The sequence below is a fragment of the Enterococcus sp. JM9B genome, from assembly GCF_009933265.1.
GTDB lineage: Bacteria > Bacillota > Bacilli > Lactobacillales > Enterococcaceae > Enterococcus_C > Enterococcus_C songbeiensis.
Genome location: NZ_MAEK01000034.1, coordinates 127,638 through 185,308, shown reverse-complemented (window position 1 = coordinate 185,308; position 57,671 = coordinate 127,638). Strand labels below are relative to the sequence as shown.

Annotated in this window: 54 protein-coding genes and 1 other annotated feature (1 of these 55 only partly in view); of the genes, 12 read left to right on the top strand and 42 right to left on the bottom strand. The window is 41.6% G+C overall.

Features of this window, described 5'->3' with window-relative positions:
- Positions 1 to 91: 91 nt before the first annotated feature.
- From mvk to fni, 4 genes are read left to right on the top strand one after another with little or no spacing between them, the layout of a single operon-like run.
- On the top strand, positions 92 to 1,027 hold the full coding sequence (gene mvk, locus BAU16_RS11630; protein ID WP_048604407.1) for a mevalonate kinase: 936 nt from the start codon (positions 92 to 94) through the stop codon (positions 1,025 to 1,027).
- Positions 1,020 to 2,009 carry a diphosphomevalonate decarboxylase gene (gene mvaD / locus BAU16_RS11625; RefSeq protein ID WP_137604785.1) on the top strand — a complete coding sequence of 330 codons (990 nt, stop codon included), beginning with the start codon at positions 1,020 to 1,022 and terminating at the stop codon, positions 2,007 to 2,009. Before mvk ends, mvaD begins: the two co-directional genes overlap by 8 nt.
- A complete protein-coding gene (locus BAU16_RS11620) occupies positions 2,006 to 3,103 on the top strand; it encodes a phosphomevalonate kinase (protein ID WP_161527135.1) in 1,098 nt (365 codons plus the stop codon). Before mvaD ends, BAU16_RS11620 begins: the two co-directional genes overlap by 4 nt.
- Positions 3,087 to 4,124 carry a type 2 isopentenyl-diphosphate Delta-isomerase gene (fni, locus tag BAU16_RS11615; RefSeq protein WP_161527134.1) on the top strand — a complete coding sequence of 346 codons (1,038 nt, stop codon included), beginning with the start codon at positions 3,087 to 3,089 and terminating at the stop codon, positions 4,122 to 4,124. The genes BAU16_RS11620 and fni overlap by 17 nt, the downstream gene beginning before the upstream one ends.
- A gap of 52 nt (positions 4,125 to 4,176) precedes the next feature.
- Here the strand turns inward: fni and BAU16_RS11610 are convergent, their stop codons facing one another.
- The 11 genes from BAU16_RS11610 to queA all read right to left on the bottom strand — a co-directional run bounded on the left by BAU16_RS11610 (position 4,177) and on the right by queA (position 15,333).
- Positions 4,177 to 4,980 (bottom strand): gluconate 5-dehydrogenase, encoded by an 804-nt coding sequence (locus BAU16_RS11610; RefSeq protein WP_048604411.1) that lies wholly within the window; start codon positions 4,978 to 4,980, stop codon positions 4,177 to 4,179.
- A gap of 32 nt (positions 4,981 to 5,012) precedes the next feature.
- Complete coding sequence (gene kduI, locus BAU16_RS11605) at positions 5,013 to 5,855, bottom strand: 5-dehydro-4-deoxy-D-glucuronate isomerase (protein WP_048604412.1); 843 nt, start codon at positions 5,853 to 5,855, stop codon at positions 5,013 to 5,015.
- 10 nt (positions 5,856 to 5,865) lie between these two features.
- Positions 5,866 to 6,873, bottom strand: a complete 1,008-nt coding sequence (locus tag BAU16_RS11600) for a sugar kinase (RefSeq protein ID WP_161527133.1) — start codon at positions 6,871 to 6,873, stop codon at positions 5,866 to 5,868.
- A complete protein-coding gene (locus tag BAU16_RS11595; RefSeq protein WP_137604789.1) occupies positions 6,874 to 7,521 on the bottom strand; it encodes a bifunctional 4-hydroxy-2-oxoglutarate aldolase/2-dehydro-3-deoxy-phosphogluconate aldolase in 648 nt (215 codons plus the stop codon).
- Between the two features lie 101 nt (positions 7,522 to 7,622).
- A complete protein-coding gene (locus tag BAU16_RS11590; RefSeq protein ID WP_137604790.1) occupies positions 7,623 to 8,390 on the bottom strand; it encodes an IclR family transcriptional regulator in 768 nt (255 codons plus the stop codon).
- A gap of 110 nt (positions 8,391 to 8,500) precedes the next feature.
- Positions 8,501 to 8,977: a hypothetical protein gene (locus BAU16_RS11585; RefSeq protein ID WP_048604416.1), complete on the bottom strand. Its 477-nt coding sequence runs from the start codon at positions 8,975 to 8,977 to the stop codon at positions 8,501 to 8,503.
- A gap of 146 nt (positions 8,978 to 9,123) precedes the next feature.
- Positions 9,124 to 11,718, bottom strand: a complete 2,595-nt coding sequence (gene adhE / locus BAU16_RS11580) for a bifunctional acetaldehyde-CoA/alcohol dehydrogenase (RefSeq protein ID WP_161527132.1) — start codon at positions 11,716 to 11,718, stop codon at positions 9,124 to 9,126.
- 207 nt (positions 11,719 to 11,925) lie between these two features.
- Positions 11,926 to 12,192, bottom strand: coding sequence for a post-transcriptional regulator (locus tag BAU16_RS11575; RefSeq protein WP_048604418.1), 267 nt, complete (start codon positions 12,190 to 12,192; stop codon positions 11,926 to 11,928).
- Positions 12,193 to 12,229: 37 nt separating this feature from the next.
- Positions 12,230 to 12,595: a preprotein translocase subunit YajC gene (gene yajC, locus BAU16_RS11570; protein ID WP_048604419.1), complete on the bottom strand. Its 366-nt coding sequence runs from the start codon at positions 12,593 to 12,595 to the stop codon at positions 12,230 to 12,232.
- Between the two features lie 82 nt (positions 12,596 to 12,677).
- The gene (gene tgt / locus BAU16_RS11565; RefSeq protein ID WP_048604420.1) at positions 12,678 to 13,820 is read right to left on the bottom strand and encodes a tRNA guanosine(34) transglycosylase Tgt; all 1,143 of its coding nucleotides are present in this window, start codon (positions 13,818 to 13,820) and stop codon (positions 12,678 to 12,680) included.
- A gap of 481 nt (positions 13,821 to 14,301) precedes the next feature.
- Entirely contained in the window at positions 14,302 to 15,333 is a 1,032-nt protein-coding gene (gene queA / locus BAU16_RS11560; RefSeq protein WP_137604793.1) for a tRNA preQ1(34) S-adenosylmethionine ribosyltransferase-isomerase QueA, read from the bottom strand.
- A 142-nt stretch (positions 15,334 to 15,475) separates the two neighbouring features.
- Between queA and BAU16_RS11555 the strand changes: the two genes are divergently transcribed.
- On the top strand, positions 15,476 to 16,363 hold the full coding sequence (locus BAU16_RS11555; protein ID WP_161527131.1) for a VOC family protein: 888 nt from the start codon (positions 15,476 to 15,478) through the stop codon (positions 16,361 to 16,363).
- Positions 16,364 to 16,469: 106 nt separating this feature from the next.
- Here BAU16_RS11555 and BAU16_RS11550 read toward each other — a convergent pair whose 3' ends face one another.
- The 4 genes from BAU16_RS11550 to BAU16_RS11535 form a co-directional block, all read right to left on the bottom strand.
- Positions 16,470 to 17,555 (bottom strand): 3-deoxy-7-phosphoheptulonate synthase, encoded by a 1,086-nt coding sequence (locus BAU16_RS11550; RefSeq protein WP_261795777.1) that lies wholly within the window; start codon positions 17,553 to 17,555, stop codon positions 16,470 to 16,472.
- 145 nt (positions 17,556 to 17,700) lie between these two features.
- Positions 17,701 to 17,944: a binding site (T-box leader), on the bottom strand.
- 55 nt (positions 17,945 to 17,999) lie between these two features.
- Positions 18,000 to 18,884: a C40 family peptidase gene (locus tag BAU16_RS11545; RefSeq protein WP_161527130.1), complete on the bottom strand. Its 885-nt coding sequence runs from the start codon at positions 18,882 to 18,884 to the stop codon at positions 18,000 to 18,002.
- Between the two features lie 15 nt (positions 18,885 to 18,899).
- Positions 18,900 to 19,970: a dipeptide epimerase gene (locus tag BAU16_RS11540; protein WP_161527129.1), complete on the bottom strand. Its 1,071-nt coding sequence runs from the start codon at positions 19,968 to 19,970 to the stop codon at positions 18,900 to 18,902.
- A 20-nt stretch (positions 19,971 to 19,990) separates the two neighbouring features.
- Positions 19,991 to 21,637: a peptide ABC transporter substrate-binding protein gene (locus tag BAU16_RS11535; protein WP_161527128.1), complete on the bottom strand. Its 1,647-nt coding sequence runs from the start codon at positions 21,635 to 21,637 to the stop codon at positions 19,991 to 19,993.
- A 317-nt stretch (positions 21,638 to 21,954) separates the two neighbouring features.
- Between BAU16_RS11535 and BAU16_RS11530 the strand changes: the two genes are divergently transcribed.
- The 4 genes from BAU16_RS11530 to BAU16_RS11515 are packed head-to-tail and all read left to right on the top strand — an operon-like array spanning position 21,955 to position 25,349.
- The gene (locus tag BAU16_RS11530) at positions 21,955 to 23,118 is read left to right on the top strand and encodes a betaine/proline/choline family ABC transporter ATP-binding protein (protein ID WP_048604426.1); all 1,164 of its coding nucleotides are present in this window, start codon (positions 21,955 to 21,957) and stop codon (positions 23,116 to 23,118) included.
- 5 nt (positions 23,119 to 23,123) lie between these two features.
- Positions 23,124 to 23,762: an ABC transporter permease gene (locus BAU16_RS11525; RefSeq protein ID WP_048604427.1), complete on the top strand. Its 639-nt coding sequence runs from the start codon at positions 23,124 to 23,126 to the stop codon at positions 23,760 to 23,762.
- On the top strand, positions 23,759 to 24,679 hold the full coding sequence (locus tag BAU16_RS11520; RefSeq protein ID WP_048604428.1) for an osmoprotectant ABC transporter substrate-binding protein: 921 nt from the start codon (positions 23,759 to 23,761) through the stop codon (positions 24,677 to 24,679). The genes BAU16_RS11525 and BAU16_RS11520 overlap by 4 nt, the downstream gene beginning before the upstream one ends.
- 4 nt (positions 24,680 to 24,683) lie before the next feature.
- Positions 24,684 to 25,349 (top strand): ABC transporter permease, encoded by a 666-nt coding sequence (locus BAU16_RS11515; protein WP_048604429.1) that lies wholly within the window; start codon positions 24,684 to 24,686, stop codon positions 25,347 to 25,349.
- Positions 25,350 to 25,399: 50 nt separating this feature from the next.
- Here the strand turns inward: BAU16_RS11515 and BAU16_RS11510 are convergent, their stop codons facing one another.
- From BAU16_RS11510 to BAU16_RS11470, 9 genes are all read right to left on the bottom strand, one after another.
- Positions 25,400 to 27,223 carry an APC family permease gene (locus tag BAU16_RS11510; RefSeq protein WP_048604430.1) on the bottom strand — a complete coding sequence of 608 codons (1,824 nt, stop codon included), beginning with the start codon at positions 27,221 to 27,223 and terminating at the stop codon, positions 25,400 to 25,402.
- Positions 27,224 to 27,444: 221 nt separating this feature from the next.
- Entirely contained in the window at positions 27,445 to 30,150 is a 2,706-nt protein-coding gene (locus BAU16_RS11505) for a YhgE/Pip domain-containing protein (protein ID WP_161527127.1), read from the bottom strand.
- Between the two features lie 223 nt (positions 30,151 to 30,373).
- Positions 30,374 to 30,658 carry a hypothetical protein gene (locus BAU16_RS11500; protein ID WP_161527126.1) on the bottom strand — a complete coding sequence of 95 codons (285 nt, stop codon included), beginning with the start codon at positions 30,656 to 30,658 and terminating at the stop codon, positions 30,374 to 30,376.
- A gap of 60 nt (positions 30,659 to 30,718) precedes the next feature.
- On the bottom strand, positions 30,719 to 31,087 hold the full coding sequence (locus tag BAU16_RS11495; RefSeq protein ID WP_048604433.1) for a type II toxin-antitoxin system PemK/MazF family toxin: 369 nt from the start codon (positions 31,085 to 31,087) through the stop codon (positions 30,719 to 30,721).
- A gap of 13 nt (positions 31,088 to 31,100) precedes the next feature.
- Positions 31,101 to 32,222 (bottom strand): alanine racemase, encoded by a 1,122-nt coding sequence (alr, locus tag BAU16_RS11490; protein WP_161527125.1) that lies wholly within the window; start codon positions 32,220 to 32,222, stop codon positions 31,101 to 31,103.
- A 15-nt stretch (positions 32,223 to 32,237) separates the two neighbouring features.
- Positions 32,238 to 32,588: a holo-ACP synthase gene (gene acpS / locus BAU16_RS11485; RefSeq protein WP_137604802.1), complete on the bottom strand. Its 351-nt coding sequence runs from the start codon at positions 32,586 to 32,588 to the stop codon at positions 32,238 to 32,240.
- Between the two features lie 119 nt (positions 32,589 to 32,707).
- Positions 32,708 to 34,234, bottom strand: a complete 1,527-nt coding sequence (gene cshA / locus BAU16_RS11480; RefSeq protein WP_161527124.1) for a degradosome RNA helicase CshA — start codon at positions 34,232 to 34,234, stop codon at positions 32,708 to 32,710.
- 415 nt (positions 34,235 to 34,649) lie between these two features.
- Positions 34,650 to 35,999, bottom strand: a complete 1,350-nt coding sequence (locus BAU16_RS11475; protein WP_161527123.1) for a UDP-N-acetylmuramoyl-tripeptide--D-alanyl-D-alanine ligase — start codon at positions 35,997 to 35,999, stop codon at positions 34,650 to 34,652.
- 80 nt (positions 36,000 to 36,079) lie between these two features.
- The gene (locus BAU16_RS11470) at positions 36,080 to 37,162 is read right to left on the bottom strand and encodes a D-alanine--D-alanine ligase (RefSeq protein ID WP_048604438.1); all 1,083 of its coding nucleotides are present in this window, start codon (positions 37,160 to 37,162) and stop codon (positions 36,080 to 36,082) included.
- Between the two features lie 204 nt (positions 37,163 to 37,366).
- Here BAU16_RS11470 and BAU16_RS11465 point away from each other — a divergent pair, with 204 nt between their 5' ends.
- On the top strand, positions 37,367 to 39,097 hold the full coding sequence (locus BAU16_RS11465; RefSeq protein WP_161527122.1) for an ABC1 kinase family protein: 1,731 nt from the start codon (positions 37,367 to 37,369) through the stop codon (positions 39,095 to 39,097).
- Between the two features lie 42 nt (positions 39,098 to 39,139).
- On the opposite strand, the gene BAU16_RS11460 is transcribed toward BAU16_RS11465, so the two are convergent.
- The 5 genes from BAU16_RS11460 to BAU16_RS11440 all read right to left on the bottom strand — a co-directional run bounded on the left by BAU16_RS11460 (position 39,140) and on the right by BAU16_RS11440 (position 43,767).
- Complete coding sequence (locus BAU16_RS11460; protein ID WP_048604441.1) at positions 39,140 to 39,586, bottom strand: YaiI/YqxD family protein; 447 nt, start codon at positions 39,584 to 39,586, stop codon at positions 39,140 to 39,142.
- Between the two features lie 50 nt (positions 39,587 to 39,636).
- Positions 39,637 to 40,512, bottom strand: coding sequence for a sigma factor regulator N-terminal domain-containing protein (locus tag BAU16_RS11455; RefSeq protein WP_161527121.1), 876 nt, complete (start codon positions 40,510 to 40,512; stop codon positions 39,637 to 39,639).
- Positions 40,481 to 40,984 carry an RNA polymerase sigma factor gene (locus tag BAU16_RS11450; RefSeq protein ID WP_048604443.1) on the bottom strand — a complete coding sequence of 168 codons (504 nt, stop codon included), beginning with the start codon at positions 40,982 to 40,984 and terminating at the stop codon, positions 40,481 to 40,483. The genes BAU16_RS11455 and BAU16_RS11450 overlap by 32 nt, the downstream gene beginning before the upstream one ends.
- 100 nt (positions 40,985 to 41,084) lie before the next feature.
- Positions 41,085 to 41,750: an ABC transporter ATP-binding protein gene (locus BAU16_RS11445; RefSeq protein WP_048604444.1), complete on the bottom strand. Its 666-nt coding sequence runs from the start codon at positions 41,748 to 41,750 to the stop codon at positions 41,085 to 41,087.
- 520 nt (positions 41,751 to 42,270) lie between these two features.
- Complete coding sequence (locus BAU16_RS11440; RefSeq protein ID WP_161527120.1) at positions 42,271 to 43,767, bottom strand: ABC transporter permease; 1,497 nt, start codon at positions 43,765 to 43,767, stop codon at positions 42,271 to 42,273.
- Positions 43,768 to 44,005: 238 nt separating this feature from the next.
- Here BAU16_RS11440 and BAU16_RS11435 point away from each other — a divergent pair, with 238 nt between their 5' ends.
- On the top strand, positions 44,006 to 44,683 hold the full coding sequence (locus BAU16_RS11435) for a response regulator transcription factor (RefSeq protein WP_048604446.1): 678 nt from the start codon (positions 44,006 to 44,008) through the stop codon (positions 44,681 to 44,683).
- 4 nt (positions 44,684 to 44,687) lie between these two features.
- Positions 44,688 to 45,995, top strand: a complete 1,308-nt coding sequence (locus BAU16_RS11430) for a sensor histidine kinase (RefSeq protein ID WP_161527119.1) — start codon at positions 44,688 to 44,690, stop codon at positions 45,993 to 45,995.
- A gap of 62 nt (positions 45,996 to 46,057) precedes the next feature.
- Here the strand turns inward: BAU16_RS11430 and BAU16_RS11425 are convergent, their stop codons facing one another.
- The 13 genes from BAU16_RS11425 to BAU16_RS11365 form a co-directional block, all read right to left on the bottom strand.
- A complete protein-coding gene (locus BAU16_RS11425; protein WP_161527118.1) occupies positions 46,058 to 47,071 on the bottom strand; it encodes a sugar kinase in 1,014 nt (337 codons plus the stop codon).
- 11 nt (positions 47,072 to 47,082) lie between these two features.
- Complete coding sequence (gene dagF / locus BAU16_RS11420; protein WP_161527117.1) at positions 47,083 to 47,823, bottom strand: 2-dehydro-3-deoxy-phosphogluconate aldolase; 741 nt, start codon at positions 47,821 to 47,823, stop codon at positions 47,083 to 47,085.
- Positions 47,824 to 47,836: 13 nt separating this feature from the next.
- Complete coding sequence (locus tag BAU16_RS11415) at positions 47,837 to 48,928, bottom strand: DgaE family pyridoxal phosphate-dependent ammonia lyase (protein WP_048604450.1); 1,092 nt, start codon at positions 48,926 to 48,928, stop codon at positions 47,837 to 47,839.
- A complete protein-coding gene (locus tag BAU16_RS11410; protein ID WP_161527116.1) occupies positions 48,918 to 50,024 on the bottom strand; it encodes an amidohydrolase/deacetylase family metallohydrolase in 1,107 nt (368 codons plus the stop codon). Before BAU16_RS11410 ends, BAU16_RS11415 begins: the two co-directional genes overlap by 11 nt.
- A gap of 8 nt (positions 50,025 to 50,032) precedes the next feature.
- On the bottom strand, positions 50,033 to 51,121 hold the full coding sequence (locus BAU16_RS11405) for a DUF871 domain-containing protein (RefSeq protein ID WP_161527115.1): 1,089 nt from the start codon (positions 51,119 to 51,121) through the stop codon (positions 50,033 to 50,035).
- Positions 51,118 to 51,375 (bottom strand): hypothetical protein, encoded by a 258-nt coding sequence (locus tag BAU16_RS11400; protein WP_237579242.1) that lies wholly within the window; start codon positions 51,373 to 51,375, stop codon positions 51,118 to 51,120. The genes BAU16_RS11405 and BAU16_RS11400 overlap by 4 nt, the downstream gene beginning before the upstream one ends.
- Positions 51,376 to 51,427: 52 nt before the next feature.
- Positions 51,428 to 52,762: a PTS sugar transporter subunit IIC gene (locus BAU16_RS11395; RefSeq protein WP_048604453.1), complete on the bottom strand. Its 1,335-nt coding sequence runs from the start codon at positions 52,760 to 52,762 to the stop codon at positions 51,428 to 51,430.
- A 124-nt stretch (positions 52,763 to 52,886) separates the two neighbouring features.
- Positions 52,887 to 53,588 (bottom strand): GntR family transcriptional regulator, encoded by a 702-nt coding sequence (locus BAU16_RS11390; protein WP_048604454.1) that lies wholly within the window; start codon positions 53,586 to 53,588, stop codon positions 52,887 to 52,889.
- A gap of 286 nt (positions 53,589 to 53,874) precedes the next feature.
- Positions 53,875 to 54,831 (bottom strand): Gfo/Idh/MocA family protein, encoded by a 957-nt coding sequence (locus tag BAU16_RS11385; protein WP_161527113.1) that lies wholly within the window; start codon positions 54,829 to 54,831, stop codon positions 53,875 to 53,877.
- Positions 54,832 to 54,870: 39 nt separating this feature from the next.
- The gene (locus tag BAU16_RS11380; protein ID WP_048604460.1) at positions 54,871 to 55,266 is read right to left on the bottom strand and encodes an OsmC family protein; all 396 of its coding nucleotides are present in this window, start codon (positions 55,264 to 55,266) and stop codon (positions 54,871 to 54,873) included.
- A gap of 75 nt (positions 55,267 to 55,341) precedes the next feature.
- The gene (locus BAU16_RS11375) at positions 55,342 to 55,944 is read right to left on the bottom strand and encodes a TVP38/TMEM64 family protein (protein ID WP_048604461.1); all 603 of its coding nucleotides are present in this window, start codon (positions 55,942 to 55,944) and stop codon (positions 55,342 to 55,344) included.
- A 93-nt stretch (positions 55,945 to 56,037) separates the two neighbouring features.
- A complete protein-coding gene (locus BAU16_RS11370) occupies positions 56,038 to 57,123 on the bottom strand; it encodes a M42 family metallopeptidase (protein ID WP_161527112.1) in 1,086 nt (361 codons plus the stop codon).
- A gap of 16 nt (positions 57,124 to 57,139) precedes the next feature.
- On the bottom strand, positions 57,140 to 57,671 hold the 3' portion of the coding sequence (locus tag BAU16_RS11365; RefSeq protein WP_161527140.1) for a M42 family metallopeptidase. Its footprint extends 83 nt past the window's final position; the window shows 532 of its 615 coding nt (coding positions 84–615); its start codon lies beyond the right edge, outside the window; its stop codon occupies positions 57,140 to 57,142.

Sequence of the window (57,671 nt, the reverse complement as noted above, 5' to 3'; positions counted from 1 at the left end):
AAATTTATTTAGTAGAATAGACAGGCAAGAGTCATTTTTTAGTTCAATATTATCTATCAATAATTATTTTTTTAAGAAAAGGGGTCAAGAAATGAAGACACGCGGTACGGGGATCGCCAATGGAAAAATCATTTTAATGGGTGAACATTCCGTTATTTACGGTGAACCGGCAATCGCCTTCCCTTTTAAAGCAGCCTGTATCCAAGCTACGATCACAGAAGACAGGGAAGATACCTTATTTTCTGTCTATTATAATGGGCAGCTGAAAAATGCTCCTTCTGCCTTAAAAAATATCAAACATCTGCTGCAAACATTAAAGCAGAAATATTCTGCACCAAATCTGACATTAACTTTAGAAAGCACGATCCCTGCTGAACGGGGAATGGGTTCCAGCGCTGCAACAGCAGTGGCGATCACTCGTGCTTTTTTCGATTGGCTAAATCTGCCGCTGGATAAATCGACGCTGCTTTATTATGTCAATCAATCAGAAAAAATCGCCCACGGCAACCCCAGCGGTATTGACGGAGCGGCGACCAGCGGCGAAATGCCGATTTATTTTCAAAAGGGCGCACCTTTTCAGGAATTTCTATTAAATATTGATGCGTGCCTTGTTGTTGCCGATACGGGAAAAAAAGGACGTACCCGTGATACCGTTCGTGCAGTTGCTCAAGCCTTTGAACAAAATCGACAGGAAACTGCCCACACCATTCAACAACTGGGAAGTTTAGCAGAAAGAGCCAAAGAGGCCATCAGTAAAAACCAGCCGTTAGTTCTAGGAGAGGTGATGAACTTGGCGCAAACCGCATTACAGGCTTTGCAGGTCAGCGATGGAACATTAGATCACTTGATTGAAACTGCCCGAACCGCCGGCGCATTAGGAGCTAAATTGACCGGTGGCGGTCGTGGAGGGTGCTTGATTGCATTAGCAGCCGATCAAACGCAGGCGCAAAACATTGCGAAAAAATTAAGCGACCAAGGGGCAACTGCGACCTGGGTCCAAGAATTAGGAGTTTATCAACATGTATAAGGGAAGTGCCCGGGCGTATACCAATATTGCGCTGATAAAATATTGGGGCAAAAAAAATGAAGAACTGATTTTACCAATGAACAATAGTCTGTCCTTGACACTGGACGCTTTTTATACTGAAACAACGGTTTGTTTTTCCGAAGAATATTCTGCTGATACTTTTTATTTGGATGGCCTCGAACAAAGTGCCAAAGGAACAAAAAAAGTCAGCGATTTTTTAACATTGGTTAGAAAACAAGCCGGCTCTCCCTTTTTTGCAAAGGTAGAAAGTCATAATTTTGTTCCCACCGCCGCTGGATTGGCTTCTTCTGCCAGCGGATTGGCTGCCCTAGCCGGCGCCTGCAACGAAGCCCTACAGATGAAACTAAACGATAAAGATTTGTCGCGCTTAGCTCGTCGCGGTTCTGGATCGGCATGTCGGAGTATTTTCGGTGGTTTTGTCGAATGGGAAAAAGGAAACTCCGATGAAACTTCCTTCGCTCAACCAATCGAGGCGGCGGGTTGGGAAAAAGAATTAGCCATGGTTTTTGTTTTGATCAATGACCAGCAAAAAGATGTTTCCAGTCGTGACGGTATGAAACGAACGGTCGCTACTTCCAGCTTTTATCCCGGTTGGTTGGCAACTGTTGATGACGATTTGCACCAATTAAAACAAGCGATTCATCAAAAAAATTTCCAACAGCTTGGTGAAGTCATGGAAGCCAATGGATTAAAAATGCACGGGACGACTTTAGCCGCTCAACCACCATTCACCTATTGGTCGCCTCAAAGTTTGACGGCAATGAATGCAGTCAGAGACTTGCGTAAAAAAGGGATTCCCTGCTACTTCACTATGGATGCCGGCCCGAACGTCAAAGTTCTTTGTCAACGCCAACATGTGGCAAAAATTACCGCCGCATTACAAGAAATTTTCAGTGAGCAGCAAGTCATCACTGCTTACGCTGGAACAGGAATCCAAACGATTGAAGGAGCATTCAAATGATCGGAGTCACAGCCCCCGGCAAATTATACATCGCTGGTGAATATGCCGTCGTTGAACCAGGTCATCCCGCCATCATCGCGGCCGTTGATCAATTTATCACGGTGACTATTGAGCCAGCCAAAAAAAACGGTAGTATCCAATCGGCACAATACAGTGAATTGCCGATTCGCTGGACCCGTCGTAATGGTGAATTAACCTTAGATATTCGGGAAAATCCCTTTCATTACATCTTAGCGGCGATTCGTTTAACAGAAAAATATGCCCAAGAAAATGCAGTTGCACTTTCTTTTTATGATTTAAAAGTAACCAGTGAGCTGGACAGCTCCAACGGTCGTAAATACGGACTTGGTTCCAGCGGCGCCGTAACTGTAGCCACCGTCAAAGCGCTAAATAGTTTCTATGAGTTGCATCTCAGTCAAATGGAAATCTTCAAAATCGCCGCCCTTGCCCATTTAGATGTGCAAGGCAATGGCTCCTGCGGAGATATCGCCGCCAGCTGTTACGGTGGTTGGATTGCCTTTTCCACTTTTGACCATTTATGGGTACGGCAACAAAAAAAACAACTGTCCTTAGCAGAATTGCTGCACACCGATTGGCCTTATCTGTCAATCCAATCCTTGCCCGTACCGAAAAAAATGCGCTTATTGATTGGTTGGACCGGCAGCCCGGCTTCTACTTCGGATTTAGTCGACCAAGTTCATGAATCAAAAGAAGAAAAGCAAAAAGCCTATGCCCAATTTTTAGCTGAAAGTAAAGCCTGTGTCACTGCGATGATCCAAGGCTTTAAAACTCAAAATGTAGCCTGCATCAAACAAATGATTCATCAAAACCGACAGTTGCTAAATCAGCTTTCATCAATTACCGGGGTTATCATTGAAACACCTGCGCTGAAAAAGCTTTGTGACTTGGCGGAAACTTACGGCGGTACCGCTAAATCTTCAGGTGCTGGCGGTGGAGACTGCGGCATCGTAATCACCGATCAAAAATCAGGGATTTTACCATTGATGAGTGCTTGGGAAAAGGCTGCGATTACGCCGCTTCCCCTTCACGTTTATCACTACCAAGAAAGGACTTCCGATGAATCGAAAAGATGAACACGTTTCATTAGCCAAGGCGTTTCATAAACCAAGAGAAAATGATTTTGATTCTGTCCGGCTTCTTCATAACGCCCTGCCGGAAAGTTCCCTTGAGGCCGTTGATTTACGAACCAATTTACTGGGCTATGAACTTTCCTCTCCTTTTTATATCAATGCCATGACCGGCGGCAGTGAAAAGACCAAGGAAATCAATCGGAAACTGGCGATTGTCGCTAGAGAGACCGATTTACTGATTGCCACTGGTTCTATCAGTGCGGCCTTAAAAGATTCCGACCTATTGTCCAGCTATACCGTTATGCGGGAAGAATATCCGCAAGGAAAAATTTTAATCAACCTTGGTGCAGGAGTTGCATTGGAAAAAGCCCAGCAAGCCTTGGACCTCTTTCCCGCAGATGGGTTGCAGCTGCATCTTAACGCTCCGCAGGAATTAGTGATGCCTGAAGGAGATCGTGCGTTTTTTTGGCTGAAAAATATTGAAAAGCTGGCGAATCATCTTTCGATTCCTCTATTGGTCAAAGAAGTCGGCTTTGGCATGACCCGAGAAACCATTCAAAAGTTGGTTTCTGTCGGCGTCCAAACCGTTGATGTCAGCGGCACCGGTGGAACAAGTTTCACCCAAATTGAAAATGCCCGGCGGAAAAAACGGGAATTGGCGTATCTGGACAATTGGGGACAATCCACTGTGATCTCCTTGTTGGAAGCCAACGAGATCAATCAACACTTCACCACGGTTGCTTCCGGTGGCATCCGTAATGCGTACGACATCTTCAAAGCCTTGTGTCTGGGCGCCTCTGCGGTAGGTATTTCCGGCGAAATTTTGAACGATTTATTGACCCACGGGGAAGAGCATACGATTGCTTTGATCAAACAGTGGCAAGAAGAAGTACGCCTCTTATGCGCGATGACTGGAAAAACAACGGTTGACCAGCTAAAAACAGTTCCGCTGATTTTTCATGGGGAAGTCAGAGACTGGTGTGAAAGCCGAATGATCGACCAAACCAGCTATGCCTTTCGATAAAAAAAAAAGAAGTCAAAACTCCTCGCGGAATTTTGACTTCTTTTTCATTTTATTAAGGTTGTTTTCCAATATAAGCTAAGATTCCGCCGTCTACATATAAAATATGTCCATTGACAAAATCAGAAGCAGGAGAAGCTAAGAAAACTGCTGGACCAGCTAAATCGGTTGGTGTACCCCAACGTGCTGCTGGTGTCCGTCCAACGATGAATTGATCGAATGGATGACGTTCGCCATTTTCTTGTGTTTCCCGTAGTGGCGCTGTTTGCGGTGTCGCAATATAGCCAGGGCCAATGCCATTACATTGGATATTGTATTGACCATATTCAGACGCAATATTTTTCGTTAACATTTTCAGTCCGCCTTTAGCTGCTGCATAGGCACTGACTGTTTCACGTCCTAATTCACTCATCATAGAACAAATATTGATGATTTTACCGCTTCCTTTTTCGATCATATCAGGAATAACTGCTTTGGCTACGATGAAGGGTGCATTCAAGTCCACGTCGATCACTTGACGGAAATCAGCGGCAGCCATTTCGATCATTGGTGTCCGTTTGATGATTCCGGCATTGTTCACCAAAATATCTACAGAGCCCACATCTTCTTTGATTTGTTTAACCATTGCTTGAACTGCTTCTTCATTGGTTACGTCACAGACATATCCTTTTGCTTCAATGTTTACTTCTTTGTAGTGGGCCAATCCTTCATCCACTGATTTTTGATCCAAGTTGTTAAAAACGATCGTTGCTCCTGCTGCTGCTAATGATTTGGCAATTTCAAAACCAATACCGTAAACCGCACCGGTAACCAGTGCAACTTTTCCGTCTAAACGGAACATATCCATTGTAAAATCCATTCTTTTTCCCTCTTTTCGTTTCATTTGATTGTTTATTTCAATTGATCCATTGCGACCATATCCATATCGGTATACGTGATATTTTCGCCACACATTGCCCAGATAAAGGAATAGTTGCTTGTACCGACACCGGAGTGAATCGACCAGCTTGGTGAAATAACCGCTTGTTCGTTATCCACAACTAAATGTTTGGTTTCGTCTGGTTTGCCCATCATGTGGAAAACACGGGTATCGTCACTTGGGAAATCAAAGTAAACATAGGCTTCCATCCGACGTTCATGGGTGTGACAAGGCATTGTATTCCATGAGCTGCCTGGTTCTAGAATGGTGTACCCCATTTGTAATTGACAGCTTTCACAGATATTTGGATGAATGTATTGATAAATTTTCCGTTCGTTCAAGGTCAAGCCTTCACCGGTTTCCATTGGTTTAATATCATCAATACTGATTTTCACGTTTGGATATTTGTGATGAGCTGGAACTGAACTGATATAGAATTTTGCCGGATTTGCGGCATCTTCTGAGGAGAAAACCACGTGCTGTGTTTCTTTCCCGATATAGTAGCCATCTTGTTTCTTCATGGCTTCTTTGGTGCCGTCGATTTCAATGAAACCAGGTCCGCCAATATTGATGACACCTAATTCACGACGTTCCAAGAAGTAGTCAACACCTAATTCTTTGTCTAATTTGATTTCCAGTGCTTTGTCTGTTGGGGTTACGCCACCAAAGATCATGCGGTCATTGTGGGTATAGGTCAAGCTGATAGCTCCGGGAACAAAAACCTTTTCTACTAAAAATTCTTGACGCAGTTCTTCGGTTGAATAGTGACGAATGTCTACTGGACTGTGGGTATATCTTGTTTCCATATTTTGCATGTTCATTCTCCTATCGAATAATTTTTCCAGAGCCGGCAGCTAAAAAGCTTTCGACTTCCGTTTGACTAAATTGATTGCAGTCGCCATGAATTGTATGTTTCAATGCCGAAGCGGCTGTCGCAAAATTGATGATGCTTTGTGGAGCATCTTTATTCAGCAACCCGTGTAACACGCCGCCAGAAAAGGCATCGCCCCCCCCAACACGGTCAACGATCGGATCGATCCTATGTGCTTGGGATTCATAGTACTGATTTTCCATCCATAATGTGCCGATCAGTTGATTGGCACTGGCAGAATAAACTTCCCGTTTCGTCGAATAAAATACTTGGATGTTCGGGAACATTTCCTGCATTTTTTGGTAATAATAAATCGCTTCGTTCGGTTGCTCTTTTGGCATTTCAGGAATTCCCAGCAAATAGAGCGCATCCATTTTACCTGCAGAACAATAATCCACCAACGGCAATAAGTCCTGCAAGGTTTCGCCGGCTTCTTTTTGTGTCCAAAGTTTTCCCCGATAATTAATATCAAAGCTGATCTTGCAGCCGGCTTTTTTTGCTGCCTGCATCAAGGTCAAGGTCAGCTTGCGCCAATTTGCTGAAAGAGCGGGTGTGATACCGGAGATATGAAAAATATCCACGTGATCAAAAAGTTTTGCCATATCCCATTCAACTTCCTGCATTCCAGCAAAACTTGAACCGGCACGATCATAAATTACTGATGCGGCTCGTTCGCCAATTCCAGATTCCATATAATAGGTACCCAGTCGAGGCCCGCCTTGCAGCAGAAAATTTGTGGCTACACCGTACCGTTGCAAATGTCTTTTGACTGCTTCTCCCAATGAGTTTTCTGGTACTTTACTGGCAAAGGCAACCTCATGCCCGTAGTTTGCCAAGGAAATCGCGACATTGGCTTCGCCTCCGCCATAATGGGCTTCGAAACCTTCGCTTTGTGCTAGCCGTAGACCCTGCTGTGTAGACAAACGCAACATAATTTCGCCTAAGGTTACAACTTTTCCCATCTACTTGCTCCTAATCTCAGCCAATTTTGCTGCATATTGTGCCGCAACTTCCGTCACCTTGTCAAAATCACCTGTTGCTGCCGGAGCCAACAAGTTTCCACCAACACCAACTGTGATGACACCTGCTTTAAACCATTCTTCCATATTGTCTAAACCAACTCCGCCAGTAGGCATGATGTTTAATTGAGGCAATGGGGCTTTAAATGCTGAAATGATTTTAGGCCCATACGCACTGCCTGGGAACAATTTCACGATATCTGCTCCACTCTTCAAGGCTTCTTTCATTTCAGTAATCGTCATACAGCCAGGTAAATAAGGAATTTGATACAAATTACAAATTTCTGCTGTTTCTTTGTCAAATGTTGGGCTGACGATATATTCTGCACCGGCCATAATAGCTAAACGAGCAGTTACTGCATCCAAAACGGTTCCAGCACCAACGACAACATCGGGACGGTCTTGATAGTAAGTGACTAATTCTTTAATTACTTCGTCGGCTTGAGGAACAGTAAACGTTAATTCCAAGCCCTTTAATCCACCAGCAACGATAGCATGACTTGCTTTCAATGCTTCTTCTTTGGTTGCCCCACGAACGACGGCAACAACACCTGTTTGTTCTAGACGGGATAAAATTGAGACACGTTTCATCTTTCACACTCATTTCTTATTTAGAAATTTATTTTTACAAATTGGAAATCTATACCTTCATTATACGTAAACCTTCTAAAAATGCAAACGGTTTTTACAAATTAATTGGCGACTTTTGCGATTTCTTTTTCAATGGCAGTTTTTGTTTCTTTGATTTTCGTAATGATTTTTTCTTCTGTATCTGAATTCAAGCGATATTTCGGCATACTGACGCTGAAAGCACCGATAATTTTTTCTTGATTCATGATGGCAGCCCCGATACAAAAAATATCTTTTTCCATTTCTTCGTCATCGTAGGCGACCTTTGATTCTTTGGTTTTATTCAGTTCACTTGCCAGTTTCAACGAGTTCGTGATGGTGTGTTCCGTGTAAGCTACTAATTCGTGCTGGTTAAGATAGTCTTGATAATCACTCTCAGAAAACTCCGACAGCACAGCTTTTCCCATCGCAGAGCTGTAAAGCGGCCGGGTGATTCCGATTTTTGACGACATACGAATCGTTTGATTTTTTGGCTCCAGTTTGTTGACGTACAAAATCTCGGCATTGTTCAAAATTCCCAAGTGGATTGTTTCATCAATCGATTTTTGTAATTGCTCTAAGTAAGGTAGGGACAATTCAACCAGATCCAACTGATCGATGTTCTTATTGGCATAGCGGATTAATTTCGATCCCAGACGATAGGTTTTATCCTGATTTTTATTGACATATCCGATCAAAACGAGTGTATCTAAAATTTTCAGCGTGGTGGAAGCGGTCATTTCCGTTCCTCGGGAGAGCTGCTGCAGGGATAAATCCGGATGATCTGCTAAATAATCTAAGATATGAGCCGCTCGGATCAAGACTGTTCCGTAAGGTTTAGAATTTTCCATATAAAACACTCCTATTTCTTTATAAGAAAATTATAACAAGCTTTCGTCAAAAAAAATAGTCTTTTTCAAAAAAATAGAAGCCGATTTTCCGGCTTCTATCGTTGGATTGTTTATTTTTTAAATAATTTTTTAAAAAAACTTTCTTTTCTTGGTGCTACTTGTTGTTCAGCCATTGGGTATTCCTGTTGAAAGGCGTGATTGTCCTTCAATAAATAGCCGTTCATCTCAAGTATTCCATCTATGCTGGCTACGATTCGTCTCAAGCCCCCATTTGTTTGTTGAAACCACAGAGGCGGCTGTGGTGTCGTCTGCAGATATTCTGCCAGTAACCCTTTTAGTGTCATCAATAATTCTCGTTGCTGGGACACCACCGTGCCGATTTCTGAAACGGTGATTGGTTCTGCCGTACCCTCTTCGGGAATCAGATCTGTCATCAAGGTTAAACTTTGCGTATAATCAGTCAAATCAAAAATAAACGTTTGTGTTGCTTCGTTTTTTCTATCCATGCTCTGTAATAGCTGGTGCATTTGTCGTTGCGTGTGAGCCAACTGTTGGAGCTGTTTCGTTGCTTCTTCCAATGTTGCCATATATGACACCGCCCTTTTGCTAATCTATTTCTCTTTTGTGTCTTCACTATACCAATTTTTTATCAAAGTACAAGTCGCTTTTTGTACAAAAAAGGCTGTGACAAGATCTCCTTGTAGTGCGAGACTTGTCACAGTTCCTTTACTATTTATTTTGCGTAGGCATCAATGATGATTTGTTTTAGTTCTGAAATCAATGGTTCTTTTGGATTTGCTGTTGTACATTGATCTTCGTAAGCCAATTCAGCCATCCGGTCAACCGTTGCATCCAGCGTTTTCTTCGTTACGCCTTGTGCTTCCAAGTTCATTTCAATACCGATTGATGTTCCCAACTCATAAACAGCATTTGCTAAAGCAGCAACTAATTCAGCAGTGGTATCGCCTTTTAGCCCTAAGAAGCGAGCGATATCTGCATAATCTGTGTCAGCGCGGAAATAGTCATATTTAGGGAACATAGCATGTTTTTGCGGATCTTTCGCATTGTAACGGATAATGTGTGGTAAAAGAATCGCATTGGTCCGTCCATGAGGAATTCCGTATTCTCCGCCGATTTTGTGGGCGATTGAGTGACTGATTCCTAAGAAAGCATTCGCAAAGGCCATTCCAGCCATAGTCGAAGCATTGTGCATTTTTTCCCGAGATTCCATGTCAGGAGTCTTCACAGATTTTTCTAAATAATCAAAGACGATCTTGATTGCTTGTAAACTCAACCCTCGTGTGTAATCAGATGCCATAACCGAAACATAAGATTCGATGGCATGCGTCAATACGTCCATCCCGGTATCTGCGGTAACAGAGGCAGGAACTGACATAACAAATTGCGGGTCAACGATGGCAACATCTGGTGTCAACGCGTAGTCAGCCAATGGGTATTTTACATGCGTTTCGCTATCGGTGATTACGGCAAATGGGGTTACTTCTGAACCTGTACCAGAAGTTGTTGGGATACAAACAAATTGTGTTTTTACTGCTTTGTCAATTTTGTATGTCCGTTTCCGGATATCCAAGAATTTTTGTTTTGCGCCAAAGAATGAAGTATCTGGGTGTTCATAGAACATCCACATGCCTTTTGCTGCATCCATTGCGGACCCGCCACCAAGAGCAATGATCGTATCTGGTTGGAAATCTACCATTGTTTTTGTTCCGGCATATACGGTATTTGTTGATGGGTTTGGTTCAACATCAGAGAATACTTCAATTTTCACGTCATTTTTACGACGAGCAAGTACTTCGCGAACGATATCGCAATAGCCGAATTGAACCATTCCAGGATCGCAGACAATCATTACTCGTTCCACGTTTTCCATTTTTTCCAAGTACAATAAGGAATTTTTTTCAAAATAAATTTTTGACGGTAGTTTGAACCATTGCATATTATTTCTCCGTTTCGCAACTGTTTTTACATTAATTAAGTTTACAGCAGATACGTTTCGAGAAACTGAATTCTTTCCGTAAGAGCCGCAACCTAATGTCAGTGATGGAATCATTTCATTGTAGATGTTTCCGATTCCGCCTTCTGCTGATGGGGTGTTTACTAAGATCCGGCAAGCTTTCATTCGTAAACCGAATTTTAGTTGCAGGTCTTCGTCTTCTGAATGGATCACCGCTGTATGTCCCAATCCGCCAAGATTCAACATTGCTTCGCATAGGTCTAACGCATGTGCCGTTGTGTCAGCTTTCATCATTGCCAATACTGGAGAAAGTTTTTCACGAGATAATGGGTAATCAGCGCCCACGCCTTCAAGTTCAGCAATCAATAATTTTGTCCCTTCCGGAACTTTGATTCCTGCTAATTTTGCGATATCGATAGCAGAATGACCAACGATTGCTGGATTTACTGCGTATTTTCCTTCGTTCATTACAGCATCTTCAAGTTTGCCTAATTCACTTGGTTTAACAAAGTAAACTTGATGCGCTTGAAATTCAGCTTTTACTGCTGCATAGATTTCTTTATCCACGATCACTGCTTGTTCAGAAGCACAAATCATGCCGTTATCAAACGTTTTTGAAACAATCAAATCGTTGACTGCTCGTTTGATTTTCGCTGTTTTTTCAATATAAGCTGGTACATTTCCTGGTCCAACGCCTAACGCTGGCTTTCCAGTTGAATAAGCTGATTTCACCATGCCGGCGCCCCCAGTTGCAAGAACGATGGCTACTCCCGGATGATTCATTAAAGATTGGGTTGCTTCAATCGATGGGTGTTCGATCCATTGGACACAATTTTCTGGTGCACCAGCGGCAATCGCTGCATCACGAACGATCCGTGCTGCTTCAGCAGAACATTTTTGTGCACTTGGATGGAAAGCAAAGATAATCGGATTCCGTGTTTTCAAAGCGATCATTGCTTTAAAAATCGTTGTTGATGTTGGATTGGTTGTTGGTGTCACACCACAGACAACGCCGACTGGTTCTGCGATTTCGATCAGACCTTTTTGTTTATCTTCATTGATTACGCCAACCGTTTTGTCATGTTTGATAGAATTCCAGATATATTCTGAAGCATACATATTTTTGATTGCTTTGTCTTCATAAATGCCGCGACCGGTTTCTTCTACTGCCATTTTTGCAAGAGGCATATGTTTGTCTAAAGCTGCCATTGCCATTTCATGCACAATATGGTCTACTTTTTCTTGATCAAATTCTTCCATTTCCTTCAATGCAATGTTTCCTTTTGCAGCAAGTTCGTCAATCATCGCTTGTACGTCAATTGTTTTAATTTCTTTATCTAATGTTTTAGCCATGGTCTTCCTCCCGGTTTCTGGTTAAAATTATTTGTTAACTATTTCACATACATGATATTACACTATTCCTTTTTGTTTGTAAAGAATTTTTGTGATTTTTTTCACAACTTTTTTATTTCTTAGTTTTTTTCTACTTTTACCAGAAAGAAAACGGCTCAAAAAAAGGCATTGATTCTCAAACCACTGAGGATCAATGCCTTTGTTCTATCAAAATAAATCTGAAAAATCATCCAATGAGGATTGCTGCCGTGTTTGGGCTTGAATTTGCTGATAATCAAAAAAATCATTGGGCGTCGTTGCAAGCAACAACTGCTTTTTCTGAGGGAAGGTAACCGCCTGCTTCTTTTTCCAAAGATAGTTTTGGCAAAAAAGCAGCAATTCTTCTTTTGTTACCGATGAATACCCAGCCGCAGCAAATTCCCGCAATTTCTGTTTGCAGGCTGGATAAAAATAGATTTTTTCTAGTTGGTTCATTTTTTTCTCCAAAAAAAGAAAAATCCCGCAATGGGGATTATTCTTTAGGTTCTTCAGTTGATTCAGCGTCTGTTGGGCCAACTTGCGGTGCATCCGCAGGTTTTTCTGTTTCTGTCGTTTCTGCTGTATCTACAGTTGGTTGACCAGGAGTAATCGTACGGATTGCTTGACGATCAAATTCTAGATAAATTCCTTCACAGTCAAGAGTTACTGTTTTTTCTGCTTCATTGATTTCTGAAATCACACCGTGTAAACCGCCGATCGTTACCGCACGATCACCAGGTTTCATAGCATTCAGCGTATTTTGACGTTCTTGTTGTTGTTTTTTAGATGATCGAGACATCATCCACCACGCACCCAAAAGGACAACAAACATGATAATTGTAAAAAATGGAGAACTCATTCTTTTCACCTCGTTTTAAATTCATTCACAAGAAATACTTTATCAGAATCCTATTGATTTAACTAGCACTTTCCCAAAAATATTAGAAATTTTTGGCATTTTCTTTGTTAAAGCCGTATGCTTCAAAGAAATCTTGGCGAAATTCCAATAAATTGTCATCCATGATTGCTTGGCGAACTTTTTTCATCACATCCAATAAGAAGTATAGATTATGATAAGAGGTTAGGCGCATACCGAATGTTTCATCGCATTTAATCAGATGGCGGACATAAGCCCGAGAATAATTGCGGCAAGTGTAACAATCGCAATTTTCATCAATTGGTCGGAAGTCCCGCGCATATTGGGCATTTTTCACGACTAATCGACCACGAGAAGTCATACAGGTTCCGTTGCGGGCGATTCGTGTCGGCAATACACAGTCAAACATGTCTACTCCGCGAATAACGCCGTCAATCAAGGAATCTGCTGCTCCCACTCCCATCAAATAACGAGGCTTGTTTTCTGGAATCAATGGCGTGGTAAATTCCAGCACCCGATTCATCTCTGCTTTTGGTTCTCCTACTGACAGACCTCCGATGGAATACCCAGGAAAATCAAGACCTACCAATTCTTTGGCACTTTGTCGCCGCAAATCTTCAAAGCCAGCACCTTGAATAATGCCAAATAATCCTTGACGATCAGGATTGGCGTGGGCTTTTAAGCCCCGTTCTGCCCAACGAGAAGTCCGTTCAACGGATTGCTTGACATAGTCATAGCTTTCATCAAATGGCGGACATTCATCAAAGCTCATCATGATATCAGAACCCAATTTATTTTGGATGCCAATTGCTTTTTCTGGGGAAAGAAACATGGGTGAACCGTTCAAATGATTTCTAAAATGAACGCCTTCTTCCACAATATTTCGCATATCGGCCAAAGAGAACACTTGAAAACCGCCGGAATCAGTCAAAATCGGTTGATCCCAATTCATAAATTTATGTAAACCGCCTGCTTCTTCAACAATATCTTCGCCGGGACGCAGCCATAAATGATACGTATTACTTAAAATGACGCCGGCACCCATTTCTTTTAATTCTTCCGGGGACATGGTCTTAACAGTGGCAAGGGTTCCTACGGGCATAAACATCGGTGTTGGAAACGTTCCATGAGGGGTAATCAATTCACCTAAACGGGCACCGGTATGCTTTTCTTTTTTAATTAAACGATAACGAATGGCATCTGACATTCATTTCCCTACTTTCTTCACTAAATTAACGAGCTTTATACATAATAAAGGCTAGTCGCCTTTTTTGCAATCAGTAATCCGAGAGTTTAAACTTGAAAGCGTTTCATTTCCGTGCTATACTTTGTTTGTAAGGAAGGAAGCTTATTTGTTGGAAAGGTACTCTCGAAAAAGTTTTAAGAAGAATAAACAAGTAAAAGATGTTAGACGTACAAAATTCACCTAGATTTATATGTGTGAAGTAAGACGAATAGTGAATGCGTATCAACTGGTTGAGAAACAATCAACAAGAGAAGTAATGAGTATACGTAACGAACAAGGAAATACGACTTAAAAGACTCACATGTTTTAGCGTAGAAATGTAGCGAAGACAAAGTTTTTTGTTTATAAGAGAATTGCTTTACATGTATAAACAGCAAACCCTTTTCAGCAAATCCCTTCCATAAGATAGAAAGACGAGGCCCTCGAGAGCCTCGTCTTATTTTTATTTCACAAACATGGCATCGCCAAAGCTAAAGAAACGGTAGCGTTCCTCGATTGCATGCTGATAGGCAGCCAAAGTTCTTTCTCGACCGGCAAAGGCACTTACCAACATAACCAGCGTTGATTTTGGTAAGTGAAAATTCGTTGAAAAAGCTTGAACAACTTTAAATTCATAGCCGGGAGTAATGAATATATCCGTCCAACCGCTGTCAGCTTTAATTTCTCCATCAAATTTTGTTCCAATAGTTTCTAATGTTCGAATCGAGGTGGTTCCCACCGCAACAATCCGTCCGCCCTTTTGACGAACCTTGTTCAAAGCAGCAGCAGCTTCTTCTGTCAAACGATAAAATTCGCTGTGCATGTGATGTTCTTCGATATTATCCACGCTTACTGGACGAAATGTGCCCAAACCAACATGCAGCGTCAAATACACCAGTTCAATTCCCTTTGCCTGAATTTCTGCCAATAATTCTTTCGTAAAATGCAAGCCGGCTGTTGGTGCAGCTGCAGAACCATTTTCCTTGGCGTACACGGTTTGGTAACGATCTGGGTCTTCCAAACGTTCTTTGATATAAGGTGGCAGGGGCATTTCTCCCAACGATTCTAAAATTTCCAAGAAAATTCCTTCGTAGTTAAAGGTAATAATCCGTCCGCCATGTTCCAGTTCTTCTTCGACAACAGCTTTCAAACGACCATCACCAAAAACGATCTCTGTACCGACTTTTGCTCGTTTTGCTGGTTTAATCAACGTTTCCCACGTATCTCCATGGGTGTTCGTCAGCAGCAAGACTTCCAAATGTCCGCCGGTATCTGGTTTTTCCCCATACAAACGTGCAGGCAAGACCCGTGTGTCGTTCATCACTAAGGCATCGCCGGGATGCAGTTCATTGATAATGTCATGAAAATGGTTGTCCTGCATTTCTCCTGTCTTAGAATCTAAAACCAACAGACGAGAACTGGCACGATCTTTTAACGGTGTTTGGGCGATTAGTTCTTCTGGTAAATCAAAATCAAAATCTTCCGTAGTTAACATTCTTTTCACTCTTTTCAGGTTTTGTCTTTGCCATTCTACCATTTTTTGAAAAGATTTTCGACCCGCAGACAAGTTGCTTGCTTCCTTTAGGCATTCTTATTATACTTACAATAAGTAAGCTACTAATTAGGAGGGATCCCTTATGCCACCACTTCATCATATTTCATTATTAACTAAAAACAGCAAAGACAACGTTGCCTTTTACACGAAACTACTTGGCATGCGTTTTGTAAAAAACACGGTTAATCAAGACAACCATCGAATGCTCCACTACTACTATGGCGATTACCAAGGCGCACCGGGATCAGTCGTTACTTTTTTTGTCGTTCCCCATTTAGGCAATCGTTACGACAAGGATCATTTTATTGCAACCATCGGTTTAAAAATTCCCCGCGGAAGTATCAGCTATTGGGAACAACGACTACAAGCCCAAGAGATTGCCTTCACCCGCAAAGGAAAAGAATTATTTTTTGCTGATAACGACGGAGTGGACTTAATTTTGGAGGAAGTAGATCAAGCACCCTTAGCCATGGAACATGTCGTCCAAAACGAAATTCCTGAAAACTATCAAATTTTAGGGTTGCGCTCCACTGAGATTCATGTAAGCGATCCGGCAAAAACCAGTGAATTTTTCGAAAAATTATTAGGCTGGCAAACAAAAAAACAACAAATTTCTTTTAATGAAACAGATTTTATCCGCATTTTACCAAATGAAACAACAGACATGAGTCATATGGGTCGCGGCAGTGTCGATCATATCGCCTTTGCAGTAGAAAGTGACGAGGCTTTGGATAGCTTACACGAACGGGCAAAGGAACAGGGGTGGACTATCGAAAAAATCGTTTCCCGTGGCTATTTTAAGAGTCTTTATATTCGCGAACCCGGCGGCAATCGAATGGAATTTGCCACATTAGCTCCCGGATTTACGATTGATGAACCTTTAGAAACATTGGGAGAAAGTTTCGCTTTACCACCGTTTCTTGCGGAACAACGAGCAGAAATCGAAGCCAACATTTATCCGGAAGACTAGCATTCTTCCAGCCCTAAGTAAAAATAAAAATCCGAATGATCCCGCTCGTCACACTGTACGAAAAACGATCATTCGGATTTTTTTTGCTAGTTAGCCTTCATCAATTTTATGCGTGTGCTGCGATATAGCGGACAAGTTCTTCTGTTTTTTCCCATCCCAAGCAAGGATCGGTAATGGATTGACCAAAAACTGTGCCATCTGGTTCTTGACGTCCATCTTCCAAATAACTTTCAATCATGAAGCCGCGAACCATTTTTTTGATATCTTCATTGTAGGTACGGTTCGTCAATGTTTCTTTTACGATCCGAATTTGTTCTTCATACTGTTTGCCGGAGTTATCATGGTTGGTATCCACTACGACAAATGGATTTTGGTAGCTTCCTGCGTTATATGCTTGAACGGTTTTCAACAGATCTTCGTAATGATAGTTTGGGATGTTCTCTCCGTGTTCATTAAGTCCTCCACGTAAAACCACGTGCGCTAAAGGATTAGAACTTGATTCCACTTCTGCCCCATTGTAGATGAACTCTTGTTTTTGTTGTGCTGCATGCAAGGAATTGAAAAGCACCTTCAAATTGCCGCTGGTAGGATTTTTCATTCCGGTGGGTTGATCGATTCCGCTGGCAACAAAACGGTGTTGTTGGTCCTCCACCGAACGGGCTCCAACAGCAATGTAGCTAATTAAATCTTCCACAAACTCCAAATTTTCCGGATAAAGCATTTCATCGGCAGTAGTCAAACCGGTTTCTGTAATGACCCGTTTATGCAATTTTCGAACAGCGATGATTCCGCTAACGAGATTGACTTCCCCGGTTGGGCTTGGTTGGTGCAACAGTCCTTTATACCCATCGCCGTTGGTCCGAGGTTTATTGGTGTACACTCGTGGTACCATGAAAATTTTGTCTTTTACTTCTTCCTGTAATTTTGCCAAACGTCGCACATATTCCATCACTGCTTCTTCATCATGGGCAGAACAAGGACCGATAATTAATAAAATTCGTTGATCTTTTCCTTCGATGATTCCTTTTAGTTCTTCGTCCCGTGCCGCTTTTTTCGCCGCTACTTCATCGGATAATTTTCCAATTGATTTGACACTTTCCATATTGATTCGTTTGCTTAATGCGTTGAAACTCATTTTTCTCCACTCCTCTTTTTTAAGTGTTTCATTTTTTGATCGTCTCTTTTCTTTCACCAAAAGATTTAAACCAATGAAACTATCCCTTCAAAAACATTTTTTTCAGTCAGATAATAAGTATTCGTTTTGTCAGAAACTTATGAATCACCGTCAGGAATTGCGAAAAGCAATAAAAAAAGCCCCGTCTTTTCCAAATCAAATTGGAAAGGACGGAGCCTGAAAGACTCGTGTTACCACCTTTTTTTGTCGATTGCTCACACAATCCACCTTAACAGGTACATTCATAATACCCTGGCATTATAACGAACGCTCACCATCCGTCGCAGCCTACTCCATTCGGTGCGAAGTTCAAAGAGGAATTCGATTATTAGATGAATGCGCCTCTCATCAACCGGCAGCTTTCTGAATTCATGGGATAATCTACTACTTCTTATCATTACTTTTATCACTATTGTTTTGAATATTCTAATTACTTTTTCTGAAAATGTCAAGAGTCTTTTTCTACTTTTTCCAAAACCTTCTGATTTCACTCAATTCAGTTTCATACTTCGTACCGGCAATTTTTGTGATCATTACCTTCGAGCCGGGCGTTTGAGAATGAATCATTGCTCCATTTCCCAAATACATACCTACGTGATGGACAAAGCCTTTCCCTTCTTCATAGGCAAAAAATAGTAAATCACCGGCTTGAGCATCCGCAAACTCGATTTTTTCCCCGGCAATAGCTTGCAAATGGGCATCACGAGGCAGTTGCATCCCGTTGACCCGATGCAGACTATACACAAAACCGGAACAATCAAAACCCGTGCCGCCAATTCCCGCCCAAACATAAGGCAAATCTAAAAAATACTGCGCGAGCTGAATCATATTTTGTGCTTTTTGCACGCCGCTGTACTGATCCAAGCGCTGCCCCTCTTTTTTTGCCAAATGCGCTGTACCGTGAGGGGTCTCCACAACAAAATCCGTTTCTTCCGAAAGCAATGGCAGAACGGTGCCAAAAACTACTCGGATTTTTTTCTTATCGTTTTTTTCGTCAAAAGAAAGTGTGGCACTGGGTGAGACAACGGCGACTTTAGGGAAGTCTTTTTTTGGTGCAGGGACTTCCAGCAAATCCTTACTGGGAATCCACCCTTTGTAGCCAACACCCTTTTCTACCGGCTGTGTAGGCACGAGAACCTGTGTCCACTCACCCGTTTTGGCAAGCACCTCAACTTCTTCACCATACAACAACTGGGAATCCACCAGCTTTTCCCGATACAAGGTCATGGCGGAATCCGCTGTTAAAAAATACGGTTTTTCTGCGGCTTTATTTTTGATTTCTGCAAGGACAGCATTATTTTCTGGCTGTTTCCATAAAAATGTTTGGGGAACTTGGACTTTTTTCACTTTTTCACCTTCTACCTATTTGATTCCTAGACCAATGCCATCTGTTAACGCTAAATTTCCGGGACGAATGTGCAGGCCGCTTTTTTCTGCCAAATCGGCAGTTTGCTGCCACATGAACGGTACATCCAAATCACAATAAGCCATGTCTTTCATACCGACTGCGAAATGGGCGGCAGCAGCCATTCCGGCATAGCCTTCGATCATGGAACCCACCATGCAGGGAATCCGATAGTGTTGTGCCAATTGAAAAATTTGGATGGCTTCTTTGATGCCGCTGCTTTTCATCAGCTTGATATTCAATAGATCACAGCACTGTTCTTCTAGCAGTTTTTTTGCATCGGTAAAGCCAAATAAACTTTCATCTGCCATGATGGGAATCGTGGAACGTTCTGTCACATATTTCAGTGCAGCAAAATCATGTGCTTTCACCGGCTGTTCTACAAAATCGATTGGAATATCCTGCCATTCAGCTAAAATTTGGACCGCCTCTTCCTTTGTCCACCCTTGATTGGCATCAATACGAAAAGGAATTTTCCCTTCTAAAGCTTCATTCATACAACGGATCTTGGCAACTTCTTCTGCCACATCATCCAAACCCAGTTTGATTTTCAACGACGTGAACCCGTCATTGACCTTGGCAACCCCATCAGCCACCATTTTTTTCCGGCTGGCAATGCTGATGGTAAAATCAGTTGTCAGTTGTGGCGTATTTCCACCAAGGTAGCGATATAGCGGTTGTTTCGCCGCTTTTGCCAATCCGTCAAACAAAGCAATATCCATCGCTGCTTTGGGACTGGTTTGACCGGAGACCAATTGCTTCATTTCGTCTAAAATTGTCAGCTCTCCATCAACTTCTTTTCCAATTAGAAATGGGCTAAAACTTTTGTTAATGGTTTTTAAAATCGATGCTTCGGTGTCTCCGGTAATTGCTTTTGTCGGCGCGGCTTCCCCGATACCAACCACCCCGTTGTCAAAATAAATCTTTACTCGAATCACATCCACTGCATTGACTTCCCGCAAGGCAGTTTTAAAAGGTGCATTAAGTTGAATCGGGATGAGTTGCGTTTTTATTTCTTTGATTTTCACTTGCCATGATCTCCTTCTTGTTACTCGACGTAGGCCCATTTATAGTCATACTGAGCACCTGCCGCATGGGTTACGATTCCCTTGATTTTTTCTGAACGCAAATGGGCTTCTGTTGATTGATAAATCGGAACGATACCCATATCTTCATTTAAAATCTGATCGGCTGTCAGTAAATCCTGCCAGCGGGCAGCTTCGTCGGTAGCATCCGCTAACGAAGCTGATTCAACAGCTTTATCATAGGCTTTGCTGGAATAATCTCCTCGGTTATAAGGACTACCAGTCACAAATAAATCAAGGAAAGAACTTGGATCGGCATAATCGGCCACCCAGTTGTTCATCACCACTTCAAAATTCCCGCTGTTTGCCCGTTCAAGCCGCACACTGATGGGGACAGGATTTAAATCGATAGTTATTCCCGGTAATTTTTCTTCCAACTGTCCTTTGATATACTCCGTAATTTTTTTGGTTGAATCCACATCAGAAGAAAGAAGTTTGAAGGACAATTTCTCAATACCCAGTTCACTTTTGGCTTTTTCCCAATAAGTTTGGGCTTGTTTTTCATCGTAGCTCAAGGTTGCCTTTGTGTCTTCAGTAAAATCAGTTTTGGTTTCTGGATTCAAGGACATTCCACTGGGAACAAAACCGGTAGAGGCAATTGAGCCGTTGCCTAAAATATTCGTGACGATGCTTTTACGGTCGAGAGCATAGGAAATTGCTTTTCGAACATTGCTGTTTTTAAAAGGAGAATCCGGCGTTGCTTGATTGAATTCCAAATAAGTGGTCGAAGCGATGGGCAAAGAAACATATTCCGGATCATTGGCTTTTTGTCGGGCCAATTCCCCATTTAACGTCACGTCTTCTGCCTGTCCGTCATTGAAAAGATTCAAGGCGGTGGAGGCCTCTTTGACCACTGTATAATTGATTTCAGTCAATTGGACCGTGTCGGCATCCCAATATTCCTTATTTTTTTTCAGTGTCCAATCTGTATCTACCCCCGGTCCGTCAAAATCCGTCAAAACAAAGGGACCATTTGAAACCAATTTTTCGCTAGTAGCGGCATATTGATCGCCATATTCTTCAATAACGCCTTTATTTTGTGGAAAGAAGGAGGGAAAAGCCAACAAATATGGAAAATACGGTGTTGCCTGCTCCAATTGAATTTCTAAGGTGGTATCATCCAAGGCTTTGATACCTAATGTATCCAATTCCGCTTTTCCTTGGTTGATGGCATCGGCATTTTTAACCGAGCTAAACATGAAGGCATACTGTGACGCCATTTTTGGATCGACGGTTCGTTGCCAGCCATACACATAATCTCCAGCCTTGACTGGATCGCCATTAGACCAATTGGTATCCCGCAAATGAATCGTGTAGGTTCTTCCATCGGTCGAAACCTCCGCCATTTCTTTGGCGCCTGCCGGTTGCGGATTATTGTCTTTATCTAAACGGTAGATGCCTTCATTGGTATTATTCAAAATTCCAAAACTGATTGTATCGGTAACGACAGAAAGATCGGCAGACGTCAATTCAGTAGGTACCGTTTGACTGAAAATCTGTTCACTTTTTTTATCCTTACCGGCTTCTTTTTTTTGTCCACAACCTGCCAAAAACAACGTACCTATGACACCAGAAACGATTACCTTAGCCCAAATCCCTTTTCTACTCATCTCATCTTCTCCCGTCGATTTTTGAATTTTCTAAAAATTTGTTAGTTGAAGTTTAGCCGACCCCTTTCTGCTTGTCAAACAAAAGCTCACCCCCGCATGTTACTTGAACCCTTGTCTGACGTGTTGTTTCATGTTTCGGCTTGTTCATTTTTTCACTTTTATAAAACGGTTGCATTTCGCTAAAAAATAAAAAAATACACGTTTATTTTTGGCGAAAAATAACGAGAAAAATCATTAAATTTGTGAGAAACGCTTTTTTCGTGCATACTAGTAAGGAAAGCATTAATTGGAAATAGTAAAAATAGAGGTGAGAGACGTTGATTGAATTTCAACATGTAACAAAAATTTACAAGGGCGGAAAAGTAGCCGTCGAAGATATTAACCTTTCCTTTGAAAAGGGTGAATTCATCTGTTTTATCGGAACCAGCGGCAGCGGAAAAACTACCTGCATGCGGATGATTAATCGAATGAACGAACCGACCAAAGGAAAAATTTTAATCAATGACAAGGATATCCAAGAGATCAATCCTGTTGAATTGCGCCGGAAAATCGGTTATGTCATCCAAAATATCGGCTTGATGCCCCATATGACGATTCGGGAAAACATTACACTGGTACAAAAATTATTGAAGGTCAGTGATGATGAGCGGAATAAAACCGCAGAAAAAATGATCGACTTAGTGGAACTGCCGCGGGAAATGCTGGATCGGTACCCAAATGAACTCTCTGGTGGTCAGCAGCAGCGGATTGGTGTTGTTCGGGCATTGGCAGCCAATCAAGATATCATGCTGATGGATGAACCTTTCGGTGCGCTTGATCCCATCACTCGGGACTCCCTGCAAGATTTAGTCAAAGATTTACAGGAACGTTTAGGGAAAACGATCGTCTTCGTTACCCACGATATGGATGAAGCATTAAAATTAGCAAACCGGATTGTCATCATGAGTGAAGGCAAAGTAATCCAGTTTGATACACCGGAAAATATCTTACGCAATCCAGCAAATGAGTTTGTTGAAGAACTAATCGGTGAAGACCGACTCCTTCAAACCAAGCCGGACGTCACCACAGTCGGCGAAGTGATGCTGAACACAGCCATTACCATCACCCCTGAAAAATCCCTGCAAGAAGCCATCCGTTTGATGCGCGAAAAACGTGTCGATACCTTGCTGGTCACCGATAACTCGAATATTCTTAAAGGCTTCATCGATGTAGAAACTCTTGATCGTAAACGTAGCAAAGTTTCCAGTGTTGGCGATATTTTAAATAAAGATGTTTTCTATGTGAAAAAATCAGCATTGCTGCGTGATACCTTGCAACGGATTTTAAAACGCGGGTTGAAATACGTGCCGGTAGTGGACGATCAAAATCGCGTGGTGGGTATTTTGACCCGTGCTTCCCTTGTTGATATTGTTTATGATGTTATTTGGGGTGAGGAGAATACCCTTAGCCAAGCGGCAGAATCAACGAAAGAGGAGGCCTGATTTTCATGGCAGATTTCTTTTCTACTTACGGTCCCCAGATTCTAGCCCGAGGTTCCGAACATCTGTATATTTCTGCTTTTTCATTGGGGCTGGGTATTTTGTTGGCCGTTCCATTAGGCGTGCTTCTTACACGACTGCCAAGAGTTGCCAGCGTAGTAATCAGTGTCACCAGTGCATTGCAGACTGTTCCATCTTTAGCATTGCTTGCTTTGATGATTCCCTTTTTTGGGGTTGGTAAAACACCTGCGATCATCGCCCTCTTCATTTATTCGTTATTACCGATTTTGCGGAATACCTATATCGGGATGAAAAATGTCGACAGCAATTATCGAGATGTCGCCAAAGGCATGGGAATGACCAATATCCAATCCATTTTAAGTGTGGAGTTGCCCATCGCTACACCGACCATCATGGCAGGAATTCGGTTAGCCGCAGTTTACGTTATCGCTTGGGCAACCTTGGCTTCTTACATCGGAGCTGGCGGCTTGGGTGATATGATCTTTAGCGGATTGAACAACTATCAACCGGATTTGATTTTTGCCGGAACGATCCCGGTAACGATTTTAGCCTTATTGGCAGATTTTTTACTCGGACTTTTAGAAACACGCTTGACTCCTAAAGCGTTAAGGGAGGCAGACGAATGAAACGAAAATTAAAACAATTCCTTTTGGCTTTCAGCACAGTGCTGTTACTGGCTGGCTGTTCCTTGCCGGGGCTTTCATCAAATGCGGATGAAAACACAATCGCAATTACTGGTGGAATCACGTCGGAGTCACAAATTCTTGCGAGTTTAGTTGCCGGAATGGTGGAACATTATACCGATAAAAAAACCACAATCATCAACAACTTGGCTACTACCACCATCAATAACCAAGCGATGATGAACGGGGATGCACAAATTTCGGCCGCCCGCTATACCGGGACCGATTTAACCTCCACTTTGGGAATGGACCCGGTAAAAGATCCCAAAGAAGCTTTCAATATAGTGAAAACGGAATTTGAAAAACGCTACAATCAAACTTGGTTTCCTTCCTATGGCTTTGATAATACCTATGTCTTCTTAGTTCGTAAGGATACTGCGGAAAAATACAATTTAAAAACCGTCAGCGATTTACAGGACGTAGCGGATGAATTGGTGGCAGGTGTGGATACTTCCTGGATCACTCGAAAAGGGGACGGCTACGAAGGCTTTAAAGAAGAATATGGCTTTGCCTTTGATTCGATTTTACCGATGCAAATCGGTTTGGTCTACGATGCGGTAGCTGCCGGAAAAATGGATATCGTTCTGGGCTACTCCACCGATGGACGGATCGGTAGTTATGATTTGGTGATGTTGGAAGATGACAAGCGTTTCTTCCCCCCTTATGATGCTGCGCCGATTGTTGACGATCAATTGTTAAAGGACACACCAGAATTAAACGCGGCAATTGAAAAACTTGCCGGAAAAATCGATACGAAACAAATGCAAGAGTTGAATTACGAGGCTGACAACAATTTGGTCGAACCAAGTATTGTTGCCCAAGAATTTTTAGAAAAAAACAATTATTTCGAAGAGGAGTGATGAGATGAATTTACAAGATATGAACTTGCTGGAACAATTTGTTTATTATTTTAGAGAAAATGGCGCCTATGTATTCAGTCAATTTATCCGTCACTTCTTGTTATCGATCTACGGAGTGATTTTTGCGGCCATTGTTGCCATTCCCATCGGCATTCTGATTTCCAGAAGACGCCGCTTGGCAAACTGGGTGATTCGTTTTGCGAATATCATCCAAACGGTTCCTTCCTTAGCCATGATTTCCATTTTGATGATTGGCTTAGGACTGGGGGTAAATGTCGTAATCGTTACGGTCTTTCTTTATTCTTTGCTGCCGATCATCAAGAATACCTACACCGGCATGACTCAGGTGGATCGTAATGCATTGGATATCGGTAAAGGCATGGGTATGACGGCGTTCCAACGTCTTTATATGATCGAACTGCCTTTGTCTGTTTCCGTCATCATGGCGGGAATTCGTAATGCATTGGTGGTAGCAATCGGAATCACCGCCATCGGAGCCTTTGTTGGTGCCGGCGGTTTAGGAGATATCATCATTCGCGGAACCAACGCCACAGATGGTGCTTCGATTATCTTAGCCGGTGCACTGCCAACTGCTTTGATGGCAATTATCACTGATTGGGGCTTGGGGATCATCGAGCGTAAACTTGATCCTGCCAGCAAACGTTCTTAAGATTGAAGAAACAAAAAAATTCGCAGGGAATCCCGCGAATTTTTTTGTTTTTATTTTTTCAAATGATAGCTGTATGTTCCCACTACGATTTTTTCCCGCCAAGAAAGTCGCAGGCGTAGACGCAAACTGGTTTGGTTATGCAAAATATTTTGCCAGCCTCGCCGTGGAACAAACTGCGGCACGATGACTGTTGTGGTGTAGTTGTGTTTTGCAGCATTCTTACTTACTAAATCTACATAGCGGATGATTGGATTTTCAATCGAACGATAGGAGGAATGAACGACTGAAAAACGAACCTCTGGAAAACGTTCCTTGAATTCTTTTTCGATCTCCCGCTCTTTTTCGATATCTTCGTCCATAGAAACGTGCATCGCCACCACATAATCGCCAATCGATTGGGCATAATTCAACGCACCGACATTTACCCGAGTAACATTCCCCACTAAAACAATAACAGTATTGCCATCGTAGGTGTGCAACGCAACATCATCTTCCAAGCGTAATTGCTCCGCAACTTTTTTGTAATGGTCATGAATTTTATAAAAGATCAGCAATAAAATTGGCATGATGATGAAGAAAGGCCAAATGTCTCCTAAACGATAGGCAAATAAAATAATAATGATCGCGTAAGAAATAAATGCCCCGACAATATTGGCAATCGATTTTGAAAGCCAGCCTTTTCCTTCCTTGTGCCACTTGATGACCATTCCGGTTTGTGATAAAGCAAAGGGAATAAACACCCCGATGGAATAAAGCGGGATCAATCGTTCCGTAGATCCTTGGAAAATAAACAACAACACGATCGAGCCGGCTGCCAATGTCATGATCCCATTGGAATAACCTAAACGATCCCCGCGATCTTGGTACATATGCGGCATGAATTTATCCTTTGCCAAATTATAGGCCAAAACCGGAAAAGCGGAGAACCCAGTGTTGGCAGCGACCGCTAAAATCAGTGCTGTCGTAAATTGTAAGGCGTAGAACATGAAGCCATGACCAAACACGGCTTGTCCAATTTGTGACAACACGGTTACTTCTGTTTTTGGAACAATTCCGTACCAGTAGTTGATAAACGTAATTCCTACAAAGAAGAAACCTAAGATTGATGACATCAATGCCAACGTTCCCGCAGCATTTTTTGCCCGGGGTTTTTTAAAGAAAGGTACCGCATTACTGATGGCCTCCACCCCGGTTAAGGAAGAAGAACCAGAAGAAAATGCCCGTAAAATCAAAGCAATCGAAATCCCGGGAATTGTTGCACCAGGCAAAGCTGTTGCCTGTAGAGGTTGTGCACCGGTCACAATATTAAATAAGCCCACCAGAATCAAAATCGTAATCACAGCAATAAAGGTATACACCGGCAGCATTAAGAAGCTGGCGGATTCCCGCAACCCCCGCAAGTTCATCATCATAATCAATAAAACGATGATTACCGAGATTGCTACTTGATGATGATACAGCGCTGGTATCGCCGACGTGATGGCTTCAGCACCGGCAGAAACCGAAACTGCCACCGTCAGCATATAATCGATCAATAATGAGCCACCAGCAATTAGACCAGCATTTTTCCCCAGATTCTCGCTGCTTACAACATATGCTCCCCCGCCATGAGGATAAGCATGTATGATTTGTCTATAAGATAAGGTCAATGAAATCAATAAAATAATAACAAAGGCGGCAATTGGCAATGAATACCAGATAGCTGCTGCCGAAAGAGCCACCAACACGACAACAATTTGTTCTGTACCATAAGCGATAGACGACAAGGCATCAGAAGATAACAACGCTAAAGCGGCAAAGCGACTTAATTTGTGCTCATCATTTTCAGCCGATTTCAGCGGACGTCCTACCAGCAAACGTTTTAAATATTCCACTTTTCTCCCTCCAATATTCTTTACACAAAAGACTGTTTTTTCCCACAGCCAAGACTGTATGCTACGCTTCCCTCTTGAAAATGTCAATGAAAATCCGCAGAAAAAACCTTTCATTTTTGAAAAAAAGAATTCTTCCGATACAAGCAAAAATAAAAATCGTTAACCGAAAAAAACAAGCTGAAAATCCTCCGTTTCTCACGTTGATTTTCAGCTTGTTTTTATTAATGGAAGAAATGGCTTTCTTTGGAAACCTTCGCCAATTTTCGCGTCATTTCAGAAAGATAAGGATAAACGAATGTTCCCAACAATCCAAATACTACGAACAATGCGACCATAATCAAAATATTGGCTGTTGCATTTGGCCAGTAGATACCTCCTGCCGGCTCCCGCAAAAGATTGACTGCGTGAGTGAAAGGCAACAAAGGATTGATAAATTGGAAGAATTTACCGGATACTTGAATCGGATAATTTCCGCCACCACCAGAAATCGACAGCACCAGTAAAATAATCGCAATTCCTTTACCAATATTGCCGAAAAGGGCTGATAGAACATACACAATCATCATAAAGGCCAGCCCGACAATCAAAGCAAAGAGTACCGCATAGAAGGGATTATGAACATCCACTCCCAACAAGAAATAATTTCCCAATGTAACAATCAAGGCTTGGAAAAGAGCCATCGTCAAAAAGGTCAACATCCGCGCTGTAAAGGTTTCACGTTTGGTGTATTTCTTTTTGTCCGAGCCTTCCAAATGAAACTCCGTAGTTGCTACACTAGACAGCAGCAATGCACCTACCCATAAACACAGTGCCGTATAAAAAGGTGTACTTGCCGAACCGTTGTTGGCAATAGGATAGATTTGATTGGTTTGCAATTCCACCGGTTTGGTAAAGAAATCACTCTCTTTTTGAGCATCCAGTTTCAATAGCTTAATGATTTCCCCAAGATCGACTTCCTCTTCTCCTGCACGAATAGCAGTCGCAGCCTTATGAAGTCCGGTCTTCAAGGTAGGCCAGTCATTATTGATTAATTCTACGGCGGCATTTAATGCTGATTCAACTTCCGGTAGTTTTTCATCCACCATGTTCATTGTTGAAGTGATTTCTTTTTTCACTGTTGGCCAGTCGTTTTCAAGAAAATCAGCAGCAAGACCTAATTTTTGTTCCAAAACAGGCAATTCATTCTTATATAAATCGGCACCTTTATTGATGCCCTCCACGATTTCTGTCATATGCCCATTCAACATCGTATTGGCATCATGGACTTCCTGGCGAATCGCAGGCATATCTTTTTGGTATTTTTCTAATAAGCCGATGGCATTCGCAACCGTTTTTTCAGTAGCATTCAGCAGAGAATCGAAATCAATTTTTTGTGCTTTTTCCAATGCATCTTGTGCTGTTGACAAAGCGGCTACTAATTTTGTCAAAATATCACTCACGGTTTTTCCAACCGTGTCAACATCAATACTGTCAACAAACGTTGCCACTGCAGTTGCGGCAGATTCGATTTCTCCCAGATAATTTTGAATAGCGGTACTATTCCCATTTTTTATCAAACCATCCAATGTTGTTAAACGTTTAGAAAAGTCTCCCAGCAAATCATTGGCGTGATTCAATTTTTCGATGATTCCTTGCAAGGACTGATTTCCAGCCGCTTCTTGCAGTCGGGTCAGAAAGGTCACTAAATCGGTAATTGCCGTTTGTTGACGGGCAATGTTGTCTTTAAAATCTTGAATAACCTGACTGATATGTTGTTTTTCGACGTCTGTCAGTTGATTATCCGTTAACGCTTGATTGATACTGCTTACGATGGAGGAGGTCGTCGTAGCCACTTGGCTAATAGCATTTAAGGTTACCGAAACGCTGGAAGTAATACTTGGGATTGCTTCTTGCAGCTTCGTTGCTCCCTCTTCCGTTGTCGCAGCTAACTGATCTGCTTGGTTTCCTAATTTTTTTATATCAGGAAGGATTGTTTGGACTTGTTGAATAATCTCCAACCCAGATTTGGCTTCGCTGATTCCTTCAGTCATGGTTTGTTCAATGTCATCAAAGTCGGCATCGACTGCTGCCAATTGTTTGCCGGCATTTTGGATTTCAGGAATCTTTTCCTGCAAAGTCAAAATAATGCTTGCCTGTTTTTTTAATTCCGGCATTTTTTCATTCAATGCCAGCAACTTGTCACCCATTTCATCAACTTTTGGCACATAATCGACAAATTCTTCGGCTTTTGCGATTTTTTCTTTAATCTCAGGCATTTTTTCTTGCAGTTCAACAACTTGTTTCGTGTAGCCGTCAATGGTATCGATGTTCTCATCTGTTTCCAAAATCAGATTTTTCACTTTGTTGATGCTGACCAGATTTGAATCAATGTCATACCCGATTTCATTGAATACCTTTAACAAGGTGGAACTGGCTGTCTTGATAAAGTTTTCTGAAATCTGATCCTGTAAGCTAGAAGCCCCTTTATCTGTAATTTTAGGAGCGATGGCGTTGATTTTTTCATTGATATAATACTCGATTTTTGGTTTATTGATCTCTCCTGAAACAAAGCTCAACAAATTCTCCGAAAAATCCTTCGGCAGATAAATTCCGGCATAGTATTTTCCGGATTTTACCCCTTCAGTCAACGCTTTTTTAGAATCAACAAACTGCCAACCAAGCTGTTTATTGTCGTGGAGTTCATCAAGAACTTCTTTCCCAATGGCGATTTCTTTTCCTTGAAAAGTCGTCGACTGATCGGCACTATAAACCGCAATCGGTAGCTCTCCTGTATTTGAATACGGGTCCCACAAGGCTTTAATGTTGAACCATGCATAAAGAGAAGGTAAAATGGCCAACGCAATGATTAAAAAGGTTGCCATAGGATTTTTAAAGATTCGTTTCCAATCTAATTTGTATAAGTGCAATGTGTTTTTTATATGATTCATCTATCTCATCCTTTATTTTTTCCAGCTGTCATACTGTATCACGAAATTTAGATCATTCCAACTTTTCCCAATCACCGGTCAAAATTTTTTTGACAATTTAGGAAATCTGTCAAAGATGAAATCCTTTTCAAGTTGTTTCTTTTACTGATTTCTTAAGACTTTTTTTACTTTTTCTGCTGTTTTTTTGACAGTCGTTTTTAGGCACCCGCCTCCTGCCAACTACTCATTTTTTGAAGGCAATAAATCGGTCGTTCTGAAAAATCAATTCTCCCCGCTCCGGTCCTTGATGTTGTAAAAATAGTTGGTAGGGAATCTCTAAGCGAATCTCCTGCTCGGCTACTTGGAAAATTCCATAATAACGAGAAAAATTATCTGTTTCCGGCTGTTCCTCCGTTGCTGAAAACAGACAATAGATATGCTGCTCTGGTCCTTTTTTTAGCTGTCTAATCTTTTGCCAACTAAAAGCCAGCAGCAAGACTCCTGTTAAAACGACAACGGCTATCCCCATCATTTTCTTCCTTTCTTTTTTATATCTAAGAAAAAAGCTGAACACAAGTGTCCAGCTCTATTATGTATGTCTATCGACAAGAGCGTATTCCTCGATCCCCACGCTGATTCGCAAGGCGCGATCGACCTCTTCCATGATTTGAACATCAAGATGACAGACCTTATCTTTTAATCGACTTTTATCTATTGTGCGGATTTGCTCCATCAAGATCACTGAATCCTTGCCAATTCCTTTTTCCATCGCTTTGATCCCGATATGGGTGGGAAGCTTGGGTTTGGCCATTTTCGCCGTAATAGCCGCAATAATAACCGTTGGGCTAAAATGGTTGCCGCGATCATTTTGGATCACAAGAACCGGGCGAATCCCCCCCTGCTCTGATCCAATCACCGGAGAAAGATCCGCGAAATAAACATCTCCACGTTTCACCATCTCATTATCATCCTTATTTTGTATAGTTTCGAGGAACACGTTGGGAAATCGTGCAGGCAACTTCGTAATGGATCGTGCCTAAATGATCCGCAACATCCTGCATTGTAATTGTTTCCTGTTGGTTGCTGCCAATCAGGGTCACCAGCGTTCCTTCTTCAAATTCCTGCGGCAGACGAATCATAAACTGATCCATGCAAACCCGTCCCACGATCTCACAGCGCTGTCCTGCTACTAAAACGTAGAATCCCTGCATTTTTCTCAGCCAACCGTCTGCATAGCCGACAGGGACCGTACCGATCCATTCTGTTTCAGGAGTGACATAAGTTTCCCCATAACCAATGCCTTCTCCTTTTTTCAGGTGCTTTACTTGGATCAATTCCGAAGTCAGCTCCATTGCCGGTACTAAAGGATAGGTTTCTGTCAAGGCATGTCCGGAAGGATTTAAGCCATACATCGCGATTCCAAACCGAACCATATTGCCAATCGCTTCCTCATGCCACAGAGCCGTTGCACTGTTGCTGACATGCACGTAACGCGGCAGATGAGCCAATGGTTTCAATGCCTCTTGGAACCGTTGATTTTGCATTTGCCAATAGCTGTCGTCTGCTTGATCTGCTGTAGAAAAATGGGTGAAAATTCCTTCCCACAACATTTGGGGCTGTGCTTCGACAAAAGTCGCGGCTTCGTCAACTTCAGCCGGTTTCAAAAATCCGATTCGCCCCATGCCGGTGTCCACCTTGATATGAATCTTCAACGGATTTTTTACAGGAGCTTCCATTAATTTTTTTGCCGCAGCTTCAAGCCAATCCATCGTTCCAACAGGGAAGGAAAGATCGTATTCACTAACCACCGACAAATACATCACTTCAACGATGCCCAAAATCAGAATTGGTTCTGTAAAGCCCGCTTCTCGTAATTCAATGCCCTCATCAATAGTAGCTACGCAAAAACCGCTTGCTCCACCTTTTTTTGCAGCTTTCGCTGTTTCAATTGCGCCATGTCCATAGCCATTTGCTTTTACAACAGCAAACAAATCCTGTTCCTTGGGCATTCGTTTGCGTTCATTTGCCACATTTTCAGTGATTGCTGTCGTATGAATAATCGCTTGCGTGGGTCGATGGTATGAAACGCTCATCGAAAAACCTTCCTTCTACTCTTCTAATATAATCTGCGCCATCGCCGTCGTTTCAGTATGGGTAATACTGACAAAGACCTTGCCGCTAAAGGGGGACCGTGTCACGACCGGTGCGCCTGTTTGATTCGCTAAAATTTCTAAATCGTGAAAAGCTAATTTTCCGATACCGGTACCCCAAGCTTTTGAAAAAGCTTCTTTGCAGGCATACCGTCCCCCCAGATATTCGATCTGTCGTTTTATGGGCAACTGTGAAAAAGCGGCTTGTTCCGCTTCCGTCAGCACCCGTCGGATAAATTGAGGCTTTTCTTCAATAATTTTTTTCATGCGATGTAGTTCCACCGCATCAATGCCGATTCCTTTGATCATTCGGTTCGACTCCTTTTAAAACTACTCCCATTCTACCAAAATTCTTTTCAAAAACCATTAAAATACCTCTTGAAAACAAAAAAAGTAAGCAAATGATTAAATTTGCTTACTTTCAACGATTAGTCTTGGTTGTTGCGAATAACAAATCCGCGCTTTTTATCGTTGCTGCGGCGGCTGTTTTTACGCGCGCCTTCTTTATTGCTGTTGTAGTTGCTCTTGTTTGGTTTACGGCCGCTTCCGCCACCGTTTCCATCATTGCGTCCACGATTACTGCTGTTGCTACGACGACCATTGCCGCCTTTATTGAATCCGCCTTTTTTGTTTTGAGGCAATGGACGTTCTGGCGTAATTTTAACCGGTACGGCATCAGAAGGATCTTTTGCGACTGTTTTTAACAATAAAGCAGCCAAATCTTGTGCTGAATAACGTTCCACTAAATCATCCGCAGCTTGCAAATATTTATCCAAGCCGTTTTCATCCATTTTTTCTTCAATTTGTTCCATAGCAGCCCCAAGTTGTCCTTTGAAGGCTTCTTTTTCGGTTGGTGGACGTAAAGGTGTCATCCGTTTTTTTGTTAGATTTTCAATGACATGCAAGTAGCTCATTTCATTTGGAGTAACAAAGGTTACGGAGATTCCACCTTTACCGGCGCGTCCTGTCCGACCGATCCGGTGAACATAACTTTCAGGATCTTGAGGAATATCATAGTTGTACACGTGAGTGACACCAGAGATATCCAATCCACGAGCAGCTACGTCTGTCGCTACCAAAATATCTAAATGACCACTCTTGAAGGAACGCAAAACGCTCATCCGTTTTTGTTGAGAAAGGTCACCGTGAATTCCTTCTGCTTTGTAGCCCCGCGCTTCTAAACCGCGAGCCAATTCATCTACCCGGCGTTTGGTCCGACCAAAGACGATTGTCAATTCAGGGGTTTGAACATCGAATAAACGAGTCATAACATCGAATTTTTCAAATTCTTTTGCCCGTACATAGTATTGATCAATCAAGTCAGCAGTCATTTCTTTTGCTTTAATCTTGACATGTTCAGGATTATTCATGAACTTGACACCGATACTCTTGATTGCTGGTGGCATCGTTGCAGAAAAGAGCAACGTTTGGCGTTTTTCAGGGACTTGGGCAATAATTTTTTCAATATCTTCTAAAAAGCCCATATTCAGCATTTCGTCCGCTTCATCTAGGACTAATGTTTCAACTGTTGCTAATTTCAATGTGTGGCGGTTGATATGGTCCAACATCCGGCCAGGAGTTCCCACAACGATATGTGGATGATCCTTCAAGCCGCGGATTTGACGGCCGATATCTGCGCCACCATAAACTGCTTGTACGCGAATTTTTTTGTCTTTGCCTAAACGGAAAAGTTCTTCTTGTGTTTGGATAGCTAGTTCCCGCGTTGGTGCGATAACTAATCCTTGCAGGTCACGGTTTGCAGTATCAATTTTTTCAAGCATTGGTAAACCAAACGCCGCTGTTTTCCCAGTACCGGTTTGAGCTTGTCCAATAACATCTCTTCCGTCTAATGCAAGGGGAATCGTTGTTTCCTGGATAGGTGTTGCTTCTTCAAAGCCGGCACGCTCCACAGATTTCAACAATTCTGGTGATAAATCTAGTTCTTTAAATTTCAAATGTATCCTCCTAGGTAAGGTCGCACGTCACTCGCTTGCAGCAAAAAATAATTGCCAGAGTATCTACTACATGTCTGCGGAATTTCTTAAAAAAATTCCCATCGACAGGCACTTTCATTTTTTGCAGGCGCTCGTACGCCATTTTTGTGAGCTTTCCGGATTTTCCGTTCGCTCTTTTTTTTGAAGCGTTCATCTTTTTCCATGTTCCCCGGAGATGGTCCCTACACATCCAGCAAACACTTCAACACCGAAAAATCCGCTTCTCGAAGGCATTAGAAAAGCCAAACGATTCCCGTTCGGCCTTTTATTATCATAAAAGCATTCTTACTTAATTGTATTCCAATTTTTACTTCATCTTTCGGCATTAGACAATTCTAACACATTATGAAATTTTCAGCAAGTTTTCAAATTATTTCTACGCTTTTTGCAATTCTTCCACAACTTCGTTCAGACCCATTCCATTACTGCCCTTTAAAACAATCATATCCGTTGGCAGTAATTCTTTTTGGATTGCTTGAATCAACTGGGGTTTTTCTTCCTTAGAAAAATACTGTACCTCAACTTCCGGCAAATTGCTTTTCACTTCCTGCGCCAGAGCATGCATCTTTGTGCCGTAGAGAAAAACAACAGAAAAGGCAGAAGAAAGATGTCGGTACATTGCGGCATGCATCGCCGAAGAATCCGGTCCTAATTCCAACATATCCGCTAAAACAGCTAATTTCCGTCCTTCTGTCGCTAAATTTCCGACGGTATCTAAAACCAAGCCCATTGCGGTAGGATTGGCATTATAGACATCGCTTAAAATTTTTGCGCCATTGTCGGCATGTAACCATTGGGTACGGTTTTTCGTCAATTGAAATTCTGCCAACCCTTTTTTGATTTGTTGAATAGTCAAACCAAAGTATTTCCCAACTCCATAAGCAATCAAGGCATTGTTGACATTGTAGCTGCCTAAAACCGGAATCGTAAATTCTTCACCGGCAATCTCAAAGGTTGTTTCCGATGGTGTTTCTTCGATGATTTTTCCAGAGATTTCTCCTTTTTCACCAAACGTTTTCAGGGTTTGAGAAATTCCTGCCACCAATGGTTTTAAAAGGGGTTCATTTTCAGGAATCAGCAGTAATCCATCTTTTTTCAAGCCTTCAAGGATTTCTATTTTAGCTTTAGCGATTCCTTCTCGTGAACCGAGATTTTCAATATGTGCTTCACCGATCAATGTGATCGCCGCCACTTCCGGATGGGCCAAATTCGTCAGTTCACTGATTTCACCAAAACGATCCATCCCCATTTCTAAAATCAGGATTTCGCAATCTTCCGGTGTATGAAAAACCGTGTAAGGCAACCCGATATCATTGTTGTAATTGCCTTGGGTTTTATACGTTTTGAATTTTTGTGCTAAAACAGATTCTGTCATATCTTTGGTTGTAGTTTTGCCATTGCTGCCGGTAATGCCGACAACCCGGGGACCAATTTTTTTCAAATAATACCCAGCAAGTTTTTGAAAAGCCGCCAACGTATTCTCTACGGAAAAAACTGTCATCCCGTTGATTTCTGCCGGTTCCTTTTTACTCCAAAGCGTAGCAATTGCCCCATTGTCTTTTGCTGCTTGAACAAAATCATGACCATCTCGCTCCCCGGCTAAGGGAATAAACAGTGCCCCCTCCGTGATTTTGCGACTGTCAAATTCGACGGTCGTCAATTCACGTTCGTCGCTACTTTCCGGTAATCCTAATACCTGTGCAATTTCTTTGATTGTTAATTTCATCGTTCTCTCCTTTGACTAAAAAAAGGCACAACGAATTTTGTTGTTGTGCCTCATTGCTACGATTAGTAGAGGATTATTCCTCACGCCTGTTCATTCACATCTGTCAAAAATTGGTGCCGTTGTTTGAAACGATTCAACGCTAATTGGATCAGCTCTTCGATCAAATCGCCATATTGCAGTCCCATTTTTTCCCATAAAGACGGATACATACTAAACTGGGTAAAGCCTGGCATTGTATTCAACTCATTCAAAAACAATTCATTTTTGTTCGTCAGGAAAAAGTCGCACCGACTCAAACCGCTGCCACCTAACATGATATAGGCATTTTTTGCAAAGTCCTGTGCTTTTTTCTGCACTTCTTCCGGTATCTCTGCCGGAATCTGCATCACAATATTGTTGTCGATATATTTAGAATTATAGTCGTAGAAAGCGACATCTTTAACGATTTCTCCCGGTACAGTCGTTCGAACATCTTCATTGCCTAAAATCGCCACTTCGATTTCCCGTGCTTCGATCCCTTGTTCCACGATTGCCCGTGTATCATAACGATACGCTTCTTGCAACGCATTTTGCAATTCTTCACGATTTGAAGCTTTTGAGATACCGACACTTGAGCCCATGTTTGCCGGTTTGATAAACATTGGATACAACAAGGTGCCTTCACACTGTTCAAAAATTTGTTTTGGATTTTCTTTCCATTGGTTTTTCAAGACCGGTACAAACGGCACTTGGGGAATTCCTGCTGCTTGTAAAATGTATTTGGTCATGATTTTATCCATTCCGCAAGCGCTTGTTAACACTCCCGCTCCCACATAAGGAACATCCAACGTTTCTAAAAAGCCTTGGATCGTACCATCTTCACCATTTGGTCCGTGAAGCAAAGGAAAAACAATCGTGCCTTCTTCCTTTTCGATTCCCGGTTGGATCACAGTTCCAGTAAATTCTCCCGAATCCCCATTTTCAGACCATGTTACATGCAACACGTCTTCTGATGTTGGTTTTTCCTCTAACAGAGGACCTTTGATCCATTTTCCATCTTTTGCAATAAAGATTAATTGTACTTGATAATATTCATAGTAGATTGCTTGTAAAACGGAATAAGCAGATAAGATGGATACCTCATGTTCCGCACTGCGACCGCCATATAATAAAACGATTTTCAAACGTCTTTCCTCCTGTAACTCAGAGTTATTTCTCATTTGATTCTTTCACATTTTAGCACAAAATAACGAATGGGAACAACCAAATTGAAAAAAGCGCTTTATTTCCACCTTGTTCAAATGGTGATGAGTTGTAAAATTATCACTTTCTACTTATGATTGAGAAAAGAGACAAAAACTACGCCTACCAGCAAGGAGGTTATCCACATGACCACTGCTCCCCAATCAAAAAGCAAACGCCTGAAAGAAATTTTGCGGGTCTTTATGAAGTATCGGGTAGTGCAAAATTTAAGCCAGCAACAAAATCCCCAAGAGGTTCGCCGTGCCTTTGAAGAATTAGGTCCAACATTTATTAAAATCGGGCAAATGCTTTCCGTACGAACTGATTTGTTGAATCCTGCTTACCTGCAAACCTTTAAATCCCTGCAAGACAATGTTCCCAGTGATGATTTCTCCGAGGTTAAACAATTGTTGGAAAAGGAATGGTCTTTGCCGTTAGAGGATATTTTCACTTCTTTTGATTCGGTTCCCTTCGCCTCTGCCTCAATTGGACAAGCTCACAAAGCAGTATTAAAAAGCGGACAAGTCGTGGTGGTAAAAGTACAGCATCCCGGGATTATCGAAGCAATTGCTGTGGATCTGGCACTTTTTGAAAAAGCACTGCCGCTGATTAAATTTATTCCAGAAAGCAATGTCGTCGATATCAAAAGCGTATTAAAAGAGGTGCGGCATTCTTTGGATAGCGAAACCGATTTTTTGAAGGAAAGTCAAAATGCCGAAGAATTTTACAAAAAAAATCATCATTGGCAACAAGTTGAAGTTCCCAAAGTCTACCCGGAATATTGCACGAAAAAAGTGATTCTGCTGGAATGGATGCCCGGAAAAAGCATCCGCTATCTTTTAGAGGCGGAAGCAAATGAATTTGCTTATTCCAACGTCACTAACCGACAAATGAAAAAAGAGTTGGGTTTATTGCTAGTGGAAAGTTTTATGAAACAAATTTTTGAAGACGGCTTTTTCCATGCTGATCCTCATCCCGGCAATTTATTTCTCCATCTGCTCACCCCAGACGAAGCAGCCCATTCCTTTGTCAATAAAAAGCGGGTTGGTGTGTTAGGCGGAGTGGATTATTCCTTAAAATGGCAAGATACCAGCGAACTGCCTCCGTATCGACTGATTTATCTGGATTTTGGGATGATGGGACGACTAAACGACAACCTCCGCTCACGGTTGGCAGATACCCTGATCGCTATCTATACCCAAGATTCCCAAGAAGTCGGTAAAGCTGTTTTGCGTCTTTGTAAAAAAGAAGGTTCCTTCAGCGAAGAAAAATTTTATCAGGAACTCGAAGAATTTTTGGAAAATTATTATGATTTAGCCATCAAAGAAATTGATTTGCAGGAAGTACTGGGAGAAGTCATCGCTATTTGTCACACCAACAATCTGCAACTGAACCAAGAAGTGACCCTCCTGATCAAAGCCTTCAGTACCTTAGAAGGTCTGGTGGAGGAATTAGATCCCTCTCTTTCTTTGATGGAAGTTACTCAGCCCTTTGCCCAAAAATATTTTCTGCAACGGATTGACTTGCAGGAATCAACGAAACGTTCTGCGCTGGATCTTTTAAAAGCCGGCAAAGCCTTACCCAAGCTACCGGACCGTACCCTTTCTGCGTTGGAAACGTTAATCCATGGAAAAGGACAAATCCGTTTGGCATTCAAAGAGCAGGAACAAATTTTGCGACGAGCAGAAAGAATGCTGCTGCAACTAGTGATAGGAATCTTTCTTTCCGCACTTTTAATTGGTTCTTCCCTATTACTGACCAATACCGCCCAACAGCCTGAATGGATCACCCGCTTGGGCATCGGCGGCTATATTTTCGTTTTTGCGCTCCTCTTTCTGGCTCTTTTACGCCTGCTGTATCACTATTTTCGAAAATAAAAATCCTTCTCGATCAATTAAAACAGATCGAGAAGGATTTTTTTATCTTTTTAACTGCAAAAATTGACTCAGCTGCTGTTTAAAGTGCTGGCGGTCTTCTAAGGTGAAGGGTTTTGGTCCCTTCGTTCGCTTGCCAGCTTTTCGAATCTGAGCACCTAGATACCGCTGCATCAACAACTCATCAATGGTTTCTATTTGATATTCTTTGCCGCTATGGTGAAACACATGGGCTTTTTTTCCCAAAACAAGCGAAGCCAGACCGTAATCTTGCGTAACCACGACATCTCCTGGCTGGATTTCCTTCACGATGCGATAATCTGCACGATCTGCTCCTTTATCCACATAAATAAATTGAACAAAATCCGGGTATTCTTTGCGCGTATAATGATCCACACTAGTAACGATCAAAACCGGCAAATCATATTCTCTACCTAATTGGATTACTTCTTCTTTTACTGGTGACCCATCTCCGTCAATGACTAAACGCATTTTTTTCACACTCCTGTTTTAAGTATGACGGAAAAAAGCGATTTTTTCAATTATTTCTCAGGAGTGATATAGGGAAGAATATCCGTTGTTACGCCAACCGATGATCCTTTGATAAAACTGGCATCCACTAATCCGGAAAAATTCTTTGTTTGCCCAGTGACCACGACTCCTTTGATCGGCATCTCAGCAAATGATTTTCCTTTGGCTTTTTTCAAGAAGGTTTGAATACTGGCAATTTTTTTCCCTTTGTCGTATTCGGTCAAATTTTTAATAAACGTTGAAAACTGATCTTCCGTTGGTATTTCCTCTTCTAACTGAAAGCCGAATGGTTGCTTCGAGCCGCTTTCTTCAAATAAATAAAGCCAAACGACAGTAAGTGTATCTGGAATTTTTTCTTGAATGTCCGCATAGGTATAGTTTTTATCGAAGGTCAATGCCACTTCTGCCACCTGATCTTCTAATTTCGCTAAATCTGCAAGTTCATCGGGATAAATTTTCTTGTCTCCTTCATCTAATGAGAAAACAGCTTGCTTTTGCTTTGTTTGCTTATCATACGCATAGGTTTCCCCTTTTCTTCCCGGTACTAGATCATTGTAATCTAACTCCCAGTTGAACAAAGAATACGAGCTCGTCAATGTACTCCACGGAACCAGATACCCATTTATATTTTTTGAACGATGGGTCACGATGGTTCCTCCCGTACTGCTGGATTGCCCCAGCACCCGAGAATCCACATTGACATTTGGTTCTGCTACCATATTGTGCAAAACCAGTTCCTGATCCAATTCCTGAGAATTCCTACCAGCAAAAAAATTTAACCCCCGATATCCGCCGATTAATACCAGTAAAGCTACCCCCAATGAAATAGCAATGATTTTAAGGGTCTGCTTCCGCTTAGCTTTTTTCAGTACCTTTGTTAAATCCATTTTTCTCCCTACTTTCTTTGATTTTTTTACGAAGCCTGAATAATTGTGTTTTCACACTTTCTGGTTTGATATGAAGAAATTCGCCGATTTCGTTTAAAGAAAACCCATAATAATATTTCAAAAGCAGCAATTCTTGATTTTCCTTGGATAACGGCTCTAAGAGATGTTGCAAGGTTTCTTTGTCAGCGATTGTTTTCTCCATCGCTGGATCTTCTTGAGGAATATCAATCGTCAACGACTGAAATCGATTTTGCTTTCGATACAGATCGATTGCATCATTCAGTGCAACTCGAAAAAACCATGGTCGCAGCGTGTCTTCTTGGATAGAAGGCAACAGTGTATAGATTTTATAAAATGTTGTCTGAACAGCATCTTCTGCGTCTTCTTTCGTAAAGCCTTTCTTTTTAAGTATTCCCAGTACTTCTTCCCCCAACTCCAACAGATATGCATCCAATGCATCGGTTTGCTTCACCTCTTCGCCTCCTTCACCCATACAACGTATTATCTGCTCCAAAGTATACCGTTTTTTTCAAAAAAAAACCGTCCCTCATAAAAAAGGAACGGTTTGTTGCTTAAACGAGCGCCAACTCGCTGAATTCTTTGTCTTTCAATTCGTACACCACATCGCAAGCTTTCGCAACTTCTTGTTCGTGTGTCACCAAGACGATGCATTTCTTTTGTTCATGAGCAATTTCTTGGAACAGTTTCACGATATCTTGCGAAGTTGTCTCATCCAAATTTCCGGTGGGTTCATCCGCAACGATCAACTCGTGCTCACAGCATAAAGCACGGACAATCGCCACTCGTTGCTGTTGTCCTCCCGAAAGAAGAGGTACTTTTTTTGTTGCCAATTCCTCCGAGATGCCGACCTTTTCCAAATTTGCCAGTGCGTAAGCTTTTTTATCTGCTTGTTGAGAACCAGCAATCGCCATTGCCGTCACAACATTATCCAATGCAGATAAATAGGGCAGTAAATTATATGCTTGGAAAACGATCGATACATCTTTTCTACGATATTCCCGCAATCCGATTTGCTTCAATGATTGGTCATTGAATGAAATCGTACCGGCTTTTGGGGTATCTAACCCAGCAATCAATGAGAGAAAAGTCGTTTTTCCTGAACCGCTGGAACCCAAGATTGCATACATTTTTCCCGGTTCAAAGGTCAGTGAAACATTTTCAAAAAGCGGGCCTTCCGGTTCATACCAGTAGCTTAAATTTTCAGTTTTTAAGGTCATGATGTTCCTCCTTGTTCGTTTTAATGTATTAAATTTTCCTGCAGAAAATTTCGTTTTATTCTCACGCCGTATATCATTCCACTAGACTTCTTGAAATTAGTGGAACTGACATCCTTGTTCGTCTTAATGTATTAAATTTTCCTACAGAAAATTTCGTTTTATTCTCTCGCCGTATATCATTCCACTAGGCATCCTGAAATTAGTGGAACTGACATCCTTGTTCGTTTTAATGTATTAAATTTTCCTGCAGAAAATTTCGGTTGTTTCTCTCGCCGTATATCATTCCACTAGACTTCTTGAAATTAGTGGAACTGACATCCTTGTTCGTTTTAATGTATTAAATTTTCCTACAGAAAATTTCGTTTTATTCTCACGCCGTATATCATTCCACTAGACTTCTTGGAATAAGTGGAACTGACATCCTTGTTCGTTTTATTGTATTAAATTTTCCTACAGAAAATTTCGTTTTATTCTCTCGCCCTATCCCAGTATGAAACATAGAATGAGCGGAACAGACAGTCTACGAAATCAATATTTTTTTGGGATTCAAGCGTAAGATTCCTGCTGAGGATAGTAGGATTGAGAACATGCTGATGCCTAAACCAATTCCCGCCAAGCTTAAAATTTCCATTGGTTTTACGGCGATGTTCAACTCTTCCACTTCTTGACTGGACATCAAGCTTGAGACGCCCTTCATTTCACCTCGACCACCACTTGGCGCTTGTCCGCCAGGACCGCCTTCTTGTCCTTGTCCTGGGGTCTGTGCGGCAGTTGTGGTCTCACTTTGTTGTGCCAACAATTGATTGCCTACTGCATTACCGACAAGATTGCCGCTGACACTGGCGATTCCTAAAGCCACCACCATACAAACTACAATCTCGACAAAAAATTGCCAAATAACTTTTGCCCGTGATTCCCCTAAAGAAAGCAACACACCAATTTCATATTTTCGTTCGCGGATTGACATCATCACGATCAGTGTCAAAATAATTACACCGGCTACGGCAACCAGTAAAACAATATTTTTAGCAAAGCTGGAAACATTCGTTAATGGTTGCAGCATTTGTTGGTACATTTGATCGTTGGTTTGCAGACTAAAGGTGTCCGTATCGATTAATTTTTCTGCTTCTTTAACAAAAGCAGCCATTTCTTGAGGATCTTCTAGGTTGTATACTGCTGAATCGATTGTATCTGAACTATCTTCGCCGTTTAAGTCATTGGCAAAAGTATAGGAGGCGATCAACGTATTTGCCGGATTCATGAAGTTGAATTTCATTCCCATACTATCGCCGGTCTCACTGGTCTCGTAAATGCCTTTGACAGTAACTTCGACATCTTCGTCCTCGCTGTTTTTAATTTTAAATGTATCTCCTACCGCCAATTCATTGGCATCCGCCAACGCTTTTTCAATCAAAACATTGTTGGTGCCTTCATCTTCGGTAGTAATGGCTTCTCCATCCACTAATTCTGCGGTACCGGAAGAAAAATCACTGTAAGAAGCACTGGTAGAAACGCCAGTGATTTGAAAATCTCCCTGACTTGTTTCCCCGCCGGGTGCCTGCATTCCGCCAGGTCCCCCCATTTGATTCTCGGTATCTGTGCTTTCCGTTTCTGTACTTTCGGTTTCTTCGCTGGAAATGGGTTCAATGCCCGTACTTTTATCCGCAGATGCACTGGATTCAAAGGAATAGGATTTCACACCAGCTAACGCTGCGATTTTTTCGGCATCCGCCAAATTGACCGGTGTCATGGAAAAACTACCCGGATCAGGTCGTTCGCTTTCCGTGTCGCCGCTAGAAGAAGTTTCCTTTTGTTTAAACATCGATTCACGATTTACCGACAGAGTTACCGTTGCTCCCACACTTTTTTTGGCATTATTTACCGCTGTTTCTGCTGCACTGCGGATCGTCAATCCTGCCAATACAAAAATCAAGATCGCAGAAAAAACAGCAATCAGCAACAGGCTACGTCCTTTTTTTGCCCAGATGCTTTGTAGCCCGCGTTTCATAAAATTCATTTCTGTTCCTCCCTAGCTAGTAGTTATAAGCCTCTTACGAATGCTTACGTTTTTAATTTGCAGTCAACACCGGTCTCAGCGAAAAAAATTTCCGCAACATTCGGCATTCTTGCTTTTCTTGTAGCAAGCGTATGTTTTTTTGCTTAACTGAAGCTTAAGAAACGAAAAAGAATGACTTTGATCGTTTGTTAAGATATCTTTATGGTAAAAATGGTAGAATAACCGAGAGGTGAAAGCGATGATCAAATTTTTAGTTATTGAAGATGAACAAGTTCTTTCTGAGAACATTAAAGAAATTATCTCCACCCTTGGAGAAGTCACGCAGGTCTACGATGGAGAAGAAGGCTTGTTTGAAGCAGAAAGCGGTGTTTACGACTTAATCTTACTGGATTTGATGCTACCGGAAAAAAACGGCTATCAGGTCTTAGCAGAATTGCGCCAGAAAAAAATCATGACACCTGTGCTGATTTTAACGGCAAAGGATGGGTTGGAGGACAAAATCGAGGGCTTTGAAAAAGGTGCCGATGATTATTTGACCAAACCTTTTTATCGTGAGGAATTGATTCTACGAGTCAAAGCCTTGTTAAAACGTGCCTTGGGATTATACGACGAGAATATTCTCACTTTCGGTACTCTGACGTGCAACCTTGCCAACAATCAAGTACTTTACCAAGAAGAAGTTTTGCCGATCCAAGGAAAAGAATTTGAATTGCTGCTGTATTTTATTCAAAATAAAGGCGTCATTTTAACTAAGGAACAAATTTTTGACCGCATCTGGGGCTTTGACTCTGAAACAACCATCACTGTGGTGGAGGTCTACATGAGTCATCTACGGAAACATCTAAAGATCAGTGGGATGGATCAGGCGTTCAAAACTTTGCGCAATGTCGGCTATATGCTGCAAGAGCAGGAGTAGGCCTATGAATCAAGAATTATCGAAAAAACAACGTTGGCATTTCTTTGGCGTTAACGTCAGTGCCTTTGCGATCATTTTTCTGTTGTTGGGCTTTATTATCTTGCAACTGCTGAATCGTTCTGCCTATCGACAAACTGATGTATCCTTAGAGGAAATGGCGCAAGATGAACGACTGCTGCAAATGGAAATCGATCGTTTCCAAAAAGATGATCCCTTTTTAAATCAGACGATTGAAGAAGAGACCCGCAAGGAAAAACCTGCCGGTAATCGTTTCAACACTCAAGTTATCCTCTGGTCAAAAGATGGCGAGATTTTGAATAAAGAAGTTTTAGGCGGACGCTTCAATGAATTACAGGCATTATCGCTGGACACCAGCAAATTAGATAAGATTCTGCCAATCACCGTGGCGGATTCGCAAACCACGACCAGCTTTCATTCGATTACACTGGCTGCCACAACCGACAGCGAAGTGGCCTATATTCAGCTTCTGGCAAATACCGATCAGATCAGTTCTTCCATGAGTACCTTCCGTTCGATTCTGATTATCTGCATGGTGATTTTCTGGCTCTTGTCGATTGCTTTAAGTTATTACATTTCCAAAATGAATATGAAACCGATTTGGGCAGCCTGGAAAAAACAACAGGAATTTGTAGAAAATGCCTCCCATGAATTACGGACACCGCTGACAATTATTCAAAACAGTTTGCAACGTTTGTTCACGAAACCAAACCACACGATTCTTGATGAATCTGAAACAATTGCACAGGCGCTGAATGAAACCCGACGGCTCACCGGCTTGACCAGCGATCTGTTGACAATTGCCCGCAGTGATTCCAATCAACTGGTTTTAAATAAAACTGTCGTCGATCCGACTGAATTTATCACGCAATTAGTGAAACCTTTTCAAGAAATTGCGGAGATGGAAGAAAAGCAATTCATTTTAGAAAATTATGCAACACAGCCGGTCCTCATTGATGAGAAAAAAATCCATCAGGTCTTAGTGATTCTATTAGACAATGCGTTAAAATATACCGAAAAAGGCAATAAAATCCTGCTGCAATCGGAATTTTCAAATGATATGTGGTTATTGGAAGTGAAAAATACCGGCCCTTCCATCAGTGATACCGACAAAAAGCAAATTTTTGAACGTTTCTATCGGGAAGACCGCTCCCGTTCAAAAGAAACCGGCGGCTATGGATTAGGGCTTGCGATTGCCAAACAAATCGTGACGGAGCACAAAGGTAAAATCAGCGTACGGGATTGGCAGCCTCAGGGAGTCGTCTTTCAAATCAAATTGCCAAAAGGAAAGTAAAAAACAAAAAACGCTTGTAAGCTCTCTGCTTTCTTAAAGGCAGAATTCTTACAAGCATTTTTTTATCGAACCAAATCTGTTTCAGGTTCTGTCAGTAGACGGTCCACTTGTTCTCGAGTGGTTAGTGGAACATCCCCTTGGATTGTATGGGCTAAAACTGAATTAGCAATTGCAAAGGCAACGGTTTGTTCCAGTGACCATTTTTCGGCATAGCCTAATAAAATACCCGCTGCATACGCATCTCCTGCGCCGATCCGATCTAAGACGGTCAAAGGAAATACCGCTGATCGAACCGCTGTTTTTTCAGTAACTACATAGCCGTCGATTGCTTTTTGTTGATTGCTGATTTTTCGAGAAGTACCGGCAAACCAATCGATGCCGTACTCTTTGAGAAAAGCCTGAATAGCTAGAATTTCGTCTTCCGGACTTTGAAGCGCAGAACGTTCTATTCGCCGCAACAAATCGGTTAAATCACGAATTGCGCCAAAGACGATTGTGCAGTACGGCAAAATGGCTTCATAGCGTGCTTTCATGATTTCTTTTTTTCCCGACTCTTGGTTCAAGCTGGGACGGAAATTAAAATCAAAACAAACTTTCTTTCCTTTTTCGTGAGCCGTTTTTGCTAATTGGATTGCTGCTTCGGCGGTTTCTTCTGTTAAACTTAAAGAAATACCACAGATATGCACCAAATCTACGGCTTCCACAAAGGATGAAAAATCATAATCTGCGGCTTTGGATACCCCAAACGAACTGCTGATGCGATTTTGGTAAGTAACCTGCGTTGGTCGCGGACCATACCCCATTTCTGCAAAATAGGTTCCCATGTGCTGATGTTGGCTCACGATAAATCGTGTGTCGATTCCCAGCGCCTTTAAATTAGCTTTCGCCGCTTCGCCTAGCCGATTGTCCGGCAATGCTGTCAGCAAATAACTAGGCAGACCGAAATGAGCGAGGTTTCCCACCAAATTCACTCCCGTCCCGGTAAAAGCCATTCGCAAGCTATGGGTTTGTTCCAATAATAAGTGTTCCGGCGGTGTCAGCCGTAGCATGACTTCGCCAAATGCTCCGATTTTCATAGCCGCTCCTTTTATTTCAACGTATTTTTCATCATTTGTAGTAGTTTTTTCACGTCTTCAATTTTGGTATCGCCGGTTTCTTTGTCGATAATCGAGCTGTAAACATGAGGAATGATTTTCTTCACGCCAGCATCCACCGCAATTTGCAAAATTTCTTCAAAGTTTTCCAAATCAATGCCGCCGGTAGGTTCCAAATAAAAATCATATTTTGCACAGGCCTCAGCAACTGCTTGATATTCTTCTTTATGTGCCAAGCCCTTCATTGGGAAATATTTAATCGAGCTGCCGCCCATGTCTTGCAATAATTTGATGGCTGTTTCGATAGGGACGATAGCTTCGGGTGCTTGCGAGCTTAGTGGTCCCGTAGCAATGTTGACGTAACCGACTTTGCCAGTAGGAGAAACCAACCCATTGATGATGGTGTCATCTTGCCCTAATAACGCCCGAGAAGTTCCTACGCCGGTAAATACTTGATTGACGTGTTGTGGTTGCAAAACACCAGAAAGGCGGGAAACCATTTGGCTTTGATTAGGATCACCGGCACCTAAACCAACGGACAAAGCGTTATTGGTTTCTGCTTGGTATTTTTTCATATCCTCAATCGCTGCTTCGTCGCTGGTATAATTTTTTGATAAAACGCCCAAAATCACATGCCCTTCTGCGGCTTCATAGCAAGTTTTGGCATTTTCTACGGAATTTGCTAAAACATTTAAACAAATGCGATTTTCTAAATAGTTCGGTGTTAGTGACATTTTTTTTGCTCCTCTACATGATTTCTTGTAATCGTTGAACGATTTTTTGTAATTCTTTTTCATTGACCGAACGTACATCGAATTCAATGATGCCGTTGTTGGCTTGGTATTCCCGTGTATACACGGCAGGATCCTGCGCTTTTAGTTCTTTGATTACTTCTTTTGCGGTTTTTTTACCAGTGATTTTAACGCTCCCTCGGTAAATATCCCGACCCGCTGCATCTTGAACAATTTTTGCTTCAGCTCCGGAAATTTCATTAATGGCTGCCACAAATGGCTGCAAGCGTTCCTTCATCGCCGTGCCCGCCTCGCTGCCATTTTTTAGATAATCTTCAACTGCTTGCGTAAATCCAAGAATATTGTCTTTACCGATTTTCATCGCTCGTCCGATACCTTTGCTTTGTAGACGAACCCATTCAACATATTCTTTTTTACCAATCACTAAGCCGGCACTAGGCCCTTCGATTGCTTTTGCCCCAGAATAAATCACCAAATCTGCGCCAGCTTGGATATATTTGAAAAGATCTTCCTCCGCCGCCGCATCCACGATTAATGGTAAATCATGTTTTTGGGCTACTTTTGCAGCTTCTGCCACCGTTAACATACTTTTTTGAACTGTATGATGGCTTTTGATATATAAAATCGCTGCTGTATTTTCTGTAATCATCATTTCGATGTGCTCTGGGGAACACATATTGGCATAGCCTGCTTCTACAACACGTCCGCCCCCTTGATTAACCATCACCTCAACCGGTGTGCCGTAATCCACATTGTGTCCTTTAGGCAAAATAATTTCCCGTTTTTGAATTTTTGTTGTGTAAGGATGATACAAATGGTAGCTGTCCCCTTTTCCAATCAATGCAGCCACTGATTGAGCGATTCCAGCAGATGCAGAAGAAACGATTTGAGCGTCCTCTACCTTTAATAATTCCGCCAAATACGCCCCCGTTTTAATCGCCAACTCACTCATTTCAAAAAAATGCTCTCCACCAAAACGCTGCGCAGCCAACACCTTTTCAGAAACCTTGGAAACGCCTAAAATCGTCATTCTTCCTGAAGCATTGATGACTTCTTTTAATCCAAATTTTTCGTAACTAGTTGTCATAAACAACTCCCCCAATAATCGTTTTAATCGGCTTGATTTGTTGTTTGGTTGTTCGTTTAAACCCATTGGAATCGATCAATTCTTTGTCTTCTTCGACCAATTCAAAGACAGTGATATCTGCATCAAATCCAGCTTCGATACGCCCTTTTGTCGTTAAATGGAAATTTTCTGCTGGTGCAGTCGTCACTTTTTCAAGAATTTCTTCCCAAGAATAGCCAACGACATGGAGTTTTTCCATGGTTGTCGCCATGTCAAAGACCGGTCCATTGGTGCGATTTCGTACATAAATATCCGTACTGATGGATTTGGCTTTCAGCCCTTCTTGCAATGCTGTTTCGGCAACCTGAAAATTAAAACTGTCTGTGCCATGACCGATATCGAACACGACACCTTTACGGTAAGCATCCCACGCAAAGTCCTTGATTTTGTTTGTTGTTTTATCTAAAATACCGTTTGATTTTCCATTAAAACAGTGGGTCAACACGTCGCCTTTTTCCATTTTTGCCAAAACTTCTGATAATTCTGGTGGAGCGGAACCGATATGCACCATCAAGGGCAAATGTTCATTGTCTGCTTGAATTTTTTTGGCTAATTCTAGCGGCGTAATCCCATTGTTTCCAACAACAGATTTACTCATCCGTGCTTTGATGCCCACGATAAAATCCGGATAATCAATCAATGCATGCTGAACTAGTTTTTCTTGTACTTTCGTCAAATCAGCCAATTCGTCCTGCTCCACAATCCCCCATTTGGAAATATTCACTAAAGCAAAGACATTGGTTTTTTTCTCACGGGTAATTTCATAAAAGTCCCCGATATTTTCTGCACCAGTGGTTCCCGCGTCAATCACGGTAGTTACCCCCTTTGACACCCCGATTTCATCAGGATAATCATAGTACAGATTCATTTTTTCATAGCAGTGGACGTGGTCATCGATCCAGCCGGCAGAAAGGTACTGATTTTCGCCAAGAACGATTTCCCGCTTGGCTTCTTCCGAAATTTTTTCTGCAACTTGACTGATTTTACCGTCTTGTATACCGATTTCAACTGGTGCTTGATTCAATTCTTTGGCGTTGCGTATAATTAAGTCTAACATTTTCATTCCTACTTCTCTGTAAATTTGAATTTTGACCATGGATGAATAAAAGGTAAGAGCAGTTGTTCTTGCTCAGGAATGTGTCCCACTTTGTTTTTCCGTTCATCACGATGAGACGTTAACACAACCTGCAACTCATTTTTGTATTTGCCAAAGCCGTCATTACCGATAACGATGTCCCCAATTTGAAATTCCTCTTGGTTGTCGTGAGGAGCATTGGCTTGGTTTTTATATTTTTTTCGTACTTCAGTGGAACGAATCACTTGATCGGTAATATCTCCCCGACGAAAATGTTGTTCCTTAAGCACGATTTCTTTCTCCACTTCATTGACTCCAGCAACAAATTCAACGGTAAATGCGGTTTGATAGCGATCAATTGCGCCTAATGCTTTTAATTCTTCTTCTGAAGCATATGCATTGCCGATAATTACATCATCAATCAAATTAGTGGCAAACAAATGTTTCGCTGCCACTTCCACCGGTACGTGTCGGTGCATTTCCAATGTAGGCAAGCCATCATTAATATCCCATGGTCCGATTTTTCCTGATTGAGAGGTGATAAATGCTGCTGTTCGAATACCTTGATTTTTAAAACGTTGGCTGCATTTTTCGAAAAAGTCGTAAGGCAAAGCTGTTCCTTCTTGAGGATAGAAATTGTGGCAACCGTAAAGAAAAGGCGTATTGGCTTGGTAGGTCAAAATATTATCCAAATAAGCCACATCATTACTCATATTCAACTCAACTGCAAGACCGTAAGGATTATACGTCAGCATTGCTTCTTTGTTGCCATCAAATCCCATATCCAAACGAATGCCATCCGCACCCAATTCATGGAAGAAGGTCAAATCATCATAGGAAATTCCCAACTCAGAAAAAATATTGGGTGCCACATCCAAAATTGTTTCATAGCCTAATTCCTTTGCGTAGAAAATCAATTCTTTGAATTTTTTCTGTACCGCTTCTTTTCCTTCCGTCACTTCCAACATACTCATGAAAATTCGGCTGAAGCCATATTTTTGTGCTTGTTTCAAATAGGCTTTGTCTACTTCCATTTCGCTGTGATCTGGATACACCGAAACACCTAATTTACGTTTCATACATTTTCTCCTCGTTCCATCTTTTCAAATTTTGAGCGATACTTGTACGCAATGAGTGAGCTTGCCATAACGGTCGCGGTCATCACACAAAACGTTGCTATATTTAATAATACTCCGAGGATCATTGATAAACCAATGATACCAATCGAACCTAATAAAATATAACGTAATTTGATTTTTTCTAAAAATTGCGGTAATCCGCTCTTTTCCAAGTAAATGTGACAGCCTAGGAAAAGCAGAAATAAATAAATCATTGTCATATCATCACCAAAGAGGATAAGTAAACTACCTATCCTCTCCCTTTAATTAATTTTGAGTAATCCCACTCAATTTTTCTTGATTCGCAGCAGCTTCTGCTTCTAATTCTGCAGTTTCACGCGCTAATTGTTGTTTTTCAAACACTTTGAAGAATGGGTAATAAATTCCCAGGGCGATCAGGAAGTTAACCACCACAAGCACACCTGCGGCTACACTCCAGTTGGTACTCATCCAAGCAGCAATCGGTGCTGGCATGGCAAAGCCAAGTCTGGCAGCCATCATCGGTACCACTCCGGAGATTGTTAAGAAGTAGGAAAGTGTCGTCGTAATCAATGGTGCAACGATAAAAGGAATTGCCAAGACAGGATTCATTACAATTGGTGCCCCAAAAATCACGGGCTCATTGATATTGAATAAACCTGGCAAGAAGGACAAGCGACCTAAACTCTTCAAATATTTTGATTTTGAGAACATGAGTAGAACAACCAGTGCTAATGTCGTTCCGGCACCACCGATCCAAACAAACCATTGTAAGAATTGTTCTGTAAAAATATTTGGCAAATTATGCGCATTGGCGCCACCTTGGAAAGCTTCGATATTTTCTGCAATAGAAATATCCCAGAAAGGACGAATGACTGGACCCATGATTGCAGGTCCGTGAATTCCCAATACCCAGAAGAAACAAATCAAGAAGACCGTCAGTAATCCGCCAAACAAACTGTTGCCGGCTAAAACATCTTTCAACGGCATCAATAAATTACTCAAAAAACCATTGATATCAAATCCTAATAAATGACGTACTGCCCAGAAAAAGACCAAAATCACAGCACCGGGAATCAGGGCTAAAAAGGAATTGGTTACTTCTGGTGGTACACCGTCAGGCATTTTAATCGTCAGATTTCTTTCAATAAAGAAACGATAAATTTCAACAGAAACAATAGCAGTAACGATGGAACCAAATAATGATCCCGAACCTAAATTTGCAATGTTCATATACCGTCCAGCGTCGATGACGTTATCCACATTTTCTAACACGCGCAAAGGAGGTGCTGCAGTAATTAAAAATGACATAAGTGCTAAAATTCCCGCGGTTAGTGAATCCAGTTTATAACTTTTTGCTAATGAAGAAGCGATACCAAATGTTGCGTATAATGCCAAAATCCCGATTGTATAGCGAAAAGGAATATCTAAAACTTCCCGATACGGTTCAATCAATGGTGCCAATGCTTCGATATTCAGAATAATCGTAAAAAATGACCCCACAATCGTCAACGGCATCGTTGCAATAATCCCTTTTCTGATTGCTGTCATGTGCCGTTGTGTGCCGATTTTATTTGCAACCGGCATAATCTTTTGTTCAATAATGCCTACAAATTTATCCATGTTTCTTCCTCCGTTTATAATATTATAATGTTTCCACCTAGATAGTAACATAATAACATTATAATGTAAACGCTGTTTCAGAAAAATCTGACTCGACTCATCCTTGAAAAGTCAGTTGGATGAGTCAAGCTTCATATTCAATGTGATACGGATGCTGCGCCGTATTGTAGACAGCTTCGGAATACTCCACGACTTTCCCGATTCGATCAACAGATTTTCGAATCCGCTTGATGGCAATCGTCTCTGTTGTATTTAAGATTTCTTGCTGCTCAGCAGATAAATGCACGGCAGCAAAATCATCTGAGAAAGTTTGAATCTCGTAGCCTTTTCGATGAACCAAACGATACAATGATTCTTTTTCAAATTCTTCCTTGCTTATATCGGAAAAATCAATCGGCAAGTAATGGTCGAACAGAATATAAGGCTTTGTTTCTAATAAATACAACCGTTGAAAGTGAATACATTTTTCGCCAAAAAAACGGGCAAGGGGTGAATTTTTTTCCAACTGGATTTTATTGAGACCCAAGACTTTTTTTTCAACGAAAAGATGGGATTTTTCCAAAATTTGTGTAAAGCTGGCTGCTTTGGATAACTTGTTGTAGGGGCGATCACTGAGGACGGTGGTCCCTCTGCCGCTTTTCTTCTCCACGTATTCATCTGCTGCCAACAATTCGATTGCCTTACGCACAGTAATTTTGCTGACATCAAAGAGTGCCTCTAATTCTGATTCAGTAGGAAGCATCGAGCCCACGGGATATTTTCCTGAAAAAATATCTGCCTTGATTTTCTCAGCTACTTCTAGATATAACACACGGTTTCTTTTCATGCTGTCACCTTTTTCATCCTTCTTTATGGACAGAATACCATTTGCAAAATGAGTTTGCAAAAAAATACAAAAAAAGACAACGGAATATTACTTCCGTTGTCTCCAGTACCATTGCTGGCAGAGTGTTCCTTCTCCACAAAAGTCCACTCCAGCACCCTACAAATCCGGTAGGCGAGATAAACTCCTGTGCTGCTGTTTGAAAGAGCTAGTAAACTAGCTGCTTCGGCTCATCGCATGTCACTTACTGTAACACAGATCTATTTTTGATACTACCCTTTTTTGCAGATTACTGGAAAGCTGTCCATTCTTTGTACAAATTTTCCATGGTCGCCACCGTGTGTACTGTCAATTCTTCCGTCATCCATGGACTTGTCAGCAGCTTTTTGTTCAAACACTCATTGACGTGATCGACTTCAAAAACAAATTCACTCTCTTGTGGGAATGAAAAGTTTTCATAATGAGTCGATAGTTCAATCGTTGCTTCCGCAGATTTCCAGAAATTTGGAATCCGAATAACGCCTTGATCCCCATAAATCACCAACTCGTTTGGCAATAAAAAATCAACGGTAATAAAAAGATTGCCTAAAATTTCGTTGCCAAAGCGAACACTTACATCACATTGAGAATCCGTTTCTTGTGTAAAGGAAGCCGTTCCTGTTGCCTCGCTAGTGAGTGTACCTAATAAGAATTGCATCACCTGTAATGGATAGCTACCGGAGCCGCGAAAAGCACCACCGCCTGCTGCCAACCGCCAAAACCATGAAATTTCCTCCGCATTAGGAGAAGAAATCGTTGCCCGCAGTAAACGAATTTTTCCTATTTCACCATTTTCGATTCGTTTTTTTACTTCCTGGATGACCGGCAAGAACACCGCTTTTTGTGCTTCCATCAAAAAAACATGTTGCTCTTTTGCCAAGTGAAATAATTCTTTTGCTTCCTGGGCTTTCAAGGTAAAAGGCTTTTCCAGTAAAACGTGCTTCCCATGCAACAACGCCTGCTTACAGATTTCATAATGGGTTTTATTATAGGTGGCAATATAGACGATATCAATGGTTGAATCCTGAAACAATTCTTCATAGCTACCGTAGGCTGTCGGAATTTCAAGTTCCTTTGCCATTTTTTCGGCTCGTTCTAATTCACGAGCAGCAATCGCCACCACTTCCCCCTCACGGCTTTCCTTAACTCCGGCAACAAACCGGGGGACAATCCTTGCTGTACTGACGATACCGTATCGAATACTCATCTTTTCTCCTTATACTCTTTTTGGTTCGGCGCAATTCACCTAAACAATCGATAATTTTTCATCAATTTTGATGGCTGCTTTGACGGATTGGATTACCGTACAGCTTTTGATTGTTTGATTCAAAACCCGTCCCAAAACCTCGATATCGGTAGATGGATTCTTGATTTTAAAATGAACATTGACTTCGCGAACAATATTCGGTTTTTCATCCTCCATCAACCAATCCACATCCACCCGCAGATCGTCATAGGTAATTTTGCGATTTTCTAAAATAATTCGCATCACCCCAAAACTACAACTGGAAATTGATGTCGCCAGCAGTTCAACCGGACTGATGTCTTGTTCTCCGTGTCCGATTCGTACCTGATTTCCTTTATGATTTGTGCCGATCATCCCTTGCTCATCAGCAGTCAAATCTAAATGTCGTTTGATCATATAGCTTCTCCTTTTTGCTAGAAATTTTCTTTAGTATAACAAGCCATCGTATTTTAGCAAAAGTTTTGCTTTTCCTCAGAGCAGACCTTCAATTTGTTGGAACAAATACAACATCAAAAGGCCATAAATAGCAATAGACCATGGTTTAAAAAAGAGAATGATTTTCAAAAAATCTTTAAATGAAATCGTTGTTAAACCGGCGACTAAGCAAACAATATCATCCGGAGCAAAAGGAATCAGCAAGGTAATAACCAAAAAACGTTTGATGGTTTTTTGATTATTATCCAATATTTTTTGAAATTGATTGAATTTTTTGGCAGTCAAAAAAAGTTTTGCCACCTCGATGCCGTACTTGCGTATCAATAAAAAGCCTATAATTTCCCCAATCACCAGACCAATATAACTATAGATAACACCAAAAAGTGGTCCGAACATAACCATTCCAGCTACCGTTGAGATACCACCGGGAAGAATCGGAATCACTACTTGAATCAATTGTAACAGAATAAAAACCAGCACAGCATAATTGCCAAAGCGCCCAATAAAGGCCTGTAGCGATTGTGCCGAATCAAAAATTCCCACGTGCCGCCCATAAAGCGCCAGACCAAAGAAAAAGAGCAGCCCAATAATCGGCAGCCATTGAAATAGCCGGTTTCGTTTTGAATTTTCCTCCATCATACACCAACCTTAAAAAGATATCCTTAGTATACCTTGTGTTGCACAAAATAAAAACCCGTTCATTTTTAAGATGAACGGGTGATGAGAGGGTTCTTAACTTGAACGTAACGCCTCTTTAAACTGAGAAAGATCATCATAAGTTAATGAACAGATAAAATTGGTCAATAAACGGATTGTCTGCCGGTAATCCTCCAGATGAACAATCAAACGAGAAGAATGCATGTATCTTGTTGGAATAGATAGTGTCATTGTTACGACACCATCCATCGCTTTATGAATATTACAAGCATCTGTCCCACCTACTGTCATAAAATCAAAACGAATATTCAGCTGTTCTTGCTTGGCAATTTTCTCCATTTTTTCAAATAATCCACGGTTAGCAATGGTCAACGAATCTAAAAAAGATAGAACACAGCCTCCCCCAAGGGTTAATCCCCCCTGATCAAAAGGAGTATCTTCTGCCGTTGTCACATCTAATGCAATCGCAACATCCGGTTTGATAACGTGTGTCGCAGTTCTGGCACCACGAATGCCAACTTCTTCTTGAACACTTGCTGCAAAAAAGACATTTGCTTCAGATGACAGAAACGCTAGATTTTTTAAAACCTCTAATCCAACACCAACACAAACTCGATCATCCCAAGCTTTTCCCATGATATAATCGGGATTATTCATTTGGCGAAATTGCGTATGGGGTGTTACCATATCACCGATATCGATTCCTAACTTCTTAACAGCTTCACTATTTTCAACACCTAAATCCAGATAGAAATTTTTTGCTGAAATCACTCGATCTTTTTCTTCTGTAGACATCCCGTGTGGCGCACGACTTCCAACAACTCCAACAAATTTTTCACCTGTGATAGTCGTGACACGCATTTCTTGTGCAGGCATTACATGTCCCCACCAACCACCGATTGGCAATAGTTCTACAAATCCTTCACTTGTGATGTTCTTAACCATAAAACCAACTTCGTCCATATGTGAGGACAACATAACTTTAGGTCCATTTCCTTTTCTATTTAAAATGACAGAGCCTAAATTATCATACATGATCGTATCGGAAAGGGGTTTTCCATAGCTACTTACGATGCGCGAAACTTCTTTTTCACATCCGCCGATTCCGTCTGCTTCACTTAAATTTTTCAATAATTCAATATCAATATCCTTGATTTTCATTCTTCAAGCCCCTTTTCTATCTATTTTCTTCCTTAAAAGCTTGAATTTTCTCAACAGTTAATTCTTGAATGAAAAACATAAGACCTCTTACTAGGCTTTGATAATCTTTCAATGAAACAATCTGACTTGGTGTATTCATATTTCTTACAGATAATCCTAGCAGCAGCGTGGGACAGCCTGTCCGCAATTTATTTATCCAACCTGCATCAGAATCTTCCAACGAATAATGAAGCTGATAAGAAACTTCATGTGCTTCACACATTTCTTTCATTGATCGCAATAAATACCGATTAGGTAATACAGTTGTATTGTAATAGGTTAATAAAAGACCTCTCCCAATAGTTCCTGATTTTTCTTTGATTTCTTGGTAATCCATTTCCTTTTGTGTATCGAGAATAATTGCCAAATCTGGTTGCACAAGATTTGTTGCGGTCTGTGCTCCTCGAAGACCAACTTGTTCTTGAACCGTACAGCCCACATAAAGATCAAATGGCAGAGAACCCTTCAGTTGATTAACTTGCTTTAGGATGTCTACAGTTTGGCTGACA

Excerpts from the sequence above, each read along its gene's own strand:
- mvk (WP_048604407.1), top strand. The coding sequence starts at position 92 with ATGAAGACACGCGGTACGGGGATCGCCAATGGAAAAATCATTTTAATG.
- mvaD (WP_137604785.1), top strand. The coding sequence starts at position 1,020 with ATGTATAAGGGAAGTGCCCGGGCGTATACCAATATTGCGCTGATAAAA.
- BAU16_RS11620 (WP_161527135.1), top strand. The coding sequence starts at position 2,006 with ATGATCGGAGTCACAGCCCCCGGCAAATTATACATCGCTGGTGAATAT.
- fni (WP_161527134.1), top strand. The coding sequence starts at position 3,087 with ATGAATCGAAAAGATGAACACGTTTCATTAGCCAAGGCGTTTCATAAA.
- BAU16_RS11610 (WP_048604411.1), bottom strand. The coding sequence starts at position 4,980 with ATGGATTTTACAATGGATATGTTCCGTTTAGACGGAAAAGTTGCACTG.
- kduI (WP_048604412.1), bottom strand. The coding sequence starts at position 5,855 with ATGCAAAATATGGAAACAAGATATACCCACAGTCCAGTAGACATTCGT.
- BAU16_RS11600 (WP_161527133.1), bottom strand. The coding sequence starts at position 6,873 with ATGGGAAAAGTTGTAACCTTAGGCGAAATTATGTTGCGTTTGTCTACA.
- BAU16_RS11595 (WP_137604789.1), bottom strand. The coding sequence starts at position 7,521 with ATGAAACGTGTCTCAATTTTATCCCGTCTAGAACAAACAGGTGTTGTT.
- BAU16_RS11590 (WP_137604790.1), bottom strand. The coding sequence starts at position 8,390 with ATGGAAAATTCTAAACCTTACGGAACAGTCTTGATCCGAGCGGCTCAT.
- BAU16_RS11585 (WP_048604416.1), bottom strand. The coding sequence starts at position 8,977 with ATGGCAACATTGGAAGAAGCAACGAAACAGCTCCAACAGTTGGCTCAC.
- adhE (WP_161527132.1), bottom strand. The coding sequence starts at position 11,718 with ATGGCTAAAACATTAGATAAAGAAATTAAAACAATTGACGTACAAGCG.
- BAU16_RS11575 (WP_048604418.1), bottom strand. The coding sequence starts at position 12,192 with ATGAACCAACTAGAAAAAATCTATTTTTATCCAGCCTGCAAACAGAAA.
- yajC (WP_048604419.1), bottom strand. The coding sequence starts at position 12,595 with ATGAGTTCTCCATTTTTTACAATTATCATGTTTGTTGTCCTTTTGGGT.
- tgt (WP_048604420.1), bottom strand. The coding sequence starts at position 13,820 with ATGTCAGATGCCATTCGTTATCGTTTAATTAAAAAAGAAAAGCATACC.
- queA (WP_137604793.1), bottom strand. The coding sequence starts at position 15,333 with ATGTTAACTACGGAAGATTTTGATTTTGATTTACCAGAAGAACTAATC.
- BAU16_RS11555 (WP_161527131.1), top strand. The coding sequence starts at position 15,476 with ATGCCACCACTTCATCATATTTCATTATTAACTAAAAACAGCAAAGAC.
- BAU16_RS11535 (WP_161527128.1), bottom strand. The coding sequence starts at position 21,637 with ATGAGTAGAAAAGGGATTTGGGCTAAGGTAATCGTTTCTGGTGTCATA.
- BAU16_RS11525 (WP_048604427.1), top strand. The coding sequence starts at position 23,124 with ATGGCAGATTTCTTTTCTACTTACGGTCCCCAGATTCTAGCCCGAGGT.
- BAU16_RS11520 (WP_048604428.1), top strand. The coding sequence starts at position 23,759 with ATGAAACGAAAATTAAAACAATTCCTTTTGGCTTTCAGCACAGTGCTG.
- BAU16_RS11515 (WP_048604429.1), top strand. The coding sequence starts at position 24,684 with ATGAATTTACAAGATATGAACTTGCTGGAACAATTTGTTTATTATTTT.
- BAU16_RS11505 (WP_161527127.1), bottom strand. The coding sequence starts at position 30,150 with ATGAATCATATAAAAAACACATTGCACTTATACAAATTAGATTGGAAA.
- BAU16_RS11500 (WP_161527126.1), bottom strand. The coding sequence starts at position 30,658 with ATGGGGATAGCCGTTGTCGTTTTAACAGGAGTCTTGCTGCTGGCTTTT.
- BAU16_RS11495 (WP_048604433.1), bottom strand. The coding sequence starts at position 31,087 with ATGGTGAAACGTGGAGATGTTTATTTCGCGGATCTTTCTCCGGTGATT.
- alr (WP_161527125.1), bottom strand. The coding sequence starts at position 32,222 with ATGAGCGTTTCATACCATCGACCCACGCAAGCGATTATTCATACGACA.
- acpS (WP_137604802.1), bottom strand. The coding sequence starts at position 32,588 with ATGATCAAAGGAATCGGCATTGATGCGGTGGAACTACATCGCATGAAA.
- BAU16_RS11475 (WP_161527123.1), bottom strand. The coding sequence starts at position 35,999 with ATGAAATTAACAATCAAAGAAATTGCACAGGTATTAGGATTACCGGAA.
- BAU16_RS11465 (WP_161527122.1), top strand. The coding sequence starts at position 37,367 with ATGACCACTGCTCCCCAATCAAAAAGCAAACGCCTGAAAGAAATTTTG.
- BAU16_RS11460 (WP_048604441.1), bottom strand. The coding sequence starts at position 39,586 with ATGCGTTTAGTCATTGACGGAGATGGGTCACCAGTAAAAGAAGAAGTA.
- BAU16_RS11455 (WP_161527121.1), bottom strand. The coding sequence starts at position 40,512 with ATGGATTTAACAAAGGTACTGAAAAAAGCTAAGCGGAAGCAGACCCTT.
- BAU16_RS11445 (WP_048604444.1), bottom strand. The coding sequence starts at position 41,750 with ATGACCTTAAAAACTGAAAATTTAAGCTACTGGTATGAACCGGAAGGC.
- BAU16_RS11440 (WP_161527120.1), bottom strand. The coding sequence starts at position 43,767 with ATGAATTTTATGAAACGCGGGCTACAAAGCATCTGGGCAAAAAAAGGA.
- BAU16_RS11435 (WP_048604446.1), top strand. The coding sequence starts at position 44,006 with ATGATCAAATTTTTAGTTATTGAAGATGAACAAGTTCTTTCTGAGAAC.
- BAU16_RS11430 (WP_161527119.1), top strand. The coding sequence starts at position 44,688 with ATGAATCAAGAATTATCGAAAAAACAACGTTGGCATTTCTTTGGCGTT.
- BAU16_RS11425 (WP_161527118.1), bottom strand. The coding sequence starts at position 47,071 with ATGAAAATCGGAGCATTTGGCGAAGTCATGCTACGGCTGACACCGCCG.
- dagF (WP_161527117.1), bottom strand. The coding sequence starts at position 47,823 with ATGTCACTAACACCGAACTATTTAGAAAATCGCATTTGTTTAAATGTT.
- BAU16_RS11415 (WP_048604450.1), bottom strand. The coding sequence starts at position 48,928 with ATGACAACTAGTTACGAAAAATTTGGATTAAAAGAAGTCATCAATGCT.
- BAU16_RS11410 (WP_161527116.1), bottom strand. The coding sequence starts at position 50,024 with ATGTTAGACTTAATTATACGCAACGCCAAAGAATTGAATCAAGCACCA.
- BAU16_RS11405 (WP_161527115.1), bottom strand. The coding sequence starts at position 51,121 with ATGAAACGTAAATTAGGTGTTTCGGTGTATCCAGATCACAGCGAAATG.
- BAU16_RS11400 (WP_237579242.1), bottom strand. The coding sequence starts at position 51,375 with ATGATTTATTTATTTCTGCTTTTCCTAGGCTGTCACATTTACTTGGAA.
- BAU16_RS11395 (WP_048604453.1), bottom strand. The coding sequence starts at position 52,762 with ATGGATAAATTTGTAGGCATTATTGAACAAAAGATTATGCCGGTTGCA.
- BAU16_RS11390 (WP_048604454.1), bottom strand. The coding sequence starts at position 53,588 with ATGAAAAGAAACCGTGTGTTATATCTAGAAGTAGCTGAGAAAATCAAG.
- BAU16_RS11385 (WP_161527113.1), bottom strand. The coding sequence starts at position 54,831 with ATGAGTATTCGATACGGTATCGTCAGTACAGCAAGGATTGTCCCCCGG.
- BAU16_RS11380 (WP_048604460.1), bottom strand. The coding sequence starts at position 55,266 with ATGATCAAACGACATTTAGATTTGACTGCTGATGAGCAAGGGATGATC.
- BAU16_RS11375 (WP_048604461.1), bottom strand. The coding sequence starts at position 55,944 with ATGATGGAGGAAAATTCAAAACGAAACCGGCTATTTCAATGGCTGCCG.
- BAU16_RS11370 (WP_161527112.1), bottom strand. The coding sequence starts at position 57,123 with ATGAAAATCAAGGATATTGATATTGAATTATTGAAAAATTTAAGTGAA.